At 43.7% G+C, this 42858-nt stretch carries 41 protein-coding genes and 1 pseudogene; 6 read left to right on the forward strand and 36 right to left on the reverse strand.

What is annotated here, in order from left to right; all coding sequences use genetic code 11:
- The first annotated feature begins 103 nt into the window (after positions 1-103).
- From AC6I5A_RS03115 to AC6I5A_RS03125, 3 genes and pseudogenes are all read left to right on the forward strand, one after another.
- On the forward strand, positions 104-364 hold the full coding sequence (locus AC6I5A_RS03115) for a type II toxin-antitoxin system Phd/YefM family antitoxin (RefSeq protein ID WP_034611601.1): 261 nt from the start codon (positions 104-106) through the stop codon (positions 362-364).
- Complete coding sequence (locus AC6I5A_RS03120) at positions 365-679, forward strand: type II toxin-antitoxin system RelE/ParE family toxin (protein ID WP_034611602.1); 315 nt, start codon at positions 365-367, stop codon at positions 677-679. It abuts the gene before it with no gap.
- Positions 680-890: 211 nt separating this feature from the next.
- Positions 891-3048, forward strand: a pseudogene (locus AC6I5A_RS03125) (thioredoxin domain-containing protein).
- Positions 3049-3057: 9 nt separating this feature from the next.
- On the opposite strand, the gene AC6I5A_RS03130 reads toward AC6I5A_RS03125, so the two are convergent.
- From AC6I5A_RS03130 to AC6I5A_RS03205, 16 genes are all read right to left on the reverse strand, one after another.
- A complete protein-coding gene (locus tag AC6I5A_RS03130) occupies positions 3058-5046 on the reverse strand; it encodes a fructose-bisphosphatase class III (protein ID WP_034611606.1) in 1989 nt (662 codons plus the stop codon).
- Between the two features lie 277 nt (positions 5047-5323).
- A complete protein-coding gene (gene fsa, locus AC6I5A_RS03135) occupies positions 5324-5971 on the reverse strand; it encodes a fructose-6-phosphate aldolase (RefSeq protein WP_034611608.1) in 648 nt (215 codons plus the stop codon).
- 21 nt (positions 5972-5992) lie between these two features.
- Positions 5993-6673 (reverse strand): hypothetical protein, encoded by a 681-nt coding sequence (locus tag AC6I5A_RS03140; RefSeq protein ID WP_034611609.1) that lies wholly within the window; start codon positions 6671-6673, stop codon positions 5993-5995.
- Between the two features lie 122 nt (positions 6674-6795).
- A complete protein-coding gene (locus tag AC6I5A_RS03145) occupies positions 6796-7158 on the reverse strand; it encodes a response regulator (RefSeq protein ID WP_497900452.1) in 363 nt (120 codons plus the stop codon).
- Positions 7151-8386, reverse strand: a complete 1236-nt coding sequence (gene alr, locus AC6I5A_RS03150; protein ID WP_052167860.1) for an alanine racemase — start codon at positions 8384-8386, stop codon at positions 7151-7153. Before alr ends, AC6I5A_RS03145 begins: the two co-directional genes overlap by 8 nt.
- Positions 8387-8390: 4 nt before the next feature.
- A complete protein-coding gene (locus AC6I5A_RS03155; RefSeq protein ID WP_034611612.1) occupies positions 8391-9473 on the reverse strand; it encodes a lipid II:glycine glycyltransferase FemX in 1083 nt (360 codons plus the stop codon).
- A gap of 259 nt (positions 9474-9732) precedes the next feature.
- Positions 9733-10116 (reverse strand): hypothetical protein, encoded by a 384-nt coding sequence (locus tag AC6I5A_RS03160; RefSeq protein WP_034611614.1) that lies wholly within the window; start codon positions 10114-10116, stop codon positions 9733-9735.
- Between the two features lie 74 nt (positions 10117-10190).
- Positions 10191-11786: a CTP synthase gene (gene pyrG, locus AC6I5A_RS03165; RefSeq protein WP_034611616.1), complete on the reverse strand. Its 1596-nt coding sequence runs from the start codon at positions 11784-11786 to the stop codon at positions 10191-10193.
- 340 nt (positions 11787-12126) lie between these two features.
- The gene (locus AC6I5A_RS03170) at positions 12127-12894 is read right to left on the reverse strand and encodes an enoyl-CoA hydratase/isomerase family protein (RefSeq protein WP_034611617.1); all 768 of its coding nucleotides are present in this window, start codon (positions 12892-12894) and stop codon (positions 12127-12129) included.
- A gap of 33 nt (positions 12895-12927) precedes the next feature.
- The gene (locus AC6I5A_RS03175) at positions 12928-14124 is read right to left on the reverse strand and encodes an acyl-CoA dehydrogenase family protein (RefSeq protein ID WP_034611619.1); all 1197 of its coding nucleotides are present in this window, start codon (positions 14122-14124) and stop codon (positions 12928-12930) included.
- Positions 14125-14151: 27 nt separating this feature from the next.
- Positions 14152-15372, reverse strand: coding sequence for a CaiB/BaiF CoA transferase family protein (locus tag AC6I5A_RS03180; RefSeq protein ID WP_034611621.1), 1221 nt, complete (start codon positions 15370-15372; stop codon positions 14152-14154).
- Positions 15362-16606 carry a CaiB/BaiF CoA transferase family protein gene (locus AC6I5A_RS03185; protein ID WP_034611623.1) on the reverse strand — a complete coding sequence of 415 codons (1245 nt, stop codon included), beginning with the start codon at positions 16604-16606 and terminating at the stop codon, positions 15362-15364. The genes AC6I5A_RS03180 and AC6I5A_RS03185 overlap by 11 nt, the downstream gene beginning before the upstream one ends.
- A gap of 33 nt (positions 16607-16639) precedes the next feature.
- Entirely contained in the window at positions 16640-16918 is a 279-nt protein-coding gene (locus AC6I5A_RS03190; protein ID WP_034611624.1) for an SDR family oxidoreductase, read from the reverse strand.
- A 212-nt stretch (positions 16919-17130) separates the two neighbouring features.
- The gene (gene rpoE / locus AC6I5A_RS03195) at positions 17131-17580 is read right to left on the reverse strand and encodes a DNA-directed RNA polymerase subunit delta (protein ID WP_034611626.1); all 450 of its coding nucleotides are present in this window, start codon (positions 17578-17580) and stop codon (positions 17131-17133) included.
- Positions 17581-17645: 65 nt separating this feature from the next.
- Positions 17646-19328 carry an arginine--tRNA ligase gene (gene argS, locus AC6I5A_RS03200; protein ID WP_034611628.1) on the reverse strand — a complete coding sequence of 561 codons (1683 nt, stop codon included), beginning with the start codon at positions 19326-19328 and terminating at the stop codon, positions 17646-17648.
- A gap of 218 nt (positions 19329-19546) precedes the next feature.
- A complete protein-coding gene (locus AC6I5A_RS03205) occupies positions 19547-20131 on the reverse strand; it encodes a CBO0543 family protein (RefSeq protein ID WP_052167861.1) in 585 nt (194 codons plus the stop codon).
- Between the two features lie 189 nt (positions 20132-20320).
- On the opposite strand from AC6I5A_RS03205, the gene AC6I5A_RS03210 reads away from it, so the two are divergent.
- Complete coding sequence (locus tag AC6I5A_RS03210) at positions 20321-20908, forward strand: CBO0543 family protein (protein ID WP_052167862.1); 588 nt, start codon at positions 20321-20323, stop codon at positions 20906-20908.
- Between the two features lie 121 nt (positions 20909-21029).
- Here AC6I5A_RS03210 and AC6I5A_RS03215 read toward each other — a convergent pair whose 3' ends face one another.
- From AC6I5A_RS03215 to AC6I5A_RS03260, 10 genes are all read right to left on the reverse strand, one after another.
- Complete coding sequence (locus AC6I5A_RS03215) at positions 21030-22394, reverse strand: PepSY1/2 domain-containing protein (protein WP_034611629.1); 1365 nt, start codon at positions 22392-22394, stop codon at positions 21030-21032.
- Positions 22395-22404: 10 nt separating this feature from the next.
- Positions 22405-23094: a spore cortex-lytic enzyme gene (gene sleB / locus AC6I5A_RS03220; RefSeq protein WP_034611631.1), complete on the reverse strand. Its 690-nt coding sequence runs from the start codon at positions 23092-23094 to the stop codon at positions 22405-22407.
- Between the two features lie 243 nt (positions 23095-23337).
- Positions 23338-23586, reverse strand: a complete 249-nt coding sequence (locus AC6I5A_RS03225) for a YheC/YheD family protein (RefSeq protein ID WP_497900455.1) — start codon at positions 23584-23586, stop codon at positions 23338-23340.
- A gap of 824 nt (positions 23587-24410) precedes the next feature.
- Positions 24411-25259: a ModD protein gene (modD, locus tag AC6I5A_RS03230; RefSeq protein WP_034611632.1), complete on the reverse strand. Its 849-nt coding sequence runs from the start codon at positions 25257-25259 to the stop codon at positions 24411-24413.
- A 163-nt stretch (positions 25260-25422) separates the two neighbouring features.
- Entirely contained in the window at positions 25423-26607 is a 1185-nt protein-coding gene (locus tag AC6I5A_RS03235; RefSeq protein ID WP_034611633.1) for an MFS transporter, read from the reverse strand.
- The gene (locus tag AC6I5A_RS03240; RefSeq protein ID WP_034611635.1) at positions 26604-27188 is read right to left on the reverse strand and encodes an FmdE family protein; all 585 of its coding nucleotides are present in this window, start codon (positions 27186-27188) and stop codon (positions 26604-26606) included. The genes AC6I5A_RS03235 and AC6I5A_RS03240 overlap by 4 nt, the downstream gene beginning before the upstream one ends.
- 18 nt (positions 27189-27206) lie before the next feature.
- Positions 27207-28010: a tRNA (N6-threonylcarbamoyladenosine(37)-N6)-methyltransferase TrmO gene (tsaA, locus tag AC6I5A_RS03245; protein WP_034611637.1), complete on the reverse strand. Its 804-nt coding sequence runs from the start codon at positions 28008-28010 to the stop codon at positions 27207-27209.
- Positions 28011-28026: 16 nt separating this feature from the next.
- Positions 28027-28794: an ABC transporter permease gene (locus AC6I5A_RS03250; protein WP_034611638.1), complete on the reverse strand. Its 768-nt coding sequence runs from the start codon at positions 28792-28794 to the stop codon at positions 28027-28029.
- Positions 28766-29758, reverse strand: a complete 993-nt coding sequence (locus tag AC6I5A_RS03255; RefSeq protein ID WP_034611640.1) for an ABC transporter substrate-binding protein — start codon at positions 29756-29758, stop codon at positions 28766-28768. The genes AC6I5A_RS03250 and AC6I5A_RS03255 overlap by 29 nt, the downstream gene beginning before the upstream one ends.
- 82 nt (positions 29759-29840) lie before the next feature.
- Entirely contained in the window at positions 29841-30557 is a 717-nt protein-coding gene (locus AC6I5A_RS03260; protein WP_034611642.1) for an ABC transporter ATP-binding protein, read from the reverse strand.
- Positions 30558-30883: 326 nt separating this feature from the next.
- Here AC6I5A_RS03260 and AC6I5A_RS03265 point away from each other — a divergent pair, with 326 nt between their 5' ends.
- Positions 30884-31549 (forward strand): Crp/Fnr family transcriptional regulator, encoded by a 666-nt coding sequence (locus AC6I5A_RS03265; protein WP_034611643.1) that lies wholly within the window; start codon positions 30884-30886, stop codon positions 31547-31549.
- 106 nt (positions 31550-31655) lie between these two features.
- Here the strand turns inward: AC6I5A_RS03265 and AC6I5A_RS03270 are convergent, their stop codons facing one another.
- From AC6I5A_RS03270 to AC6I5A_RS03305, 8 genes are all read right to left on the reverse strand, one after another.
- On the reverse strand, positions 31656-33023 hold the full coding sequence (locus AC6I5A_RS03270) for an MATE family efflux transporter (RefSeq protein ID WP_497900453.1): 1368 nt from the start codon (positions 33021-33023) through the stop codon (positions 31656-31658).
- Between the two features lie 230 nt (positions 33024-33253).
- Entirely contained in the window at positions 33254-34063 is an 810-nt protein-coding gene (tsaA, locus tag AC6I5A_RS03275; RefSeq protein ID WP_034611645.1) for a tRNA (N6-threonylcarbamoyladenosine(37)-N6)-methyltransferase TrmO, read from the reverse strand.
- Positions 34064-34152: 89 nt separating this feature from the next.
- Complete coding sequence (locus tag AC6I5A_RS03280) at positions 34153-34302, reverse strand: hypothetical protein (RefSeq protein WP_497900454.1); 150 nt, start codon at positions 34300-34302, stop codon at positions 34153-34155.
- 178 nt (positions 34303-34480) lie between these two features.
- Positions 34481-35620 (reverse strand): hypothetical protein, encoded by a 1140-nt coding sequence (locus AC6I5A_RS03285; RefSeq protein WP_034611647.1) that lies wholly within the window; start codon positions 35618-35620, stop codon positions 34481-34483.
- Entirely contained in the window at positions 35621-36625 is a 1005-nt protein-coding gene (locus AC6I5A_RS03290; protein ID WP_034611648.1) for a radical SAM protein, read from the reverse strand.
- Positions 36615-37445, reverse strand: coding sequence for an ATP-binding cassette domain-containing protein (locus tag AC6I5A_RS03295; RefSeq protein WP_052167863.1), 831 nt, complete (start codon positions 37443-37445; stop codon positions 36615-36617). Before AC6I5A_RS03295 ends, AC6I5A_RS03290 begins: the two co-directional genes overlap by 11 nt.
- The gene (locus AC6I5A_RS03300) at positions 37435-38457 is read right to left on the reverse strand and encodes a FecCD family ABC transporter permease (protein ID WP_034611650.1); all 1023 of its coding nucleotides are present in this window, start codon (positions 38455-38457) and stop codon (positions 37435-37437) included. The genes AC6I5A_RS03295 and AC6I5A_RS03300 overlap by 11 nt, the downstream gene beginning before the upstream one ends.
- A gap of 30 nt (positions 38458-38487) precedes the next feature.
- The gene (locus AC6I5A_RS03305) at positions 38488-39516 is read right to left on the reverse strand and encodes an ABC transporter substrate-binding protein (protein WP_034611664.1); all 1029 of its coding nucleotides are present in this window, start codon (positions 39514-39516) and stop codon (positions 38488-38490) included.
- Positions 39517-40079: 563 nt separating this feature from the next.
- Here AC6I5A_RS03305 and AC6I5A_RS03310 point away from each other — a divergent pair.
- Positions 40080-40955, forward strand: a complete 876-nt coding sequence (locus tag AC6I5A_RS03310) for a radical SAM protein (RefSeq protein WP_034611651.1) — start codon at positions 40080-40082, stop codon at positions 40953-40955.
- A gap of 95 nt (positions 40956-41050) precedes the next feature.
- Here the strand turns inward: AC6I5A_RS03310 and AC6I5A_RS03315 are convergent, their stop codons facing one another.
- Together AC6I5A_RS03315 and AC6I5A_RS03320 are read right to left on the reverse strand one after the other, a co-directional pair.
- A complete protein-coding gene (locus tag AC6I5A_RS03315) occupies positions 41051-41461 on the reverse strand; it encodes a molybdenum cofactor biosynthesis protein MoaE (RefSeq protein ID WP_034611653.1) in 411 nt (136 codons plus the stop codon).
- 62 nt (positions 41462-41523) lie between these two features.
- Positions 41524-42657 carry an MGDG synthase family glycosyltransferase gene (locus AC6I5A_RS03320; protein WP_034611655.1) on the reverse strand — a complete coding sequence of 378 codons (1134 nt, stop codon included), beginning with the start codon at positions 42655-42657 and terminating at the stop codon, positions 41524-41526.
- Positions 42658-42858 lie beyond the last annotated feature (201 nt).

The raw sequence follows: 42858 nt of genomic DNA on the forward strand, positions 1-42858 counted from the left end.
TGGAATTTAACAATCATCAGGAAAATGATAAAAAGAATGTAGTATTGCTTATATATCGTTTTATTGATATAATATGCATATAATAGATGTGGAGGTGAGCAAAATGCCTAACATCAGACCGAGTTCGGACTTGAGAAATAAATACAACGAAATTTCTGAGTTCTGCCATAAATACAAGGAACCTGTTTATATCACAAAGAATGGGCAGGGTGATTTAGCAGTGATGAGTATTGAAACCTATGAGAAGCTTGCCGGGAAATTCGAACTTTATAAGTTGCTGGACGATGGACTGAAAGCGGCTGAACAGGGTAAAACAAGCCCCTTCCGCGAGGCGTTGGAGGATATTCGGAAAGGGTTGGTTTAATTGAGCATTTATACCATCCGCATTACCGAACCGGCGAAAAACGATTTAATAGAAATAGGCCGTTATATCACGGGAGAGCTTTTAGAACCTGCTATTGCCATAAAGTTAGTGGATAAAATCGGTGGTGTCGTTCTAAGTTTGGAGGAAATGCCGCACAGAAACACACCGGTATCGGATGAAAGGCTGGCTTCCTTAGGAATACGAAAGCAACTAGTAGAGAATTATATTATTTTTTATAAGATATCCGAAGCAAGAAAAATTGTCACGGTGATTCGGATACTCTACGCCAAACGGGATTGGCTGGCATTGTTGTAGCCATCGAATTAAAATAAAATAAACAATTCAAAAGATCGCTACGGCGGTCTTTTTGTTTTGCGGCAAAGGGGACAATCACCTTCTGAATGGCATCTGAAACGGACCTGAAAGGACTATTCAAATTCATCATATTTACCCCGCTTTTAGGGTATAACATATATAGTATAATGAAACTATTAAAAATATACCTCAAAAAAGGAGGTGTTGCCCAATGACTACTAAAAATAAGCCCAATAGATTATCCAAGGAAAAATCACCCTATCTGCTTCAACATGCTGAAAATCCCGTAGATTGGTTTCCTTGGGGAGATGAAGCTTTTCAAAAAGCGAAAGCTGAGAACAAGCCTATTTTCTTATCTATTGGGTATTCGTAGTTGTCTGCTACAAGCGACTTGTCACTGGTGTCATGTCATGGAGCGTGAATCCTTTGAAGACCAGGCTGCTGCTGCTGTACTTAATCGCTATTTTATCTCCATTAAGGTTGACCGCGAAGAACGCCCTGATGTTGACCATCTGTACATGGAATTCTGTCAGGCCCTTACCGGATCGGGTGGTTGGCCGCTCACTATCATTATGACACCTGCGAAAAAGCCCTTTTTCGCCGGAACCTACTTTCCAAAAACGCAGCATTATGGACGTCCAGGACTTATGGAACTCTTGGAACAAGTGGGGACTCTCTGGAACACAAGCGAAGGTAAATTGCGGGAGTCTGCCGATAAAATAGTTTCTGCAGTTCATTCCGGACGTACCGGTACAAATAAAGCAGCGATCCAATCCTCCCCTTTGGCTGGCGCTGTTTTACTGCAAAACGGCAAGGGTTCCGCTTCCGAAGCCATGCAAACATGGGGGGAACAAATTATCAAAAAAGCTTATGCGGACTTGACCCGCAGCTTTGATGCCCGTTACGGAGGATTCGGCCGTGCTCCGAAATTTCCTACGCCCCATACCCTAACCTTTCTCCTTCGCTATGCAGAGGACCACCCGCAGGACAAAGCCCGGGAAATGGTCCGTAAAACCCTTGATGGAATGGCCCTCGGGGGAATCTATGATCATATCGGGTTCGGGTTTGCGAGGTACAGTACGGACGAGAAGTGGTTAATCCCTCACTTCGAAAAAATGCTCTATGATAATGCCCTGCTCGCCTTTGCCTACCTGGAAAGCTATCAGTTCGAGCACCGTCAAGAGGATGCTCGAATAGCACAAGAAATTTTTACATATATCCTTCGTGACATGACCTCCCCGGAAGGTGGTTTTTATTCCGCGGAAGATGCCGACGCTGAAGGAGTCGAAGGAAAATTCCATGTTTGGACTCCCGAAGAAATTGAAGCCGTACTGGACAAGGAGACAGCCGCAAAGTACTGCGCTGTTTATGATATCTCCTCTGATGGTAACTTTGAAGGAAAAAATAACCCCAATTTATTACTTGGAGCTTTAGCTAAAATCGCCCGGGACAATGCCCTGACCAAGGATCAGGTATTAAGTTCCCTGGAAAACGCACGCCAAAGCCTATTCGCCGCACGGGAGAAACGAATCCACCCTCATAAGGACGATAAAATTTTAACAGCCTGGAACGGACTTATGATCGCTGCCTTGGCGAGAGGAGCCCAAGTTCTTGGAAAAGGCATCTACCTGGAAGCCGCCGCCAAGGCCGCAGATTTTGTCCTCAGCCACCTTGTGCGAAATGATGGGCGACTCCTGGCCCGTTTCCGCGAAGGGGAAGCAGCCTACCTTGGGTACTTGGACGATTATGCCTTTTTCATTTGGGGGCTCCTGGAACTTTACTCCGCCAGTGGTCAACCTCAATATCTAAAAACCGCACTCCGCCTCCGAGAGGAACTGGAACGGCTCTTTATGGACGAAGAAGACGGAGGGTACTTTCTTACCGGCTCTGATTCTGATGCCGAAGAGCTTCTCTTCCGGCCTAAAGAAAGTTATGACGGAGCCCTCCCTTCCGGCAACTCGATCACTGCGCTCAACCTTCTGCGGCTGGCGCGCCTAACCGGTGATGAACGCTGGGAAAAGCAAGCCGAACAACAGCTTCTCTCTTTTCGCCCCGTTCTGGAGGAACATCCCTCAGGATATACAGCCTTTCTCCAAGCCCTACAGTTTGCTCTTCATCCAAGTCAGGAATTAATTCTGGCAGGTTCGCTCGAAAACGGAGAACTTCCTGAAATGCGTCAAATTTTCTTTGCCGAGTTTCGTCCTTACTCTTCAGTTCTTTACCAGGAAGGAAGCCTGCCTGAAATTATTCCCTGGACTAAGGATTACCCCATTGAGCCAAGTCATGTTATAGCTTATCTGTGTCAAAACTTTACTTGTCAGCGCCCCGTCCGGAAAATCGAAGAATTCAAATCTCTTCTGAAAAAATAGGGTTAGTCATTAGATTTTTTCTTTGATAACACCTTTACGGAAAGCGCCTAAGAGCATCTCCAGATAATAGATCTGTTTTTTCAGCTTCTGGCCAATATCGGTATCCGCTATCTTCTTCCGTTCAACAACCTTCTCAACAACGCTTACTGTCGAGCGGATATCGATTCCGTCGTTTACCGATTTTTCCACGGATTCGAAAGGCTGATGGCTTACCAGCTGCAGACCGTAGGAATTAAAGATCAGAGTATATCCGGCGATCCCTGTTTCTCTTTGATAGGCTTTCGCAAATCCGCCGTCAATAACCAATAATCTACCATTGGCTTTTATTGGGCTCTCCCCTTTGCCGGTCTTTACAGGGACATGTCCATTGATGATATGTCCCTTCTCCGGATCAAGTCCAAACTCCTTAAGGATCATCTTTGCAATATTTTCATCATTGACCAAAGTAAAATAGGGGGTAAAGCGTTCCTTGTGGGGAGTTTTGTCATCAATGAAATACCTTTCCAAGGTTGCCATCTTGTCTTTGCCGAATAGCGGGGAATCCTGATGGCACCATAGGTACCAGAAAAAATCTGTAGTGTTGTCCTTGGTTTCCCTGCCGAAATAAGCTTCCCTGACCCATTGCTCCATCTTGTCCAACAAGGCCATGCCTGAGTCTTCCTCACCGTTGAATTTTAATTTCTTCAGGGTCCCGTCAGGATTCATGGGAATAGATGCATGGAACAACAGGTTGGAGTTGTATTTTAGATACATGCTGCCTTTGGCGAACATGAACCTGATATGTTGTTGGAGCTTTTCACTCTTCAGGAATGAATACCTTAGCTTGTCAATAACCAATTTTTCTTCTTCGGTCAGCTTCCAGGGTTCTTTTGGGTCGATGGTCGGGAAGGTTTGGATATTTAGTTTGTATACTACGTCTCCGACGTTGATGGTGTATTCCTCATAATTGATTTTATCCAGGAGCAACCGATCAAAAAGATCATATTCCGGGTGGTTTAAGGCAATTTCATGCTCGAGTTTGAACTGGATAATCGTGATAGCCTTATGCATTTTTGAGAGAAGATCAATATCCGAATCCGGTACGATATCGTTGGCGCTGATTTTTGGTTTGAATTTGCGGCAATCATCTCCCTTATAGGTAGTCAAGGCAAATGTAGCAAGGGGGAAGAGATTGATCCCGTAGCCTTCTTCCAAAATATCCATGTTAGCGTATCTCAAGCAGATGCGGACTACGTTGGAAATGCAGGCGCTGTCACCTGCACCGGCACCCATCCAGAGAATGTCGTGGTTTCCCCACTGAATATCCACGGAATGATGTTTCATTAGGGTATCCATGATGTAATGCGGTCCCGGTCCCCTGTCGTAGACGTCGCCGATGATATGCAGATGGTCAACGGTGAGCTTCTGGATCACATTTGAGATATTTATAATAAAGTCTTCTGCACTATCCAGTTCTACAATAGTATCGATGATTTGATTGTAGTATTCTTTTCTATTGGACCGGTCCTCATCCTTATGCAACAGTTCCTGGATGATGTAAGCAAAATCCGGAGGAAGTGCTTTTCTGACCTTGGAACGGGTATATTTTGACGAAGCGTCCCTGCACACCTGAATCAGCCTGTAAATGGTGATCTTATACCAATCGGTAAGGTTAACCTCCCTCTCTTTGACCAGCTGAAGCTTTTCTTCAGGATAATAGATGAGTGAGGCAAGCTCATTGATATCATTTTGAGAGAGTGTTTTTCCCAGCACATCATTGATTTTTCTTTTTACAACGCCCGAGGCATTTTTCATCACATGGTTAAAGGCTCCATATTCTCCGTGAAGATCGGTAAGAAAATGCTCCGTACCTTTGGGAAGATTCAAAATGGATTTGAGGTTAATGACCTCAGATGCGGCTTGTGAGATAGTACGAAATTTTTGAGACAGGAGTTCAAGATAATCCTGCTGCTTCATCAGATCTTTGGTTTTGAAATTATTCAAATTACATCCCCCCATGCTCGATGCGAGTCTCGCTCACTCAGGATCTGTCCCTTCCAGTATTCGACAAATTCCTTAGGAACTCAAATGCTGCACGCATTTATTATTATGTCATCACATTGGTCTTAATAACTTGATTGTGACATACTTTTGACGCATTTTCAACCGAAATTAGAGTATAAATTGTATATAAACTGTATTAAAAAAGTTGGTATCCACTTATCTGTTGATTCAGATAGGAGGATACCAACCTGTCAATTATCCAACATCGTATTTACTCCAACCAGTAGCACAACTACAATTTACTAAGTTTTTGCCAATCGGCTAAAAACTTATCGATCCCAGCGTCTGTCAAAGGGTGACGAAATAACTGCCGCAAAACGCCAAATGGAACTGTTGCATAATCTGCTCCGATTTTCGCTGCTTCCGTGACATGCACAGGGTTTCGAATGCTTGCCGCAATAATTTTTGTTTCAAGTCTATGCACTTGAAAAATCTCGCACATATCTTCCAGCGAGTTCAGCCCATTTTCACCGATGTCATCCAGACGACCCAGAAATGGACTGACATAAGTGGCGCCCGCTCGTGCTGCCAGCAGCGCTTGGTTCGCTGTAAACACAAGCGTTACATTCGTCTTGATTTTATCTGCCCTTAAGGCTTTGACTGTTTTGAGACCGGCTTCAGTCATCGGAATCTTGACCACAATATTCTCATGAATTGCTGCTAACACCCTTGCTTCTTGCAGCATTCCCTGATGATCAAGCGCAATAACTTCTGCGCTTATTGGTCCATCCACGATCCCTGTCACAATGTTAAGGAGTTCGTGAAAATCCTTACCTTCCTTAGCCACTAAACTGGGATTCGTCGTAAGACCGGCAATCACGCCCATATCCCAAGCTTGTTTTATTTCATCAATATTCGCCGTGTCTAAGAAAAACTCCATGAGGTTGCCTTCTTTCTAATGCTATTTTTTTACCTCCTCGTTAGTCTTGGAGAGATGCTGACCACGCAGTGGATTATTTATATGCAAAGTTTTATTCTCTTCCAGATACATCGAATTTATTCCTTCGATTTGCCGGACATTATCCGAACTGTCCGCATAAATTACCCCCACTGCTTCACAGAATTCACAATAAAGTTCGATGCGATCCGGTAACAACTCGAAAGATAGCTGAAGGTTTCCGCAAGCACACCCTAAATCTCCTTGCTTGGCCAGATGATGGAGATAATCTAAAATCCTTAGCATCACTTCAGGATTTTCGAAATCTTCCTCATAACCTAGCCCTGCTGCCAATTCCCCAATGGATTGTTCTTGTTCATGACAGGCTTGGGTAACTTTCTGTCGAGGCCCAATATATCCGACAGGAGCTTCCACGGCAGGACAAATAAGCGGCAGCTTGTTATAACCCCATAGGGTATGCCGATTTAATCGTAAATAATGGGTCTCCCCACAGTAAGCGCAAGCATAAGTGACGTTAAACTGCTGAAGGTTACCGCTGGTTACGGACATATGCTGAAGACCGCAACCACATAGCAGGTTCTTTCGACCTCGCCGAGAAAATGCAAAGAGAGAGAGGGCATGGAATTCTAACTTACCGCATTGGGAACATTGAATAGCGATCGTCGTATTTGTTGTTAGAATCATAATTCTCTCCTCTTCCTACAGCATATACTTCATTCACTTTATACTTCGTCATACAAGAGGATTTTCCTGCCTTTAGCCTAACAAAATAGTATATATTGTTAGGCGATCACCTGTGTTTACTATTAGGACACCGGTAAAATTTCCCTCACCCGTGCTCTCAGCTCAAACAAATCAAAGGGCTTAGCCAAATAAAAGAGAATCCCAAGGTCCTTTGCTTGCTCCAAGTTCTGAGAATCACCATAGGCCGTCATCATAATCACACCAACTTGATATTCTAAGGCACGAATTTGTTTTAATGTTTCCATCCCGTTCATTCTTGGCATTTTCATATCCATCAATATAAGATCTGGCTTAAAGTCACTCAGTAACTGCAGTGCTTCCTCTCCGTTCTCCGCCATTGCAACTTCATGTTTATCCTCCTGGAAGGTCTCGAAGAGCAGGCGCCGCACACCAAATTGGTCATCTACAACAAGAATTTTACCCACTTCCTTCATTCCTTTCCCTTATGTTTATCTCATATAGAATATTCTGTGAAAATGGTAAAACTCCTTCTTTTATAACCCATTCTGAGAACATTTGTCCATCTTGTCTATATCTCCTGGGGATTCGAGGGTTTGCCACAGTCCGGCGTAAAGGGATTCTAACCTCATCCCCCAGGGCGCAATCCTGCATTCCCACATCAATCACAGTTAGCTGCATACCTATTTTTCCGGCAACGCGAACCGTCTTCCCCTTAAGTTCCACCCGTTCCAGCCCGAGGAAAAAACCAAACAATGCCGCAAGATTTTTAATCACTATTTTAAGGAAATCAATCCATCCCTGGGGTGTGAAACGCGGTTCCAACCCAAATCCATCCGCATACCCCACAGGGATCACAGCAAGCTGAGTCTCAGCCTTCGTACGATAGATACTTTGATACCCTACATAAGTGCCTTTGGGGACTTTACGCAGATGAACTATCCTGCTTTTAGCAACCCAGGGGTCGCTTAACTTTAATTTTCCTTTGAATCCTTGCCCCGGATAATGTCCGATCAACAATGTCCCGATTCGCACAAAGTCATGGTGCCACTCGGAGTAATCGAGAAATGCCGCACTGTTGCAGACATGTTTCCAAGTCGGATGAATTCCCAATTCTCCCAGACGGGTCGTAAAGGAAATAAAGCGTTCATATTGCCTTAATGTATAGACCCTATCCCTACGGGCTGCACGAGCGAAGTGAGTATAGACTCCTGCAACCTGAAGATGGGGCGCTTTTTCCAGGACATAAGAAAGCGCTTCCAGTTCGGAGAACTGAAAACCTGTTCTCCCCATGCCAGTTTCTACCTTGAGATGCACCTGGACTAGCGGAGAATTTTCCGATTCCAGAGCCGAACAAACCTTATTCAACTCCACAATCGAAGATAGTTCGGAAAGCGTTAACTGTAACCGTGCCGCAATGGCCGCAGACCAATCTTCCTGTGTGGTTGGCCCCAGCACCAGGATTAGCCCCTCTATGCCATGCTCCCGCAAGATCAGCCCTTCTTCAACTCTTGTGACCGCAAACGCTTCACATCCGGCTCGCGCCAAGGCACGCGCGACTTCTACCGCACCTAAGCCATAGGCATCTGCTTTCACAACTGCCATACACTTAGCTTCAGGACTAAGGTGCTTAATTATTTCTTGATAATTCCCCACTACGGCATCAAGGTCAACTTCAATCCAGGTTCCAGCCATGGTCTTATCCCCTCCGTATTTGCCGCAGCTTACCGATTATTCCCTTTAATACGTCCGAATAGATCGGTTCCAAGTGGTTCCAGAGAAAATAAATTACCGGGCGATACACTATGTCCCATTCTCCGATAAATTCCGTGTACTCTCCGTTAAACCCCTTCTTAAATCGATAAAGACCGTAAAGCGGATTATCTTCCGTCAAATGCCCGGGAACCCCTCGGAAATCATAGAGCGTACAGCCCAGCGACTTTGCCCAACGAATCATTTCCCACTGAATTAAGTAATTAGGCATGACATTACGATGTGAATTTGACGAAGCTCCATAGATATACCAGGCTTTATCTCCAATGACAAAGGCCAAAGTACCCGCTATGATTTTTCCTTCATACTCGGCAATAAATAATTCTCCCATGCCTACAGGGACCAAGGAATCATAGAGGTCTTCAAAATAAGAATAGGCCCGCACCAAGAAGCGATCGCGCTCGGTCGTTTCCTTTAAAACCCGATAAAACTCCGGTAAATCTTCTCGAGTGCCGCGTCGGATCTGCACCCCTTTTTTCTGTGCCAGGCGGATATTATAACGTGTTTTTTGTTGCATATTTGCCAGTAAAGTCAACTCATCCGGAGAAATATCCAAACGAAACACGTACTTTGGTTGAACCCCTTCAAAGCCCTTACCACTCTCGGCAGAGCGAAATCCTCTGGAAAGCAGATATTGCTCCAGTTCTTTTTCTGAAGACGGCAGATCAGGGTCCACCTTTAAAAAAATTGCCCCGCGGGCTTTCGCTAACTTGCGAATCTCCGCGAGTACCAAATCTAATAGCTCGATATTCTTCCAGTCCAGCACCGGTCCGCGGGAAATGTAAAAAATGGGAATACCCACTACCGGGATTTTGCGTTCAAGAATAGAGGCTGCCGCAACAATCTCTTTGTTTTCTTCAATAACCAACCGCCAGGGTAACCATCCTGTCCGGCTCTTAATCTCTCCCCACTCCCAAGACTGGAGCACATGCCCTTTTGGATGCTTGGCCAAAAAAGCATTAAAGCGTGTCTGTCCACTTTTATCGAGCCACCTTGCAACATAGGCCACCGGTTCAGTCCCCTTCCTCTTGCCATTCTTTCCAAGATTTTGCTCTACTAATCAGCGACTCACTATTATACAGAGAAGAGTTCGTGCCAAACTCTTAAGCCAAGGTTTAGCAGAACTCTCCTAAGGCGAGGTGCGAAGCGCGAGGTCCGATATTCAAAGTTCGTACATCGTCCCGTGTGTTCCCGAAGTCTGGTTATTACATTCATATTCTCTCAGATTTTGAGAACACTCTGTTGTACGCCCTCTTCCATACAAAACCTTATGTTTTTAAATTAATTCTCTTATACAAAATAGCTGCGCATATTAAGAAAATAATTATATGAGGTATACCATATCCCCAATGAGCAATAAAACTACTTGAAGGTGTATTATCAGATATTCCATATCCATGAAAAGTAAACCACAGAATAATTGGTGGTATCTGTATTAATCCAACTATAACAAAGCCTATATATGTAACTATCTTTTCATACATGGAAATAGATAAAAACAGAAGTATAATACCCCAAGCTAATGAAAACACACCCCAGATTACAACCTCTCTTTCTGTTGGACCATATGCATGTATAATGTATGGTATTGATACGATAATTGAGCATATTGCTCCAATAATCTTATAGAACTTTGAACTGCTGCATTGCATGGCCTATAACCCCCATAACAGGTAATCACCCAAAGTATAAATCAAAGTAAGTGTTACACAAGCGCAGTGTCACACTAGTCCTTTAGCGCCGCTCGAATAAACTCTCTGAAGAGCGGATGCGCACGGTTCGGACGGGATTTAAATTCCGGATGGAACTGGGAAGCCACAAACCATGGATGATCCGGATATTCAATAATCTCTACCAGACGGCCATCCAGCGTTGTCCCCGAGAACTTCAGCCCTGCCTCCTCGAGCTCAGAACGGAACTGGTTATTCACTTCAAAGCGGTGACGGTGACGCTCATAAACGACTTCATCTTGATACGCTTTCTGTACAAGGCTATCCTCCACTAACTTCGTAGGGGAAATGCCTAAGCGCATGGTGCCGCCCTTTTCTTCAATATCTTTTTGCTCCGGGAGGATGTCGATGACCGGATAGGGTGTATCGGCATCAAATTCCGTGCTGTTGGCCCGTTCCATACCACAGACATTACGGGCAAATTCTATGATCGCAGTTTGCAACCCAAGGCAAAGTCCTAAGAAAGGAATTTTTTGTTCTCTCGCATAACGAATCGCTTTAATTTTACCCTCAACTCCCCGGTTGCCAAACCCTCCGGGAACAAGGATTCCGTCAATGCCGGTTAGGTACTGTTCAACGTCTTCTTCTTCAATGTTCTCTGAATTTACCCAACGCACATTCACTTTTGCCCCATGCTCGGTCCCTGCCGACCTTAAAGCCTCAGCAACACTCAAGTAGGCATCAGGGAGTTCTACGTATTTTCCAACAATCGCAATCTCGGTCTCCCGCACCGGGGATTTGAATCTCTCCACCATAGCTTTCCACTCTGTCATATCAGCGGGAGGAGCCTCAATGCCTGCGCGACTAAGAACAATATTATCAAGCCCTTCCTCCTGGAGCTTCAAAGGGACTTCATAAATAGTTGGCGCATCCAAACACTGTATGACAGCTTCCAGTTCAACGTCACAGAACAGGGCCAGCTTCTCCTTCATATCACTGGAAAGTTCTTTCTCTGAGCGGCAAACAATAATAGTGGGCTGAATGCCGATTCCCCGCAATTCTTTAACAGAGTGCTGTGTCGGTTTTGTTTTTAGTTCTCCGGACATGCGTAAATAAGGGACTAAAGTAACATGTATGTAGATGACATTCTCTCGCCCAATGTCATTTTTCATCTGCCGGATTGCTTCGAGAAAGGGAAGGGATTCGATATCTCCGACGGTTCCGCCGATCTCGGTAATCACGAAGTCCGGATGACTTTCTCGTGCCACGCGGTAGATCCTTTCTTTGATTTCATTGGTAATATGCGGAATGACTTGAACAGTCCCACCCAGATAATCCCCTTTACGTTCCTTTTGGATGACTGACCAGTATATTTTACCTGTCGTTACATTACTATTTTTCGAAACCGGCACATCAATAAAGCGCTCATAGTGGCCTAAATCCAGATCTGTCTCCGCCCCGTCATCTGTAACGAACACTTCACCGTGTTGATACGGGCTCATAGTTCCGGGGTCAACATTAATATAGGGATCGAATTTTTGGATTGCCACTTTTAGACCCCTATTTTTCAGAAGACATCCCAAGGATGCAGCCGTGATTCCTTTGCCAAGGGAAGACACAACCCCGCCCGTTACGAAAATAAATTTTGTCATGCGCTTTACCATTTCCTTTCAGGCCTTAAAATGTATACCCAGTTTCTCAATCTAAGCAGTAGAAATATATCTTACCGGACAATCTATTTTCTCAACAAAGCACATAAATAAAGCTAGTTCAAGAGCCGCACTAGCTTCATTTCTAATGTCAGAAAGAATATATTTTAATCCCACTGTTCTATTTTAGCTAGACTCGAAAAGGATGTCAAGATAAAGGACATCCTTTCTCAGCCGGCACATAATTTTTTCATGCACTGACGTTGAGGTGGGCTGTCAAAATAGAAACCCTGCACCGAGGTGCAGGGTTTACTCTTGCGACTCAAAAGTTTAGTCGCTGTCTTTATCTACCCTTGTAGACAGGAGGTCTTTTTTCAGCAAAGGCTACGCGTCCTTCAATCCTATCTTCGGTATCACGCAATATGCCCCAAAGTAAATATTCCATTTGGGAAGCTTGTTTGACCGGTAAATCTCCTCCGACTACAACAGCCATTTTTGCCGCTTTAACGGATAAAGGAGCATTAGAGGCAATCTTTTCAGCTATGGCTTTAGCAGTCTCCATTAACTTATCGGCGGGAACAATATCGCTGATTAAACCGACGCGGTAAGCCTCAGCCGCAGTAATTCTATCAGCTGTCAGGAGCATCCGCATAGCAATGGCCTTCGGGATAAACCTAATTAAGCGCTGGGTACCTCCCAATCCTGGCAAGCTGCCCACCTTAACTTCCGCTAGACCGAAAGAAGCCTTTTCCGAGGCAATACGAATATCACAAGCCAAAGCCATCTCCAGCCCGCCACCGATAGCAAAGCCGTTAATTGCGCAAATAATCGGCTTCCACATTTCCATTGGCGCCAGCAAATTTTCCTCCTCAAAATAAGTTGAGGCAAAATTAGTTGCCGGCGGCATACTCTTTTTGAGATCCGATCCGGTACAGAATGCCTTCTCGCCGGCACCTGTCAAAATCAGAACGCGAATTTCCGGATCGACTTTTGCCGACCGAAGGATCTCATGAAATTCCTTCCAGGAATCAGGGTCTAAGGCATTCAATTGTTCTGGCCTGTTTAACGTAATAGTAGCAACATGTCCTTCTTTGGTAAAAAGCACACCCATTTTGCTCATACTCCTTTCATTTAGCCAATGAGATTATTTAAATGTCTCGTAGGGTTTACCATCTTTTAATATTTCTCTGGCAAGTAACCACCTATGGATTTCCGAAGGACCCTCAACAATCCGGAAAATGCGGACTAGACGATAAATATACTCGATGGGCATTTCTTTGGAAAGCCCCAGACCACCGTGAACCTGAATAGCACGGTCAGCAATTTTGGAAAGCATTTCTGTACAATACACCTTTAACATGGCTGCTTCTTTACGCATATCCTTATGACCCTGATCAACTTTCCATGCAGCATGATAGACCATGAGACGAGCGGCGTGCAGTTCCATCATTGAGTCTGAGATCCACCACTGGACTGCCTGCCGTTCCGCCAAAGTTTTCCCAAAGGTTACTCTAATGTTTGCTTGATCGATCATCAGCTGAATGAGACGGTCTGCATAACCACAGCACCGGGCAGCAAGCTCTATTCTCCGTACTCCAAAACGGTTTTGTAACGGAATAAAAGCATAACCTACCTCACCTAAGACCTGGCTTGGTTCTAACTCCATGTCTTCAAGAACGAGTTCGTAAGCAAACATATCCCCAATAGTATTAACATTGCGTTCAATCTTCAATCCAGGTGTTCCTTTATCAACCAAAAATGCTGAAAATCCGCCCTTTTTACCCTTCGCCTTATCATTTATGGCAATCAGGATAAAGAAATCTACTTTGGGAGCATAACTGATCCAGGCCTTGGTTCCGTTTATAACCCACTTGCCATTTTTAAAATCAGCCCGTGTAGAGATAGCACTGGCGTCCGACCCGGCATTCGGCTCCGTCATAGCCAGAGCAGAACGTTTTTTACCTGTGGCATAGGGCACCAGATATTTTTCGTATTGTTCCGGATTGCAGCACTCCTTTAAGAAATTAAGGTTTGGAGCATCTGGAGGCAAAGTATATTGAACAATTGAGCGGTTCATTTGTTCAACAACAACAATCTTCGCCAAGGCGCCTAGATCTTGTCCGCCAAATTCTTCGGGAACCTCAAGTCCCCATAAGCCTAATTCCTCAGTTCTCTGCATTAAATGCTTTTCTACTTCCGGTGATATGGAGGGCATATCGGTTGTGCCCCTTGCTGACTCACGGTTGATTATTTCCTGTTCTAATGGAAATAACTCACTTTCGACAAATTTACGCACCATCTTTTTTAGTTCTAGATACTCGTCTGGTATTTGGAAATCCATTTACTTGTCCTCCCTTATTCTTAGCTCTTAACCAATGACTTTTTTTTCCCTGAACTTCGAAATCTCCGCCTCGCTTAATCCCAGGACTTCCTTCAGAACCTTATCCGTATGCTCCCCCAATAATGGCGCGGATGAATCTAATTGAGCGGGCGTTTTGGACAGATGCGCCGGTGAAACATCATATACATGCCTGCGCATTTCCCGATGGTTTAGATATGTCCAAAAACCCCTCTCATTCAGCTGTGGATCTTCCAGCAAATCCTTGGAATTTTGCACAACTCCGGCTCTCACCCCAGCCTGGACCAATCGTTCCATTAGATGATAAGCTTTATGTTGTTTAGTCCACTCTTCAATCATCCGATCAAGTTCATCTTGATTAGCCAAACGATTAGCCGTAGAAGAGAACTTTTTGCTGTCCGCCCATTCGGGGTTCCCCATCACATTTAGTAAGGCTTCCCATTCCGATTGATTAGAAACAGCAATAGCAATCCACCTTCTGTCGCCTTGAGTGGCATAAACCCCATGGGGAGCTACATTTAGGTCACGGTTGCCCAGTCGCTCCTGAACCTTACCATTTGCCGCATAATTCATGACTGCCGTAGGTAAAACAGCCAAAGTCGCCTCAGTTTGAGAAACATCTACGAACTGGCCCTGACCTGTTTTCCGCCGGTGCAATAGAGCTACCATAATAGCAAAAGCAGTATGGACCGGGTTCGGTACATGGTCAGGATAGTTAGTTCCCATGCCAAAAGGTATCTTATCGGGAAAACCGGTGAGATAATTAATACCCACCAAAGCATTCATGGCTACCCCGAAACCCATATAGCTCTTGTGGGGACCAGTTGAACCCTGAGCAGGCATAGCAACATAAATAATATCAGGTTTTATCTCTTTTACCTCTTCGTAGCCCAGATTCCATTTTTCCATGACCCCCATGGTAAAATTGTTAATGATAATATCACTTTCTTTAATCAGTTTAACGACTAAGTCCCGTGCTTGAGGTTTTTTCATATTGATATCTATACTTTTTTTGTTAACATTACGATTACTAAAATAACCACTACGCTCAATACCGGCAATACCGTCTTTATACGGCCCCATCAGACGAAGGATATCTACTCTCGTCTTGCTTTCAAGTCGTATTACATCTGCTCCATATACTGACAATAGCCGGGTAGTGGACGGGCCGGCGCCAACCCAGGAAAAATCGCAAACCCTGATACCTTCTAAAGGTTGCTTATTTGACATAGCTGACACCCCGTTTTACAAAGGATTTAATATCGTCTGCCGAGTAACCCAAGTGTTTTAACACTTCGGCGGTGTGTTGCCCGAAAGCAGGAGCTCCACTCCTTAATTCCCAAGGTATCTTCTCTAAATAGTAAGGAGGCCCTGGATAAGTAATTGTACCGTTCACTGACTCCGAATACATTTCTCTGAAAAAATTTCTATATGAGAATTGAGGATTTTCTAACACGTCTTTTGGCGTATTAACTGGATAAATCACTACTTTACGCTTCTGACCTTCTTGATAAAGATTTTGTTTAGTGTATTTTGCTAAGAATTGCTCAACAACTGTTTTAAAATAATTAATTGACTCTTTTTTTTTCCGATGCCCCGGTGTTCCCCATTCTTTGCCCCGTAGAACTTCAGCACCCGGTATTTTTTCTTCAATCATCCAGTCTACTAAGGGGTACCATAAATAAGCATTGCTTCCCATCGATGCTACGATATATACAAAACCGTCCTGACATTTGTAGGTTCCATTACCAGCTTCCACCAAGCCTATTCCGCGGCGAATCCGTCCTTCCAAATCATATCCTTGAATCGCGTTCTCTTGTGCCGTGACAACACTCTCTTGAATGGACACATCAACATATTGCCCTTCTGAGGTCATGTCGGCGTTAATTAATGCAACCATACTTCCATAGGCAGCATACAAATCCGCCTGAAAAAAGGATTGTTTATCGGGAGCCAGAACCGGCTTCTCGTCCCCATTACCAGCTAGATATAACATACCGCCCATTGCCAAACAAGTCAGGTCAGAAAAAGGATAGTCCTTATACGGACCGAACTGACCATAAGGTGTAATAGCAGTATGCACAAGTTTGGGATTAATCACAGAAAGTAATTCATACCCCAAGCCCAGACTTTCAAGATGCCCAGGAGGAAAGCTCTCAATCAACAAATCGGCTGTTTTTATTAGCTTTAGAAAGACCTCTTTCCCTTCGGGAGATGCTATATCCAGAACAATCCCTTTTTTATTGGTATTTAGATATTGATACCTAAGACTGTTTTCTATTCCGGCAACTTCTTTAAAAAAGGGTTTTTCTAACCGAGTAGGATCTCCCTCCATAGGTTCAATACGAATTACGTCGGCCCCCAGGTCCGCAAAGAGCTTACCCGTATAAGCTCCTAATTCACCCGCAAGTTCGACTATCCGCATGTTATTAATAACGTTCCCCTCCGATATGTTCTTCTGCATTAGTAGCACACCCCCCCTCGCATGTCTACTTGCTTAAGCGATATTAGCAAACAGACTTTTACATCTACAAAAATAAAAAGTCTGTCCGGTAACATAGCTCGTATCATCCGAAGCAAAGAACACTGCTACAGGGGCTATATCTTTTGGGGAACTAATTTTGCCTGTGGGTTGTGCTTTTACCACAAGATCTATTTTTGCCTGGTCGTCATCGATAATAACAACGCTACCTCCTAATTCATTTAGTTTTTTGGCCGCGCCCTCACCGATTCCGCCGCCTGAATCGGCTATCATGGCCACACGTTTAAAAAGCACGCTCCCACCTCCCTCATTGTCCAATTATACTATACTGAATGTGAACTGTAAATGCTTTAACCGCCGCAAATATAGATAACCTGGCCGGTAAATCCGGGCAAATAATCAGCTTTAGAATGGGAAAACCCGCTACTTTGGCGGGTCAAAATCTGCAAATATTCATTTTGAAGACGTTTTGCTGTCAAGGATGAGCCACATTTCAAGGAACCTTCCTACCATTTTTCTCCGTGCTGACCCTCATCCGTCTCATCAAAAACTTCATCTGTTTCCAAGATATCTTCATCTAAAGCATCTAAGGCATCTTCATCCAATTCTTCCGGATCTGATTTATCTTCCTCCTCAGATGATGCTTTGTTCATCATGGAGACAGGCACCAGCCGCCTTGGAATTTTAGCGGGCTCCCATACCTTCAGACCCCATTCACCCCGTCCGAGGAACGAAAATCGAGTGTCCAGGTTGATCTGGGTGAGTGCCGCCGCAATCCGAATGGCCTCCTGGGAAATATCCAAGCGCCGGAGTACTTCTTCGATTAAGTTATGATAATGCATGGGGTTCCCATGAGCTTTCAGTACCTCATAAGCTATATCTGCTTCTGTTGGCTTATCTTTTCTGGTTAAAGAGTGGGTCACAGCTCCACCGCCCTTCGTCGTTTTGAATATCAATATATTCGGCCCACCCCTAAATATTTCCTGCTTGTCGTTTCTTTAAACATAAAAAAATTTCCAAGTTACATCCTTTCCGGAGTTGATACGCCTAGAATTCCCAACACATTGCTAACAATTTGTTTCACGGCCCCCACTAAGCTCAAACGAGCCCTGCGCAGACCCTCGTCGTCAACGAGCACACGCTGGCTGTTATAGAAAGTATGGAAGAGAGCGGCCAAATCAAGTACATAACGGGCCAGGCGATGGGGTTCCATAAGACGTGCAGCAATACTAACCTCACTCGGCAAGTCAGCCATCTTCTTGAGCAGATCCCGTTCCTCTGTGCTGTCCAGGCGTTTTAAGTCTTCTTCACTCGGAGGGGTTCCAGGATCTCCAAATTCTTCGGCTTGCCGCAAAATACTGCACATTCGAGCATGCGCATATTGCACATAGTAAACAGGGTTATCTGAGGACTGCGCTTTCGCCAAATCGAGATCAAAGTCCACGGTAGAGTCAGGATCCCGCAAATTAAAGAAGAAGCGCGCTGCATCTTTGCCAACCTCGTCCATCAGCTCGCGTAACGTGATGTACTGACCAGAACGTTTGGACATTTTTACCACTTCTCCGTTTTGAATGAGCCGCACAAGTTGCATCAAGATAACTTGAAGATTATCTTTGTCATACCCAAAGGCGGATATCGCTCCTTTCAACCGGGCCACATGTCCATGATGATCAGCACCCCAAATATTGATTACCCGCGTGAATCCACGTTCAAATTTGTTGCGATGGTAGGCAATATCCGCAGCAAAATAGGTCGGCGTTCCATTGCTTCTAACCACTACTTCGTCTTTTTCGTCTCCAAACAAAGTGGATTTAAGCCAAAGCGCGCCTTCCTTTTCGTAAATGTACCCTTTTTTCTCGAGTTCTTCCAAGGTTGACCGTACAGCGCCCGAGTCATGCAGGGATTGTTCGTTAAACCAAACATCATATTCGACTCCAAAATCCTGAAGAGTTTTCTTGATGTCCTGCATCTTTTCTTCCAAAGCATACCTCACCAGAAACTCGCGCCGTAGTCCCGGTTCCACTGAAAGGTACTTATCCCCTACTTTAGCAATTAATCCCTTTACTGTTTCAATCAAGTCCTCGCCATGATAGCCCCCTTCGGGGAAAGGAGAATCCTGGCCCAGGCGTTGCAGATACCTTGATTCCAGGGACAAGGCAAAATTATGAATTTGATTCCCTGTATCATTAATATAGAATTCGCGGGAGACTTCATACCCGGCTATAGAGAGTAACGAAGCGAGGCTGTCACCCAGTGCCGCACCGCGGGCATTGCCCATATGTAGCAACCCAGTGGGGTTTGCGCTTACAAACTCGACCTGGACCTTTTGACCCTTTCCAATATCCACTTGGCCATAGCGTTCTCCGGCTTTTATCACCTCGTTAATGACATCCGAAAGCCAGATGGGATCTAAGCGGAAATTAATAAAACCAGCCCCGGCAATTTCAGAGGATTCTATCCATGTCCCTGTCGTGTCCAGGTGTTTAATCAGTGTGGAGGCTATATCCCGCGGCGAACGTTTCGCTTGTTTGGCTAACACCATAGCCAAATTTGTTGCCAGATCTCCGTGTTGCCTTTCCCTTGGTTCCTCCAAAACAAAACCCGGCAATTCTATATAATTTAACTCTCCGACCGCTTTCGCAGTTTGGGCGGCTTCCGCCAGCTGATTCGTAATTCTTACTTTTATACCCTCATAGAGACTCATTGGGGGAAATCCTCCTTTATATTAGCAACAGCCCATTATATCCGACCAGATGATCATCGACAAACAGATCATATTCTAGACTAATACGTCCCCCCTGGGCTGTCAAGTCACATTCTACCGGAAGATCCCTTCTCTTTGCATTGGCCCGCTCTTTTTTGAGGAAGTTGGAGGAAGTGTCTTGGCACGGCCGCAACCGCTTCAGGGTTAAATTAAATAGGTCATAACAGGCTACTTAATGGAAGTTTAAAGATAACCATAAATATAAGAAACAATAAAACCGATATGGGCCAGGCAAGTAGCGGATTTTCATAATGAAGTCTTATCATGGAAAACGCTATAACATTGAACCCGACGGACCACCAAAAATTCCAGCCGTTATAGTAACTTATATTATGTGTAGTAATAGCGATGCCTTCAAGTAGGGAGAATAGCAATGTCCAAAAAGCAATCTGAAGGATTTGTTTGACGATAGATTCCTTGGGGACATATGGCAGATACAGAAGAATTGAACTGGGATAGTAAACAAACGCTATTATTAATTCACTGAATGTCTGTTTAAGTATCGGATGATCCAACCTCCATAATGGGTAATTAACAGTGAAAAAATTATTAAGCAAATCCCAAACAACAGCATAAAGCATGGTAGGGTAATATTTTCTCCAGTTTTTCCAGTCGCCCCATTTTAAACAAAAAAGAAAAAACATAATTGCAAGTATCGGTCGGTAAATTAGTTGAAAAGTGATAACCATTATAAACACCATCCTTATAAGAAGGGCAGCCCCCAAAAGCAGCTCATCCTGCATAACTAATGTACTTAAACTTACTATCCCCAAAATGCGTACTAAACTATGTTAAATTCTACTTAGTTACAGACCCAACCTACGATTTTCTAACGGTCAGCTGCAGGGGAATTTTCTTGGTATGTTCTAAGGTTAATAAGGGCAATCTAAGCAAAATTAGCAATTTTGCAGAAGACGGATGTGGTATTGTTTATGAGTAACCTGGACAAAATGAGAGCCCTCGATGACTCATTTCAAATACTTTTCCGAGAGGTTTACCACTATTGGTTGAACAATGTTTTTTTAACCTGGCGTTGGTGGTTAGTAGTAATTCTCACCATAGTACCATGGATCCTCTGGGTGCTGTTTCGAAAAAAGGATAGCACCTACCGATTGTTGTCAGCCGGTCTTTTCGTAGCCTTAATCACCTCTCATTTTGATAAATATGGCTATTGGCTATCTTTGTGGAGCTATCCTATTATGCCGGTACCCATAATACCTGCTCATTTTCCTTGGAATCTTACCCTCTTTCCTGTATCCGTAATGGCGACAATCCAATTCAAGCCAAATATCAACCCTTTTTTTAAGTCACTCGCTTATTCATTATTCGGCTCTTTTGTTATCCAACCGCTAAGTGTATTTTTAGGAATATATGACCACAAAATATGGCAACATTATTATTCTGTGCCGTTTTTTATTGTTATCTATTTGATCGCCCATTACCTTGCGACCAGACGAGAATTTAGCCCGCTAGACTCAAAAAGCGAAGCTGCAAACGCCAAGTCGAATAGACAAAAGTGAAGCTGAAAGGTTTTAACTAAAATTAATACTATTCAAATACTAAAAGTGGGGCTGTTTTCATAAGGAATTCACTTATGACACAGCCCCATATTCTTAGGCTCTTATTTTTAGATTCCTATTATTACTGGAGAAATTCGCCGCGTGGAGTCTTGAGAATCCTTTGGATTTTCTCTTCGGCACCCGTTGCCGCATTTAGGTATAAGAGGTATTCCTCTCCCTGATACTTACCGCGGAATTCATAACAATACGCCTCTTGATTCCCACTTTTAACGATAAACGCCAAGCGGCTCTCTGCTACCTGGAAATCAGAACGCAATTTCCGAAGCGCCTGATCCAGCGTGATTTTAGCTGGGAAGGTTCGCGACTGATGGAACGCGTAATATGGTACAGCATCAAATCCCACAAGCTGGCCGTTGTCTAAAGCGATCAGCAGCCTTACTTTATCCGGATAAATCCTTACCCCCTCTTTTTCGGCAACAAAATCGAATTGAACATAGGCCCCAAAGTCCTCACTTGAAGTTAACACCAGCTGCCAGCCCAATGCTTGCATGATCATCTTCGCTTTGCCGGCGGCTGCTTCCTGACTCAGCGTCCGGGGTTCAATAGAACGCTGATCCCGGTAAAATGTTACAACCCCGCCCTGCTGGCTGACTTCTAAATATGCTTCTTTATATTTCCAGGTATACCCGACTAAATCGCCCTGTGACTCCCCCGCAAATTCCGGAGTAATATTGGTATAACCCACCTTGCTTAAAAAATCCTGTGCTGTAACTTGTGCTTGATCCTTGGTTACATTTCCAGTTGGCAGCCCAAGTGGCTTGGGCACAACACGTGTGGCATATTCTCCTGTATATGAAAACGGCGGAAGTTTTTGAAGACTCGCATCCAATTGGTCAAGACCGGATCTTACAGATTTTGCTGGGGCTTCAGACCCATCTGCGGCTGCTTCTGCAATTTGAGTGCCGCCAAGCCCCAGCCGTTGTCTAATGGTTGGAGTAGGATCTGTCCAGACTATATTATCCGTATCCATTCGAACGATTAAATCTTGAACTTTCTGATTTACCGGTATGAGCCGCTCATGCATGTCTCTTAACATCTTTTCTTCTTCTTCAGAAACCTTTCCTCCACCGGCGATTCGTTGGGTCAATGTCTGAGAAAAATCACCGGCTTGGACTAAAAACTGACCAATATAACTAAGTCCGGTCTGCTCGGCAGGGATTTGGGCAAAATCCTTGAGCGCCGCATTACTTATACTTGAGACTTTGCTAAAGTAGAGAACCTTTTGAGCGGGATTACTGGCGACGTCTCCTTTAGCCAAATCAGTCTCCAACTGATCAAGATGACTGGCAAAATCGGTCAAGGCCCGATGGCTATTATTCTCCGCTGCCAGGCGATAATCTCCTGCCAGACGGTATTCATAGAATCCCCAGCCCAGGGAGATCAAAAAAGCCGCTGTTAAGGCCCCTATCCACAATTTCCTGTGCATACTCATCCCCCTATTTCGTAAAGATATGGTTTCCGATCGTGATAATCTGTGGCCGCGACCAAATGAATTTATTATTTGTCTTGGCTGGATTAAAAAAGAAGACGGCCCCCTTTGAAGGGTCTGAACCGTTTACCGCTTCCTGGGCAGCACGTATAGCGGATGCAGAAGGCGGTAAATATATTTGACCGTCAGCCACGCATGAAAAGGCTTGGGGCTGATAGACTATATCAGCTATCGTTTTCGGGAAGGCAGGATCTGCAATCCGATTAAGTATAACGGCCGCGACCGCAACTTGCCCCACGTAGGGTTCTCCCCGTGCCTCACCATATACGCAACGTGCTAAGAGGTTAATGTCAACGTTCTTATTGCCAACTGCCTTTCCACTCGAATTGGTACTCTCCCCGGTTAAGAGCTTTAATTCATTGATGGTTTGCGTTCCGGCCAATCCATCCACTCTAAGTCCGCGTTCCTTTTGAAAACGCCGTACTGCTGCTTCTGTTTTTGAGCCGAACTTGCCATCAACCGTTCCGACAACATAACCCAACTGTACCAATTTTTTTTGCAGTTCGATGACTTCGGGTCCTTTGCTCCCCCTGCCTAGCAGACGATCACCAAAGGCCCCATAGGCTATCCCTGATAGGGCTATACAGAGAATCAGTCCGATGGTCAGAACCCACCAGGGTCTATTGCGCAGTTTCATACCCTCACCTCACTATGTTTAATAGTCTTTAGTGTGGCAAAAGCTAAGGATAATTATTCAACATTATCTTAAATTAACCAAAAAATAGGGCCCTCATCCGGCATATACCAGTGGGCCCCCTTGGGCAGTTATTTAACATGGTAAAATATCTTCCGGATTCGGAGGTATATTCCTGGCATTCTTTTGCAAACTAAATCAGGTTCATTAATTGTGGATATTGGATATAGTAGATATTTAAGTCAATTATTCTGCCAGGTACGTTAAAATAGTTCGATACATTGTCTTATCTTCTAAGCAATAAAATAGTTGAATATCCGGTTTAAAATTTGCTTCGATAATCCATATGTTTGCTTTTTCGTCTAATCCGATATCGAAACCTATATAACGCGATCGAGAATAAAACTTCTCGAGTTGTGTTGCTGTTATCAAAGCAACCCTATTAATTTCGGATAATATTTTTGTTATTGTAAATTGATTTATACAATCAATTATTTTGTAAAGCTTTTTCTATTGGCAAAATATATTGAGTTGGAATTACTATTGCCGGCACCTATAACATTAATTTTTCAGCATTCACTCAAAACGGTAATCCTCAAGATTGGGGAATAGCGGTTAATAATGTAGTTCAAGCAGAGTTTAATGCAGCAGGTCAGTCTATGACTGCTACTGTTAAACTAGTTCTTAAAGCTGGTGATATTGTAACACTCCGCAGTATTCTGTCTACACCAAATCCTGTTCCCCTCAGAAACACAAATACTATTTCTGCCTTTGTATCAATTGATCTAATTGGATAATATTGACTCATAATAGTGCGGTCCGGTTAAAGCATATTGACAAAGATCTATCCATCTCTGTCAATGTGCAATGTATATACGATTCCCCTGCAAAAGCCCCTTCAAAGCTGCTCAAATAAACAGGTAAAAAGATCTTAAAGTTGAAATAAGAAGCATGACGAAGAAATAAACAGAATGCTAGAGATAAATTCAACTTTTCGGGGGTATATGCAGATGTTTCGCAAAACATTGGAAACTTACAAAATAGTATATTCAATAGTCTTAATGGCATACAAGAGATACCTGTCTCAATTTGATAGGAAAATAACATAAGCGTCCTAGTAGATAGGGTTTTTAAACTCTCGATACCTATCAATATCCACCCTGTCATAGAGGGCTTTCGAGGATGGAAGTACTCGGGTCCTACAATTTACCAGATTTGGCGAGTCAGAAAAGGAAATTTTAGTGCTTTCAGCACTGGAATCATAGATGGTAGATTATTTGGCTAAAGTACAGTATATTGATACATTGGCACAATACATTTTATAAATCAACTCTCTTTATTTCAACACCGATATCAACAGGCTTTCCAAAATAAACCGATGACGTATTAATTACATCAACACCTGCAGCGGCATATGCTTCGATGTTCTCCGCGTTGATTCCGCCGGTGCTAATTAAAGTTATCCCGAAATTAATCTTTCGGATATCATTGACGATTTCCTTTAACTTTTCCGGTGGAATTTTATCGAATTGAAGCGCATTAATCCTGGCATGACATAATTTAATCGCATCTTCTCGACATTCAACCTCAACCACTACCTTTTTTTCACATACTCTCTCTTTGATCTTTTCCAGTTCGCCTAATAATCCGTCCACTCCGCCCAAGAAAACAGCATGCTGTTTGAAAATCAAAATCGTTTCAGATAAACCGAGTCTGTGCGGCAAAGCGCCTCCGTCTAAGATAGCCTTAATGGAGAGTTCTTTCGTGCCAGGAAAGACTTTCCGCGTTGTAACCACTTCTATTTTAGGGTTAATTTTTTTTGCACTGTCAACCAACGTTCTTGTCCTGGTGGCAATCCCCGAGCAATATTCCAGGATATTTATGCTCACTTTCCAAGCCATATGGAGGCTTTGCGCCGTACCTTGCGCTTCAATAAAGATTTCTCCGGCTTCGACTCCCGTACCCGAAGGAATGATGTTGATGATCCTGATCCCCAGTTTTTCAAAAATCCTTGCCACAATATCCGTCCCACTGATCACTGCTTTTTGCCTGGAAGTAAACCGGATGGTCCCTTTTCGTTCTCTGATATTCAATATATGTGTCGTTAAATCCAGATAGGGAATATCCTCTCTAATTAATCTATCAATCGTTTCATCGGTGATATACATGTTCTGTGTCTCCTTTTCATATAGAATCATCTTCAAAATATTATCATCTTTCGTTGATACAGCAATTAAATATACAAAATATTATTAACCGTTTTCGTGGTCCTGTGTTTTTTGTTGGGCAGCAAGCCTAAGCTTATTAAAGTTAAAGTTTAGGGTTAAGAGTTTAGTGTCTAGTGTTTAGTGTTTTCCTGCTGCTAAAAGGTACTTTTTTAACGAATTTCACGGTGATGATTAATGCAAGGACGCCGAATCCGTAAACAGTAAACATTGTCAGGAAATCGGAAACGCGCAGGATATTGCTTCCCATTAAAATCCCTAAACCGCCCCCGCCCATAAAACAGAAGGCGGCAAGAGACATCGCCACGCCCCTGGATTTAGCGGCAAATTCCGAAATAAGGGTCAAAAAGGTCGAATGGGCCAACGTAAAAGCTGATCCCAGCAAGGCGATGCCGATGATCAGCGCGATGAGTTTATTTCCGAATAAGATAAAGAGAAAATCCGCTGCAAGACCACAGCTTAAACCCAGGATTATTGTGTTTTTCTTTCCGGTTTTAGCGGCGATTTTCCCAGAAAAACGGCCGGTGATCATTGCGGCAATGGCATACGCTGTCATCACCATTCCAATGAGCAAATTATTGTAATCATAGGCAGCCTTGATATATCCGCCCATGAAGCTAAAGGGTCCAACCAGAAACAGCCCCTCGAGCAATACCAACGAATAGATTTTTCTGCTTTGGTGATTCTTTAACAGCTGCCGGTAGAGCGAGAAAACTTTGCTGTCGGGATTGCCAACCGACGGGATCTTCCTGCCGACGGTCAATAACATCACGGTGACCACGATGGAAAAAAGGGCATAAATCGCAAATACGCCGCGCCAATGAAAAAAATAGGCGATTGAACCACCGATGATTAAGCTTAATCCCTGCCCCATATTGGTTATACCCAGAAAAGTGCCAATGGCTGACTGGCGATGCTCCAACGGGAAAACATCCCCAATAAGCGCCATGGAAATCGGCATCACCGATCCGGCGAAAACCCCTGTCAAAAAGCGGTATATTGCTAAATCGGTTAATCCGGCCGCCATAGAACATAAGGCTGTCCCGATGGTAAAAAAAACCATCGCAAGGCTCATAACCTGCCTTTTACCGAACCGATCGGAGAGATAGCCAAAAACAAGCTGAAACAGGCCAAAAGGGATCATATATGCGGCAATGAGCAGAGAGGTGCCGGCAATGCTGACGCCCATATCCTGGGCAATGGCAGGAAGTATCGGTGAAACAACCCAGTTATCCGCGATGACGATAAATCCGGCAAAGCTAAGCGCAAACAGGATGTTTCTCGGATTCATTTCTCACACGACTGGCATAGATATTTGCCTTTAACTTCCTTGATCAAGGGAGACATAACCGCTTCCCCGCATTGGTCACAGGTTTTGAATGGAAATAAGCGTATTTTTTCAGTATAAGGATAGCTTGCTGTGAAAACCTTCAACAGTTCGTCATCGGTCATTGACAGGATCTCTTGCCCCCGTTTAGTGCGCAACGCGAAGAATTCCTTCTTCTCCTCCGGTGTCGCTGTCTTGCTTTTCACTTTAGCATGGAGCATCAGCGGATGCTCACTGTCCCATAAAGGCACATCGAGAAGAACCCTTAGCCCGTGACCGTCTTTCTTGGCGATGATAATAAACGCTTGTTTTCCGATATTCTGGATCAGCAGACCATCATTGCCTACCGTGCATCCTGTCATGATCTGGATTCCATCCAGACCGCAGACCTCATTTTCGGCAATGACAATATGCGTATCCCGCAAAGTACCTTGCGCCGCGCCGAATTCCTTCAAGGCATAGAGTCCGGCCCGATAACCGAAAGCGACACCCGGACAGAGGTGTCCATGAAAACGAAGGACATTTTCCAAATGTTCATGATTCATAAAAAACCTCCTAAATCTTTATCCTAAAAACACAACGATGAACAGCTCATCATCGGAAATATTCCTGGCATCCTCAACTTCAATCTCTGGTTTCCGCTGTTTAATAGTCAGGGTCTTGCCGCCCTTATACCATACCGAGCTTGAAACACTGTCAGAAGATGTGATAGAGAACCGCGGCGGATTGGCAAGCCGGGCCCGCGTTAAGCCCTGCAGCACATCGCCCAAACACAGCGGACCGGTTACGGCAACCCTTAAATCATCTGAATTCAGCTTGCCGAAATATTCCTCGGCAATCAGGGCCATGTGTATGCCGATATGAAGATCAGCGCAGTCTTCCTGGTGCTGATTGATCGCTTCTTTCATTAGTAGCGGATATTTTCTTTCCCGTTTCCCAGGACTGATATAAGGTGCTTTAGGTGAAAAAATTATATCCTGTTCAAAATAGGGTTTAATATCGATAATCGGCGTACCGTCGAGCGCATCGAGTCCAGCTACATAAAGCCTGTTTTCTTCGACCTTTTCCAGTTTGACCAGGGTAAGGCCGATCGGATTGGGTCTGAAAGGGGTCCTGATGCCGAAGACGCCATATTCCGGCAGGTCCGGATTCACCCGTTCCGGTCTTTTCCGCAATACAGACCGGTCAGCCTGATTAAACCAGGACAATATCCAAAAATGTGAATGTTCCTGGATCTTCAACAAGGCCGGTGCGTATTCAGGGTATATTTCTATGATCGAGAGTTCCTCCCCCCATAAGGGCATTGTCGAAAGGGTATGCTCTGTTGTCCTCACTTCACCCACGGGTTTAAGTACAATATCTTCCATAGCTTCCTCCATACCATTAAGCGTTTGTGCGTTTATTAATGAATTTTTCAATAGGTCGCAGGATAAACAATTCAATAACCACGACCAAAAGAATTAAGATGATCGCCCAGGCAAAAAGCTTGTCTGTTTCCAGGTAATTGCGCGCTTGTGTTATGGCAGGTCCGACCCCGTTCTGTCCGGCGAACACTTCGGCAAAGACGGCCAGACGAATCGCTGAAGCCGCGCTGAGCGTGAATCCGGCGATGAAGCCGTTCAAGATGCCTGGCAGATAGAGTTTGCGCATTTTATACTTCCAGGGAATCCGGTAGACCTGCGCCATCTGCAGCAGGGACCCGTCAATCGTATGGATAGCTTTGACGGTGTTCATATACATGATCGGAAAAACGAGCAGGCCGACAATAAAGATCACCAGCGTACTGCCAACTCCAAACCAAACCATGGCGATGATCACAAAAATTACGCTGGGTGTCGCCAGAATCGTATTGATGGACGGCATAAACATCCCGTTGAATGTCCGGCTTAATCCTCCCAAACTCCCTAAAACAACACCCAGGACAACCCCAATCGCCAGTCCGGTTAACATTTTCTGAATGGTTAACCATAAAGTACCGGCGATTTCTCCGCTGACAGCCATTGTATAGAGTGCACTACCGGTGCGCTGTATATTGGGAACAATTAACGGGTGGGAAAATGCTGCGATAATCTCCCAGATGGCCAGCAGCAAAAGCACGCCGGTGATTTTCCAGAGGATTGTCTTATTTACCTTGATAATAGAAGCCCGCATCAGGCAGCTTTCCTCCAATGGATTGGGGTGAGGCTGTTTTCAGTAATTCATTGTAGAATTCTTCCACCAGTTCCTGGCTTTGAGCGGCGGATTGGGGCTCAAGCCTGGAAAAAGGAATGGAATTGGTCACTGCCGGCGCTTTCATCGTCGGGAAATATTTGACGGTAATGTCTCCGACCGCAGCGGGATTTTCGTTGACCCATTTGGCGCTATTATTATACTGGGTCAGGACGGTCTTGATCAGCACGTCATTTTTGGCGCTGTCACCGACAACGATCAAGCCGGCCCAGGGAATCCTGGCATCCGCTTTACCCGTTATTTCAGCCCATTCCGCCTGAAGATCGATACTGCGATATAACGCAACATTATTTTGTTTGGCATTCATTAAAGCGATGCTGGAATTGGGTTCATTTAAGATCGCGTATTGAATCTCTTTGGAAATCAGCTTCGTGGCTGCTAAGGTTTGGTCCGTGTCCACAATCGTCAAGTCTTTGTCCGGATTAATATTATTTTTAATCAGTAAATGGCGGAAAACCGAAGCGTGCAGTCCCGTCTGCCCTCCCACGACCGCAACGGTCTTCCCTTTCAGCTGGTCAAGGCTCTTAAGCTGCTGATCGGAACTGATCACATACAGCATTCCCCACACCGATACGTTAATCAACTTGACTTTAACCCCTTTATTGTAGAGCATCATCGCGTTCGTCAGCGGAGATGCGGCAAATTGCACCTGGTTCGACGTCACCATGGCCGTCAGTTGATCGCCAGTCGCCCAGGCGTTAATGGTTGTTTTATCGGCGATATTGGAAAGCAGGTTATCTTCCTTCATTTTGGCAAGCGGATAGGTAATGGGACCGGGTGATGTAGCAATTGTCAGTTCTGATAATTTTGGTGGTTGCTGTGCGCAACCGCCCAGCATAGTCAACACAACAAACAATGCTGTAATAATAATTAGTACTTTCTTCAAGATTTTTCCCCTCTTTCTCCATTTCCTTTATTCCTGAATATATTTATCTCCTTTAGCTCCTTAATCCTTCATCTTTATTAGCTTAAGTAAAGTAGTATTGACTGAGTTGAGATTGAATTTGGGTTTTCTGGGTAAAGACAAATCGCTCATTTCTTTGCCTCTGGGGAACTTTCAGTATGTATTCATATTTGATTTGACAAGGCCTGTCTTTCAGGAAGAATATTCGGTCAGCCATACGGATTGCGTCATCCAGATCGTGCGTGATAAAAACAGTCGTACAAGGCTTCCATGAGAGCAAATCCAATAAATAGGCACACAGCGTGTCCTTTAACTTAAAGTCCAGGGAGCTGAAAGGTTCATCCAATAGTAAAAGGTCCGGTTGAACAGCAAACGCTCTGGCCAAAGAAACCCGCTGTTTCATGCCGCCGCTCAATTGTGAAGGATAATATTGCGCAAAATGATCCAAATCAACTTTTTGCAGCAAGGTACGAATCAGTTCAGCGCGCTTCTCTTTGGAATCGGAAGAGATACCAAACAAGACCAGTTCGATATTGTCGAAAACGCTGCACCATGGGATAAGTCTTGGTTCCTGGAAGACATAGCCGATTTTTTTCGCCATATTTTCCAATTTACCGCTGTCCGGATGGCTCAATCCGGCAAGAATATTCAACAGGGTTGTTTTTCCTATGCCTGAAGGGCCATAGAAACAAATGAACTCTCCTTTCGCAATCGTGCAGCTAAAGGCGTACAGTACCCCTAATTTATTAAAACTTTTGGAAATATTCTCTAATTTAATCAAGGCTTTATCCTATCTCTATCAGTATTAAAATGTTAATGAAGATGGTGCCGGAAATATGGGATTAATAACTTTATCCCATCTGTTGTCAGTATTATAAATGTTAATGGGATAAATAGGAATATAGCTAACTAACAATCCTAGTATATAATCTATATATAATCAATTTTAGCGATGTATATCAATCCATAATAGTTCATTTAATACTTAACCATCCCCCTTATACCTAAAATAAACTATATACTACATTATACTACATTGACTATTACATATTATAATCGTTTGCCTTATAATATTATGTAACCGCAGTTACACTTTAGGGGGTAAATATGTTTCCATATATGAATAAATTACTTAAGACTGATCTATTCGATGGTTTTACAGCTTCTGATTTAGAAAAACTGATTGATTTTGATGCGTGTAAAGTAGATCAATATAAAAAAAATTCCTTGATTATTCAGGAATACAATACGTGCAATGCGATAGGCTTTATCCTCGAAGGAGTTTTATCACTCAAAAAATCCTTACCCTCTGGAGAGAGCTTCAATTTTGGGTTTTTAAAGGAAGGAGATTCCTTTGGAGAAGGGCTTTTATATGCCGAAGAATCCAATTATTTATTCAGTATAACGACCATATCGGAAGTTATCATCTTGTATATCCCCTTTGAACAAATTGAAAAGCTGTTAAACGCAAGTCCCCACTTTAGTAGAAATTATATTGCTTTTATATCAAACCGGCTCCTGCTATTCAGCCGCAAAATTAATTTGCTTAATCAAAAAAGCGTCAAATCACGATTGATCCTTTACTTGAGTGAACAAACTAAAACCGCGAACCGGCTGTCATTTAAGCTCGCTCATAAAAAGACTGAAATCGCCGAGTTAATCGGCGTGACACGGCCGTCCGTATCTCGGGAATTATCCCAAATGCAAAAAGATCAATTAATCTTGATTGACCGTGCCAATATTACAATTCTCAAACCGGAAATTTTCTATTGAATAAATTCTCCATATTCAACCTTGTCATAACATAAAAACTTGGTGTGGTCTAATTGAACCTTTCCTTGTTCAAAACGCCTTCTGATGCCCCAGGTTGAATTTCATTTTATTCATTATGATTACTAATGTTTTTCTCCTTATAATTTATGTTTTTAATTTCAAAATAGATTAGTACAGAAGTTAAGGTACAGGCCAGTGCATCTGAGATTGGAACAGCTCTCCAAACCCCGTTAATACCCCAAATATGCGGTAAGATTAGCAAAAGCGGTATGAATATCAGGACTTGGCGTGACAGGCTGAGAATGGTAGCCTGAACAGGCTTGCCGGTTGCTTGAAAATAGCTCGTGGATACAATTTGGAACCCCAAATAAGGAATCAAAGCGAAATAGTACTTCATGGCATGAGATGTCATTTTCGTTAGCTCAACGTCACCATTACTGAAAAGCCTGAGAATAGGATCTGCTGCAACAATAATAATGACCCAACTAGCCAAAGCTATACCCGTTCCAGAAATAATCGCAAGCTTTAGGGTCCTTTTGACACGTTTAAAAGCACGTGCACCATAATTGAAACCTAAAATTGGTTGGGCTCCTTGCCCAAGACCCATAATTGGCATATAAATCAGAGCTGACAATGAGATTAGAATCCCAATGGTCGATAAAGCCAAGTCACCGCCGTAGTGTCTCACCGTTTGGTTTAGAATCGTTTGTTGAATCACACCAGCAATTTGCATCGAGAACGGTGCAAAACCAATCGCAAAGATACCAGCGGTAATTCGCTGGCGCGGGAAAAGATACTTGATTCTTATCTTAACTAAACTTCGGCCAGATAGGTAATAGGCTAGAACAAAAAGCGCAGTAATGCTTTGGGCAACAACGACCGCAAGTGCAGACCCCCGAATGCCCATACCGAGAGGAAAGATAAAAATATAATTGAAAAAAATGTTTAGTAAAGAAACCATAATTTGCGTTGCCATCGCAATTCTGGGATTCCCTTCCGCCCTGATAAAATTATTCATACCGAAGGAAATCGAACTCGTAATTGAACCAAGCATGATCAAATCAGTATAACTCCTTGCATACGGCAATACTTCCGGGCTTGCCCCAAATAGAGTTAATATTTGATTGGCAAAAAGGAAATAGATAACTGTAAGCAAAGAAGGGATCAGGATTAGAATCGTCGTGCCGCTGCTAATTATTTTTTCCGCTTCGTCTATCTTTTTTTCCCCAAGGCGTATGGATATTAGCGATGTCGTGCCGATAGCAACCAGCATCATTACGGCCCATAGAAGGGTTTGCATCGGTAAAGCGATGGTAATCGCTGCAATCGCTACAGTTCCAACTCCTTTACCAAGAAACGCCCGGGATGTAACATTATATAAGGCCCCCACCAACATGCCAATAATGGCAGGTAGAGAAAATTCAAACATCAATAAGCCGATTTTCTTTTGCTCCAAATCCAACATATTTTTCATTATTTCCCTCTTTCGAAAGTCCAATATCACACAAGAAGTGCCTCAAAACCTTATGGCCAAAGGATAGAGGCACTTGCCTGGATAAATTGCCGTGTGTCTGCGTTTTAACTCCCGAAAAGATAAATATCCAGTATTTTAGCGGATTCCGGAATTTTAGGTAAAGGAAAATTCTATTTGACCTCTGGTTATCACCATTCTTTAGTAACCTTTCCGTCCCAATTCGTGGTATATTACTTCAATTCAGTGTCCGTTATATCGAAGAGATCTTCAACGGATAGATTACTAATATCATCTTTAGTCACATTTTTGATCTTTAATGCAGTTTTTACTTGTCGGGTATAATTGTCCCACAAAACATAACTTTCTTCTGCAGATTCAATAAATTTGAATCTTGGCGGATTGGCAACTCTGGCCCTTGTAAGCCCCTGAACGGTATCTGCAATGCAAGGTGAGCCCACGACCGTTACCAACAGCTCCGGGTCATGCAGCTTGCCGAGCTTCTCTTCGGCTATCATCGCCATGCGTAACGCCAGATAAAAACCTTCACACTCCTCCTGGTGATGACGCAAAGCTTCGACATAGAACATTTGATAAAGCATCTCTTTTTTATGAGGCCTTATATAAGGAGCCAAGGGAGAGAAAATAATATCCTGCTCAAAATATGGTTTAATGTCCAAAATTGGAGAACCATCAACGGTATCTATACCTTGGACAAGCAAATTTCTTCCTTGAACCTGCTCCAGTTTTACCAGAGATAAACCAATAGGATTGGGACGTGCAGCTGTTCTTAAGCCAAAAACTCCAAAGACAGGTGCATAAGGATCTACTGACTTGGGAGATGTTTCAAGCAATTCCCGGTTTGCCAGATGAAACCAGGATAATATCCAGAGATGGGAATGTTTATCAATATTTTTTAAGGCCCCGGCATATTCAGGAAAAATTTCTATCCTCGCCGTTTGCCCGTGAAATGGTATCACTGATGCAAGATCAACCTGAGATGAATGCACCACACCAACAGGCCTTATTCTAATCTCATCCATTAGCACCTTTCTCCTTGTCTATTATTAATATCAGAAATAAATACGGTTTGACTGCCGTATCTATTTCTAATACTACCTCGCGTTTAATTTTACTTTTCCTTTTCTTTTTCCTGAAAACAAGAGCATACATTTTCTTCACCATGACACTCTTTAATTTGTTTGGGACTACATTCTCCCGGCTTACCTACAAGTTTTTCCGGTTGCTGACAAGCACAGGAATTGTTGTCTTGTTGACACATAAATTATCCCTCCTCCCTAAACCTATTTGATCACTGCCATGCACCCTGATTAAAGAGATTCCTGGCAAAGCATTCTATAGTATGAGGAAACTTGCTTCTGCTACCGACTGCTATTCGTTTAATCCCCATTTGTGCTCCGGTAGTATCCGTAGTAATATCCCTGGAGTGGATTAAAGTCCTAACAAAGAATAACATCGTTGATCGTCGCCATAACACCTTGATTAAATAAATTTCTGGCAAAACACTCAATGCAAATGTCCGCACCGGTAGTCGTATGTGGAAACATGCTTCTGCTGCCAACTGCTATTCTTTTAAGTCTCATATTTACGCCAATGGTATCTGTGGGAATATCCCGAAAATAACCGGAAAAAGGATACGGTTGATTCTCATCATCATCTTCATAATAACGGTACCCCTGGGGATATGCCAAGAAATGATGTCTTCCCATATACATTGCAAAAAACTGCAATTCCCCTTGTTCATAGTGGTACCAGCCGATTGAGTTAATACAGCGCCTGTACGGTAAAGGAAAGTCTTCTTCTCCAAGTCCCTCAATAACAATCAGCGCGATCTTCTTATTAGGGAGATGATTTTCAATCAATCTGCGAATGTCAATAATGCTGCTTACTTTTCCCAGATCGGTCGATATCGGAATGAAATAGTTTTTCCCTGGAATTTGGACAGCCTTCCTGAGTGTTGTGCCGGCAGACTTATAGGTATACCCTTCCTTGGCAACCACTAAATATTCCGGCAGCCGGAACCCCTCTTCGGGTTTTCCATCAAAGAGGTTTAACAGCTCGAATTTATTCACAATACGCTCTATCTGAGGCAAGCTATTTAGGTAGTCTAAATCTCTTGCGCTTGCATCATGTATACCTGCATAGCTGGCTGACCAGTTACTGGCTATAGCCAACCCGTCCAGGCGGCTTATATCAATATATCCTTTTAGCGGGACAAGGCCTCCTGAACCAACAATAACCGGGGTAAAACCTGAATCCCGGACAAACCGGTCAACTTCTGCAAAAACTGATTGAATTATATTTTGTCTTTCATCTGCCGTTTTATCATGGAACCGAAGCGTAAAATACGGCAAGCCGTAGCTGATAAAAGCAAATTGCGGCTGGTATTTTTCGATCAGTTCCAATGCCGTATCGGTTACCCAGGCATTGGTTGCCATCTCTACATCCCCAGGAAAAGAATGCTTGGCAATGATCCCTTTGACCATGTCAACCGTTGGATGTTCGATATCCGCTTTTTGCCCGGTTTTCAAATCAAAAACTCTTTGCCATTCTCTGGCATCGATAATTCCCACACTCATTCAGGACACCTCCCGTGTATTCCAATTGACCTTCCTACCGTGAATCGGAATTTCTCTGCCACATACCTGGCATTGATTATTCAGACAGGAGAATTTATACAGCCTGTCCCCACCGCAGCCGAGGCTTAATCTTTCAATTACATCCGATTTGCATTCAGGGCAGACCGTATTGACCCAGTCAGAACCAACAAAGTTATGGAAGTAGACATAATTCAGTTTCTCTCTGACCTGGTTCAGGGAATCATTGATCCGGTCAATATGCGGATACTCGGTATCTTTCATCTTGTATTCGGGCAGCAGGCGGAAAACATGGAACGGGATATCTTTGTTGATTTCCGAAAGAAAATCGGCCATTTCATCCAGCTCGTGGTCATTGACCGTCTGGATCACCGGCGATGTTACTTCTATATGGTTGGTCCGGGCCAGCCGGCGGATATTGCGAAAGATAGGATCCCCATTTTTTATCCCGATATATTCACGGTAAAACTCCGGGACCATCCCTTTCAGGCTGATATTAATAAATGAAAATATATCGGCCATGATCTCGGTTGCCTCCTCAGTCATATAGGCATTTGTCAAACATCCCATCGGCATTCCGATTTTCTTAGCTTCTTTACTGACATTGATCAGCGAAGGCAGGGATACAGTCGGTTCATTTACGTTAAAAACAATATTGTGGCAATTCTGTTTGACTGCCATTCCTATAAGCTCTTGCGGTGTAAACTCAAACATACCCCGCTGCTGTTTCGTCGGATCTTCCCTGGCGATATACGAGTTGGAGCAATATTTGCATTCAAAATTGCAGCTGCTTGTTCCGATAACCATACTTTTACTGCCGGGCCAGGCATGATAAAAAGGAATCGATTCTACCTTGGAAATGCCGCAGGTACACCATCTATCAGGAAAGCACTCTGCAATTTCTCCGTTATTTTCATAGTACATTTTACATACACCGAATTTATCATTCTTTAATTCACAACGCCATTCACAGTAATTACACTGCACTCCTTGTCGCCTCCTTTTCTGTCTCCCCTGTTTCTGCAGCGCAAATGGAGAGATGACGCGGTACAACCACCTGCAGCCCGCCCTTTGTTCCTTCAATAGCAATGTTCTCTCCGAGGGCTTGTCTTAAATTCACGTTGGTCAATACCTCTTCGGATGGCCCTTGGGCGATAACATATCCGTTTTTAAGCATAATGATTTCATCACAGTAATAAAGCGCAAGATTTGGGTCATGTAAAGTCACCAGAGCCGTGACACCGCGCAGTTTAACAACCTCTTTCATAAGTTCCATCATTCGGTGCTGATTACAAAAATCCAGATGTGAATTTGGTTCATCCAAGAGCATCAGCGGTGTGTCCTGATATAAGGCTCGCGCTAATAAAACCATTTGCTGCTGCCCACCCGAAAGCTCCGAATACAAGACATCGGCCAGATGATTAATTCCGACTTCTTTCATCGCATCATGCGCTCTATTTATTTCTTTTTCTCCGGGAGCTGCCCAGGCTTTTAATCTTGCTGCGCTCCCCATCAAAATCATATCCAGCACCGGAAAGCTAAAAGAAGAATAACTGCTTTGCGGTACAACACTGACAAGCTGGGCAATGCGAACTCTGTCAAGTCTGCTGATTTCTTTGCCCATGATCGCAATATTGCCTTTGAAAGGTTTCAGCAGCGCATTGATGCAATTCATGAGCGTCGTTTTCCCTGAGCCGTTATGCCCCAGCAAGGCACAAATTTTGCCTTCACTTACCCGAATATTAATACCTTTTAACACTGACTTTTTACCATAGCCCGCAGTAAGGTCAGTTATTTCAATTGTCACCCTTTGCAACACCGCCTTTCCTGCTTAATACCAGGTATCCTAAGAACGGAGCGCCGATAATCGACGTAATAATACTGATCGGTATTTCCGCGGACGTTGCGGTACGTGCCAGCGTGTCCATCAGGAGCATAAAACTCCCTCCTAAAAATGCGGCAACCGGCACCAGTCTTCTGTGCTCAGTACCAACCAGATAACGGGCGATGTGCGGCATAATCAAACCGACCCATTTTATTTCCCCAACCGTAGATACAGCAGAGGCGACAATCAGGGTGCCGACACCAATATATAATACCCGCCACTTTTTGACATTGATCCCAAGGGAAAGAATCTGCTTCTCATCCTGCGTCATAATATTTAACCGCCAACTAAAAATGGTCAGGATCACAGTCCCTAAAATAATAATTGGCAGAGTAAGCTGCACTTTTTCCCAGGTGCTTGTCTGAAAGCTGCCCATGGTCCAAAACATGATTTTTGCCAGTTGGTCATAAGGATCGGAAAGATACTGGAGGATCGATAATCCCGCCTGGAAAAGTGCCCAGACAACAATCCCTGAAATAACAAGGACGGACGTGGACTTATCAAGGCTCCGCGCTGCGAGTATATAGGTGATAAAGACAGCCAGAATGCCAAAGAAAAAAGCGAATCCTTGAATCCCCAGAGAAACTTCTGTTAAATAGACAATACAGAGAGCTGCCCCAAAAGCTGCTCCCCCTGATACCCCCAAAATATCAGGACTTGCAAGCGGATTTCGGAAGATAGCTTGAAAAACAACGCCGGCCACAGATATACCGCTGCCCACAGCAATGGCCATAATAATCCTGGGTAGCCGGACATTCCAAAATACCATCTGCGCTTGCTCTGAGGGAGAGGGTAAAAACCCCTTTACCCCCAGACCATGTAAAACCATACTGCAAATATCCGTGATACTAACCGCAAATCGTCCCATACTCAGGGCAACTATGAGGGAAATTACAAATAACGCTGTCAGAATGATCCATGTCCGGTTTTTCATTTTTCCCTCCTACGCTTATGTGCGGCAAAATTATAGCTTACCGCCCATTTCGGTAAAGGTATGCCCATAAAATTTCTTATAGAAATCATCGGCAACTTGGGTCATATCGATATCTGTAAATTTTTCGGGATAAAACATTTTAGCCATCCAAACTACCCCCAAAACACAATTCGGTGCAGGGAAATCCCACCAACCGATATTGGAAGGCATGCTATAAACCTTTTGATCTTTGATCGCCTTGACAGTTTTGAAGTGGGAGTTTTTATAAATTGCATCATCACCGTAAGTATCTAATATAGAGCCAAGAATAATTACATCTGGGTTCCAGGTTGCTACCTGCTCCGGCGAGACTTCCGTCCAGTACCCTTTGATCGACTTGGAAACGCTGACTGCTCCGGCTAATTCCATCAGAGTCGTATCCAGCATATCGCCGCTGGTAACAGTGTAGACACTTTTCGGCCCGGCAAACATGACTCTGGGTTTCTGTGCCTCAGGAATATCCCCTACTCTGTCTTTGACCAATTTAAGTAATTTTTCACATTCGGCTATATAAGCTTCACCTTTATCTGTGCAATTCAGAACAGTCGCAATCAGTCTGATGGCTTCGTAACTTTCCGTCATCGTTTCGCCTTTAACGGCAACAACTTTAATTCCGGCATTTTCGAATTGAGAGATCAGGTCTTTATCGGAAGAAGCATAAACAAATGACACTTGTGGTTGTAACGCAATCGCTGCTTCAATATTGTAACTCGCTCCCTGGAAAACCACAGGTTTGGAAGCATACACTTTATCAACTCTCGCTAAAGCACTTCCGAGCTTTCCGGGTATGGCATAGTCCGTCAGTTTATCACCCTGGCCGAGTGCATAGACTACATTAGGTCCAAAATGATGTGTCCCGGTTACTTTCGTGATATTTGTGGGGACAGTTACTGTCCGGCCCAGTTGGTCTGTTACGGTAATCGTAGTCTCTTTAGTGGATGTCCGAGTAGCACATCCGCTGACCGTAAAGCTTAATATAAGCATTACAACAATAATTAATGAAATATGTGTCTTTTTCATACCGCTAAACTCCTTTTCTTCTGATTTCAATTTTTCTGCTGGTTTCATTGGGCACAATCAGATATTACTGACCATAAATCCACCTGCCTCTTGTCAATTTAATAACTAATTATCCATACTACTCACTTTCGAAGCAAATTATTTTTTTATATATCAAACTATAACCAACTATATTAAACTACTTCTAGCTATATTGTACATATTAATGCAATATTGATCAATGGTTATTTTCTCAAGTAATTATACGGCATCTTATATACCGAGCCTCGTTGCCTTCTCATTAGACTCCGCACTACTGCAAAACGGTGCCGGCTTGATGCGGGGATCGCGGTATTTATATTGACACTCTATTCCTCCACCGTAGGTTGTGACGACAGGATGCTATTGGCGAATACGCTCTAACGTTTAAAGGAATAGAACCAGATAACCCATGTGGTCACTAACTCCCAACCTTGCTGTCCATATTGATTATCAGATATAATACTATCATCACCGTGCAGGTACTAACCCCGTCCTTGTAAGAATAGAAGTTTATAACCTAAAAACGACGAGGAGATGGTAATGTGTTTTATGAAGGAAATATCTATCGTCCACCCAGCGAAGCAAATAGTCTTATTTTGCAAATCACGGTGGGATGCCGGCATAACGCCTGCACCTTTTGCACCATGTTTAAAGATAAAACCTTTCGCATAAAATCGCGCGCGGAAATCTTCGAGATTATCACCACAGCCCTGGCGCATGAGCCCGACGCCGAACAGATTTTTCTCGCGGACGGAGATGCGCTCGTCGTCGACTCCTTATTGCTGATTGAGATCCTTGATCGTCTTTACGAAAAGTTCCCCCGTCTTCAACGGGTAGGGATCTATGGGGGCCCTAAAGACATACTCGCCAAGAACCCCGAAGAATTAGCGGCCCTGAAAGAACATGGGCTCACGCTCGTTTATTTAGGCGTTGAAAGCGGCAATCCCGGAATCCTAAGATCCGTCGGGAAAGGAGTCACTCCTGAGCAGATGGTAACTGCCGGGCAAAAAATTAGAGAGAGCGGTTTAGCTCTCTCCTGTACCGTCATAATTGGTCTGGGCGGTAAAGCTCATTCGCAGGAGCATGCTCTTGATACCGCACGGGTCATCAGCGCCATCGACCCTCCCTATCTGGGGGCCCTAACCTTGATGGTGGAGCCAAGCGCGCCCATAAACAAGGCGATCAAACGAGGAATCTTTCAACTTATTACCCCCCTCGAATCTTTGACTGAAATTCGAACCCTGCTTGAGCATCTTAACGTCACCAACTGTGTTTTTCGTTGTAATCACGCTTCCAATTACCTGCCCCTCCGCGCCACACTCCCCGCTGACCGGGAAGCGATATTAGAGACTCTTGACAACGTCATCGAGAATCAATCCCTGGAACGTCTTCGTCCCGAATCCTGGCGGGGTCTTTAATAATTCTCAATAAAAAATGCGTTGGTGTGAGAACTTCTATCTCTCAACCAACGCATTAAATATTTGTTCATACCAACACAACAACCTATGGTTAATTACAATTTTTGTTCGATTTCGATAACACATTTACTTTTAATCTTTTCAACCAGGAATTGCAAGGCATCAATAACATGTGGTCTAATGTCGCCGCCTATCAGCACGTACATTATGTCATCACCGATCTCGAGCTGGCCCTCATTAAGCCAAACCCTGACATGGAAGATGCCGGTCATCTTATAGGTTTCAGCAATCGCCGCATCTACTTTCATTGCATCATATGCAAATTCCATTCCTTTTACCAACGAACCATCATCAAGCCCTTGGCGGACCTTGGCTTTGGGCGTCTGACGCACGACGCCATTATGGACTAAAAACATCCCTTCCTGTAAAGCCATTGAATCACCTTTTGCTTCTTTGAGCCAATCATCGATTGATGGTGAAGGTTTTTTCATTTTTCCATTATTCATTAACTAAACGCTCCTTATTTATTTGCTAAAATGAAAAACAATCCCGGACTCCGGACCTGAGTTCATAGAACGATTTTAACCAATTGAAATATTCCTTCCACGGCCCGTTCTGTGGAGTGGCCCGGCAAAGCGACGGCCGCTTTTTTGCGCATTTTCTCAATATCCTCGGGATACCTTAAGAAGCGGTTGAGAAGCTGTTCCAATTCCTGCTCGTTTTCTGCTATACAACCAGCACCTATGCGCTGGACGAAAGATGCGTTTTCATCTTCCTGGCCGGGAATTGGTTTGTAAATAATAAGCGGCAAATGCTTCGTTAACGCTTCAGAAACCGTCAACCCACCCGCTTTTGTGATAATCAAATCAGAAACCGACATTAACTCCTCTACATTATCCACGAACTCGAACCGGAGCATAGGGTTTCGGCCTTGGGCAATGACCTCTTCCAACGAGAGATACAATTTTTTATTTTTCCCACAAACAATAATTGCCTGGACCGGGACAGGAGAATCTGCGAGTTTTTTACAGATTCTTTTCGCGCTTTTCAAAACACCATACGATCCTCCCATCACTAAAAAGGTTGGCCGATCAGGCTTTAACCCTAACTTGGCGAAAATCTGCGCCTGATCAGTTTCCTCTTCAAATTTTAAGCTTACCGGGATCCCGGTCATAAAAATGCGCTCCGCTTTGATTCCCCAGGCTATTAAACTCTCCTTCACTTCATCACATGCTACAATATAACCATCAACACCCTGATGGATCCAATGATAGTGAACCGAATAATCCGTGATTATAGTAAACACGGGGACCTGAAGAAGTTGCTCGCATCTCAGTTGCGCCAGAATCGAAGAAACGGTAGGGTATGTACAGAGGATGAAATCCGGTTTAAATTCATGAACGTATTTCAGGAACTTGCTTCGCCCCATTTTGCCTAAGAAATATTGACCCTTGGGTTTTAGCTTCACCTTACTTGTTTTATGATAGATTCTCCCCCAAAGTTTTGGGATGTATTTAATAATTTCACTATAGCCGTATTTAATAATGGAATTAATCCGTTGATTTAAGAAATCACCGAAATCCAAGTGGCTAATTTTTGCCGAAGGATGCTTGATCAGTATCTCTTCAATAACAGCTTCGGCTGCCCGTAAATGTCCGTTTCCAAATGCTGCAGAGAATACGAGAACCCTTAACTGTTTCAAAGACCGGCCCTCCCTCTCACCTTAACAACTTAATCCGACTTATCCTTAGTCAAGCAAGTTTGCTTAATATTACTAAAGACTTCCACTTCTATTATAAGGATATCCTTCTAAAATGAAAAGGGAAGAAGGTGGGAGCACGAACTTTAGCTCAAACGCTTTGCAACACTCAGCGGAAGTGAATAAAATTAGAGGTTGTCCCCC

The organism is Desulfosporosinus sp. Tol-M2 (assembly GCF_059735615.1).

Excerpts from the sequence above, each read along its gene's own strand:
- AC6I5A_RS03115 (WP_034611601.1), top strand. The coding sequence starts at position 104 with ATGCCTAACATCAGACCGAGTTCGGACTTGAGAAATAAATACAACGAA.
- AC6I5A_RS03130 (WP_034611606.1), bottom strand. The coding sequence starts at position 5,046 with ATGGGGGGATGTAATTTGAATAATTTCAAAACCAAAGATCTGATGAAG.
- fsa (WP_034611608.1), bottom strand. The coding sequence starts at position 5,971 with ATGGAGTTTTTCTTAGACACGGCGAATATTGATGAAATAAAACAAGCT.
- AC6I5A_RS03140 (WP_034611609.1), bottom strand. The coding sequence starts at position 6,673 with ATGATTCTAACAACAAATACGACGATCGCTATTCAATGTTCCCAATGC.
- alr (WP_052167860.1), bottom strand. The coding sequence starts at position 8,386 with ATGGCTGGAACCTGGATTGAAGTTGACCTTGATGCCGTAGTGGGGAAT.
- AC6I5A_RS03160 (WP_034611614.1), bottom strand. The coding sequence starts at position 10,116 with ATGCAATGCAGCAGTTCAAAGTTCTATAAGATTATTGGAGCAATATGC.
- pyrG (WP_034611616.1), bottom strand. The coding sequence starts at position 11,786 with ATGACAAAATTTATTTTCGTAACGGGCGGGGTTGTGTCTTCCCTTGGC.
- AC6I5A_RS03170 (WP_034611617.1), bottom strand. The coding sequence starts at position 12,894 with ATGGGTGTGCTTTTTACCAAAGAAGGACATGTTGCTACTATTACGTTA.
- AC6I5A_RS03175 (WP_034611619.1), bottom strand. The coding sequence starts at position 14,124 with ATGGATTTCCAAATACCAGACGAGTATCTAGAACTAAAAAAGATGGTG.
- AC6I5A_RS03180 (WP_034611621.1), bottom strand. The coding sequence starts at position 15,372 with ATGTCAAATAAGCAACCTTTAGAAGGTATCAGGGTTTGCGATTTTTCC.
- AC6I5A_RS03185 (WP_034611623.1), bottom strand. The coding sequence starts at position 16,606 with ATGCAGAAGAACATATCGGAGGGGAACGTTATTAATAACATGCGGATA.
- argS (WP_034611628.1), bottom strand. The coding sequence starts at position 19,328 with ATGAGTCTCTATGAGGGTATAAAAGTAAGAATTACGAATCAGCTGGCG.
- AC6I5A_RS03205 (WP_052167861.1), bottom strand. The coding sequence starts at position 20,131 with ATGCAGGATGAGCTGCTTTTGGGGGCTGCCCTTCTTATAAGGATGGTG.
- AC6I5A_RS03210 (WP_052167862.1), top strand. The coding sequence starts at position 20,321 with ATGAGTAACCTGGACAAAATGAGAGCCCTCGATGACTCATTTCAAATA.
- AC6I5A_RS03215 (WP_034611629.1), bottom strand. The coding sequence starts at position 22,394 with ATGCACAGGAAATTGTGGATAGGGGCCTTAACAGCGGCTTTTTTGATC.
- sleB (WP_034611631.1), bottom strand. The coding sequence starts at position 23,094 with ATGAAACTGCGCAATAGACCCTGGTGGGTTCTGACCATCGGACTGATT.
- modD (WP_034611632.1), bottom strand. The coding sequence starts at position 25,259 with ATGTATATCACCGATGAAACGATTGATAGATTAATTAGAGAGGATATT.
- AC6I5A_RS03235 (WP_034611633.1), bottom strand. The coding sequence starts at position 26,607 with ATGAATCCGAGAAACATCCTGTTTGCGCTTAGCTTTGCCGGATTTATC.
- AC6I5A_RS03240 (WP_034611635.1), bottom strand. The coding sequence starts at position 27,188 with ATGAATCATGAACATTTGGAAAATGTCCTTCGTTTTCATGGACACCTC.
- tsaA (WP_034611637.1), bottom strand. The coding sequence starts at position 28,010 with ATGGAAGATATTGTACTTAAACCCGTGGGTGAAGTGAGGACAACAGAG.
- AC6I5A_RS03250 (WP_034611638.1), bottom strand. The coding sequence starts at position 28,794 with ATGCGGGCTTCTATTATCAAGGTAAATAAGACAATCCTCTGGAAAATC.
- AC6I5A_RS03265 (WP_034611643.1), top strand. The coding sequence starts at position 30,884 with ATGTTTCCATATATGAATAAATTACTTAAGACTGATCTATTCGATGGT.
- AC6I5A_RS03270 (WP_497900453.1), bottom strand. The coding sequence starts at position 33,023 with ATGAAAAATATGTTGGATTTGGAGCAAAAGAAAATCGGCTTATTGATG.
- tsaA (WP_034611645.1), bottom strand. The coding sequence starts at position 34,063 with ATGGATGAGATTAGAATAAGGCCTGTTGGTGTGGTGCATTCATCTCAG.
- AC6I5A_RS03280 (WP_497900454.1), bottom strand. The coding sequence starts at position 34,302 with ATGTGTCAACAAGACAACAATTCCTGTGCTTGTCAGCAACCGGAAAAA.
- AC6I5A_RS03285 (WP_034611647.1), bottom strand. The coding sequence starts at position 35,620 with ATGAGTGTGGGAATTATCGATGCCAGAGAATGGCAAAGAGTTTTTGAT.
- AC6I5A_RS03300 (WP_034611650.1), bottom strand. The coding sequence starts at position 38,457 with ATGAAAAACCGGACATGGATCATTCTGACAGCGTTATTTGTAATTTCC.
- AC6I5A_RS03305 (WP_034611664.1), bottom strand. The coding sequence starts at position 39,516 with ATGAAAAAGACACATATTTCATTAATTATTGTTGTAATGCTTATATTA.
- AC6I5A_RS03315 (WP_034611653.1), bottom strand. The coding sequence starts at position 41,461 with ATGAATAATGGAAAAATGAAAAAACCTTCACCATCAATCGATGATTGG.